The organism is Intrasporangium zincisolvens (assembly GCF_034724055.1).
GTDB classification, from domain to species: Bacteria; Actinomycetota; Actinomycetes; order Actinomycetales; family Dermatophilaceae; genus Monashia; species Monashia zincisolvens.
In genome coordinates, this window is sequence record NZ_JAWIIL010000008.1 from 1 (window position 1) to 57,473 (window position 57,473).

Here is a 57,473-nt window from a genome sequence, read left to right on the forward strand (position 1 = left end):
CCAGCGTTCGTCCTGAGCCAGGATCAAACTCTCCGTTGATGTTGTACAACCCACGAAGGGTAAAAATGATCCAGGCTGAGCCGAACAACCAGCAAAAAATACTGATCGTCGTTGTCAACCAAAGAAATATAAATCATCCAAGAAACCAGCAACCCGCGACCATGAAGTCACAAGCACACGCCGGCTCCTCGAGACGAGGTATTGGCATCGATTTTTGACACGCTGTTGAGTTCTCAAGCATCAGACACACACCATCAACCACACCCACACACGCGGGCCCGGCCTCCGGGGCAACCCTTCAAACTTACCCGCCGCCTCGACCGGAGTCAAACTCGCGAGCCGCTCCGAAGAGCCACCTCACGCGACCCTCCGAAGAGGGTCTGGCGGGTCCGACAGCCCCCGTCCATCAGGGCGGGTTTCCCATCGGAGTCAGTCCCCGGGACCCGGCCGCCTCGGCGTCCGTTCCGCCCGGTCGGGCTGACGTCGTAAACGTTAGCCCGTGGACCCGGCCGAAGACAAATCCGCCTGCCCCGAGCGGTGGACATACCCCGTCCACCGCTCGGGGACAACGGGATCCGCTCAGGCGATGCGGTCGATGACGATGGGGTCGAGCACCGGGCGCGAGCCCTCGGGCGCCACGAGGATGCCGCCCTCGAGAGCGGCGAGCGCCCGCTCGAAGCGGTCGGGCTCGTCGGTGTGCAGCGTGAGCAGCGGCTCTCCCCCACGCACCGTGGCACCGGGCTTGTAGTGGATCTCCACGCCGGCGCCCGCCTGCACGGGGTCCTCCTTGCGGGCCCGGCCTGCGCCGAGGCGCCACGCAGCGACGCCCACGGCGAGCGCGTCGAGCTCGACGAGAACCCCGTCGGCCGGGGCCAGCACGTGGTGGGTCTCCTTCGCCGTCGGCAGCGGCGCGTCCGGGTCTCCCCCCTGGGCCGAGATCATCCGGCGCCACGCGTCCATCGCGCGTCCGTCCTTGAGCACGTCGGCCGGGTCGACGTCGACGCCTGCGGCCTGGACCATCTCGCGCGCCAGGGCGAGCGTCAGCTCGACGACGTCGTCGGGTCCGCCGCCCTCGAGCACCTCGACCGACTCGCGCACCTCGAGGGCGTTGCCGGCCGTGAGCCCCAGGGGCGTGCTCATGTTCGTCAGCAGGGCGACGGTCTTGACCCCCGCGTCGGTGCCCAGGCGCACCATCGTCTCGGCGAGCTCGCGCGCCTGCCCGAGCTCCTTCATGAACGCCCCGGACCCGACCTTGACGTCGAGCACGAGCGAGCCCGTCCCCTCGGCGATCTTCTTGCTCATGATCGACGTGGCGATGAGGGGCACGCACGAGACCGTGCCGGTGACGTCGCGCAGGGCGTAGAGCTTCTTGTCGGCGGGCGCGAGACCGGAGCCGGCGGCGCAGATCACCGCACCGACGTCCTCGAGCTGGGCCAGCATCTGCTCGTTCGACATGTCGGCCCGCCAGCCGGGGATCGACTCGAGCTTGTCGAGGGTGCCACCGGTGTGGCCGAGGCCGCGCCCGGACAGCTGCGGCACCGCGACGCCGCACGCCGCGACGAGCGGGGCGAGGGGCAGGGTGATCTTGTCGCCGACGCCACCGGTCGAGTGCTTGTCACTCGTCGGGCGCGACAGCGACGAGAAGTCGAGCCGCTCCCCCGAGCGGATCATCGCGTCGGCCCAGCGCGCGATCTCGCGGGCGCTCATGCCGTTGAGGTAGATGGCCATCGCGAGGGCGGACATCTGCTCCTCGGCGACGACGCCGCGTGTGTACGCGTCGATGACCCAGTCGATCTGTGCGTCGGTCAGCTCGGACCGGTCGCGCTTGGCGGAAATGACGTCTACGGCATCGAAGGCTTCGCTCACACGGCCATCATTCCCCAGCCCGGCACGCCCGGGAGCAGGCCCGCCGGTTTCCGCCACGGGCAGACCCGGCCTCGGGCCCGCCCGTGGCACTCAGGCCTCGGCGGCGTCGAGGTCGGCCCGCCCGAAGGCCTGCGGCAGCACCGCCGACATCGGCAGCACGCCTTCCGGCGTCATGAGCAGGCAGTCGGGCCCGCCGTTCTCCCACAGCAGCTGACGGCAGCGGCCGCACGGCATGAGCGCCTGGCCGTCTCCCCCGACGCAGAACACGTGGGTGAGACGGCCGCCGCCGGTGGCGTGCAGCTCGGAGACCATGCCGCACTCGGCGCACAGCGCGACGCCGTAGGCCGCGTTCTCGACGTTGCAGCCGGCCACGACGCGTCCGTCGTCGACGAGACCGGCCACCCCGACCCGGAAGTGCGAGTACGGGGCGTAGGCGCGCTCCATGAGCTCGACGGCGCGGCGCCGGAGGGACTCCCAGTCGGCACCGGCCTGGTCGATCACGACGCTTCACCCTTGCGGTACACCTGTCCGTCGGCCGCCGGCATCCGCAGGCGCTGCGAGGCGAACGCCAGGACGAGCAGCGTCGCGACGTACGGCGTCATGGCGGTGAACTCGTTGGGCACGCTCGGCGCGGACAGGAACCAGCCGAGGGCGAGCACACCCATGACGACCATCGGCACGCCCTTGAGCGGCTTGCCCTGCCGGCGCCGGACGACCTGCCAGATGCCCCACGCGATGAGCGCGACGGCGATCGGCAGCAGGTAGGCGCGGACGACGTCACCGCCGCCACGCAGCTGCACCGCGTCGCTGTAGCCGAAGAGAGCCGCGCCGCCGGCCAGGCCGCCCGGTCGCCAGTTGCCGAAGATCATGGCGGCGAGGCCGATGAAGCCTCGACCACCCGTCTGGCCCTCGCGGTAGAGGTTGCTGGCCACGAGGACGAGGAAGCCGCCGGCCAGCCCGGCGAGGCCGCCCGAGACGAGGACCGCCGTGAACTTGTAGCGGTAGACGTTGATGCCGAGCGTCTCGGCCGCCACCGGCGACTCACCGCACGAGCGCAGCCGCAGGCCGAACGCCGTGCGCCACAGCACCCACCACGTCACGACGAGCAGCAGCACGGCGATGACGGTCAGGACGTTGAGGTTGGTCGTCAGCGCGCGCAGCACCGCGGCGAGGTCGGACACGAGCCACCAGTGCTTCTGCTCGAGGGTGAGCAGCGGGTCAGACAGCCCGGGGACCGAGAGGAAGGGCAGCTGCTCCAGCGGCGGGGACTGCGTGGGGCCGCCTCCCGGCAGACCGGTGAAGGTGCGGACGGCGAGGTAGGCGCCGGCCCCGAGACCCAGCAGGTTGATGGCCACACCGGACACGATGTGGTCGACGCCGAAGACCACCGTGGCGAGCGCGTGGACCGCGCCACCGACGACGCCCGTGAGGATCGCACCGAGGATGCCCGCCCACGGCCCGTAGTGGTAGCCGAAGAAGGCACCACCCCACGTCCCGAGGACCATCATGCCCTCGAGACCGATGTTGACGACGCCGGCGCGCTCGCTCCAGAGGCCGCCCAGGCCGGCGAGGCCGATCGGCACGGCCAGACCGATGGCAGCCATGAGCGCGCCCGAGGAGTCGATGTCGTTGGCGCCGGTGATGACGCGAACCGTCGAGAGGACGAGGAGGCCGCCGACGATGATGGCGGCCCAGAACCACCGGGGCCGGCCGGTGCGCTTGGCCGGCGGGGCCGCGGCCGGGGCGGTCTCGGTCATGACGGGGGCGCTCATGCCACCGCTCCTTCCGTCGGGGCACCGGCTTGCCGGGCGAGCTCACTGGCGACGCGGCGCTGCTCGAGGGCGACGTTCGCGCGGCGAACGACCTCGTAGGCGATGACGACGGACAGCACGATGACTCCCTGGATGACGAGCACGAGGCGGTCACTGACCCCGGCGCTGATCTGCAGGCCGTTGCCCTGGGCGTCGAGGTAGGCGAACAGCAGCGCTGCGAAGCCGATGCCGATGGGGTTGTTGCGGCCGAGCAGGGCGATGGCGATGCCGGCGAAGCCCAGGCCGGCCTGGACGGTGTCGCCGTACACGTAGTCCTGGCCGAAGAGCAGCGGCATGCCGACGAGGCCGGCTGCAGCGCCGGAGATCAACATCGACGTCAGCACCATCCGCTTGACCTTGACGCCGCTCGCGACGGCCGCGGACTCGGACCGGCCGGTCGCGCGCAGGTCGAAGCCGAACCGGGTCTTGTTGATGACGAACCAGTAGAGGACGCCGACGAAGATGGCGAGCAGGACGAGGCCATAGACCTTGCTCGGGGTCGCGATGATGCCGTCGAGCGAGATGCCCGGGACGCGGGAGTCCGCCGGCAGCGGCTTGGTGTTGGTCGCGTTGCTGCCCTGGACCTTCTCGGCGGTCTTGCCCAGCAGGAAGGCGACGAGCAGGGTCGCGATCGAGTTGAGCATGATCGTGGAGATGACCTCGGAGACGCCGCGCGTCACCTTGAGGACGCCGGCGATGCCGGCCCAGACGGCGCCCGAGGCCATGGCGACGATGATCGCGACGATGATGTTGAGCCAGCCGGGCAGCCAGCCCTGGCCGGCGAAGAGCGCTGCCGCGAACGAGGCGACGCGGTACTGGCCGTCGACACCGATGTTGAACAGGTTCATCCGGAAGCCGATGGCCACGGCGATCGCGGAGAGGTAGTACACCGAGGCGGCGTTGATGATCGCGACCATCTGACGCGGCAGCGGGACCTTGAACAGCTGGGCCCACACGGCACCGACGGGGTCCCCGGCGACGTACAGGATGATGCTCGTCACGACGACCGCCACGACGATCGACAGGAGCGGCGCCGCGATCGCCATGAGGATGCGGCGGACGTCCAGGCGGCCGGTCATCGGGTCTCCCCCTCGTTGTGGGTACCGGCGTCGGGCGCATCGGTCGCGGTGTCGGTGGGTGCGTCGGGCGCGGTGTCGGTGGACGCGTCGGGCGCGGGCGTCGTGGACGCGTCGACGGACTGCGCTCCGGTCATGGCGGCGCCGAGCTCCTCGCGGGTCACGACGTCCGGGTCGAACTCGCCGGAGAGGCGGCCTCGCAGGATGACGCGGATCGTGTCGGACAGGCCCACGAGCTCCTCGAGGTCGGCCGAGATGAGTAGGACGCCGAGGCCGTCGCGGCGGGCCGCCTTGATGTGGTCCCAGATCGCCGCCTGCGCGCCGACGTCGACGCCGCGGGTCGGGTGGGCCGCGACGAGGACGCGCGGGCTGCGGCGCATCTCGCGGCCGATGATGAGCTTCTGCTGGTTGCCGCCCGACAGCGACCCGGAGGTCACGTTGATCGAGGGCGTGCGCACGTCGTACTCGTCGACGATCGTCTGCGTCTCGCGCTTGGCCGCGCCGGTGTTGACGAGGATGCCGCCAGGGCCCGTGACGTTGATGGTCTCGGTCTGGTGGCCGAGGATGACGTTCTCCCAGAGGGGCGCCTCGAGCAGGAGCGCGTGGCGGTGGCGGTCCTCGGGGATGTAGCCGATGCCGGCCTCGCGGATCTCGCGGACCTGCCAGTCGGAGATGTCGACGTCGCCGAGCAGGATGCGCCCGCTCGAGGGTTCGCGCATACCCATGATGACCTCGACGAGCTCGGCCTGCCCGTTGCCCTCGACGCCGGCGATGCCGACGATCTCGCCGGCGTGGATGGTCAGGTCGATGTCCTCGAGGAGGGCCCGTCCCCCGGCCGGGTCGGCCAGCGAGGTGTCCTCGATGGTCAGCAGCGGGGTGTCGGTGACCGTCGACTCCTCCGTGGAGGGCGAGGGCAGCTCGGAGCCGACCATGAGCTCGGCGAGCTGGCGCGGCGTCACACCGGTCGGGTCGACCTCGGCGACGGTGGTGCCGCGCCGGATGACGGTGATGGCGTCGGCGACCTTGAGCACCTCGTCGAGCTTGTGCGAGATGAACACGACGGTCAGGCCCTCGGACTTCAGCTCGCGCAGGTTGTCGAAGAGCTCGTCGACCTCCTGCGGCACGAGGACCGCGGTCGGCTCGTCGAGGATGATGATGCGCGCGCCGCGGTAGAGGACCTTGAGGATCTCGATGCGCTGGCGAGCGCCGACCCCGAGATCGGCCACGAGCACGTCGGGACGCACGTCGAGTCCATAGGCCTCGGAGATCTCGCGGATCTTGGCGCGGGCGGCGTCGCCGATGCCGTGCAGCTTCTCCGCGCCGAGCACGACGTTCTCGAGGACCGTGAGGTTGTCGGCGAGCTGGAAGTGCTGGAAGACCATGCCGATGCCGGCCTCGATGGCGTCGGACGGCGAACGCAGCTGGCGGGCCTGGCCGTCGACCTCGATGGTGCCCTCGTCGGGCTGCTGGACCCCGTAGAGGATCTTCATGAGGGTCGACTTGCCGGCGCCGTTCTCGCCGACGATCGCGTGGACCGTGCCCTTGTCGACGGTCAGCGCGATGTCCTTGTTGGCGATGACGCCCGGGAACCGCTTCGTGATGCCCTCGAGCCGGACGGCCGGGGCGCCGTGGTGGACGGCCTTCGGAGGCTCGCTGGGCTCGCCCCCGGTCACGGGCTCGTTGGTGACGATGACACACACTCCTCATGCGGGCCCGCCTCGACGCGGGCGTCGATCGAGTATTGAACCAGCACTCGCGAACCTAACGCGCCGCGCCGTGCCGGGTGGGGAACTCGGGTGAAGATGCGACGGCCCGGACGACGCGCACGCGTCGCCCGGGCCGCCCGGTGGGGCGACCGCGAAGGCCGCTCCCCTCCGAGAATCAGGACGATCAGGACTTCGGGACGGTGATCTCGCCCGAGATGATCTTCTGCTTGAGCTCGTCGAGCTTGCTCTTGATGTCGTCGATGTGGCCACCGGTCGTGGCGTAGTCGACACCGCCGGCCTTGAGGTCGAAGACCCGGTTGCCGGCCTTGAAGGTGCCGTTCTTCACCGCGGTGATGAAGTCGTACACACCGACGTCGACCTTCTTGATCATCGAGGTCAGGATGACGTCGCGGACGTCGGCCGGGGCCGTCTTGGCCTGGTCGGAGTCGACGCCGATGGCCCACGCCTTGGCCGCCTTGGCCGCGGTGAAGACACCGCCGCCCGAGCCGCCGGCTGCGTGGTAGACGACGTCGGCGCCGCCCTGGTACATGCCGTCGGCCGCGGCCTTGCCCTTGTCGACCGAGTTGAAGCCGGAGAAGTCCGGCGGCTGGGTCAGGTACTTGATGTCGATCTTGATGTCCGGCTTGGTGGCCTTGGCGCCGGCGACGTAGCCCGCCTCGAACTTCTTGATGAGGTCGGTCTGGACGCCACCGATGAAGCCGATGTGGTTCGTCTTCGTCTTGAGGGCCGCGGCCGCACCGACGAGGTAGGAGCCCTGCTCCTCGGCGAAGGTGATCTGGTCGACGTTCGGGCCGGCCGAGTCGGGCGACGAGTCGTCGACGATGGCGAACTTGACGTCGGGGTTGGCCTTGGCGGTCTCGCCGACGGCCTTGGCGTACGCGAAGCCGACGGCCACGATGTTGTTGTAGCCGGCGTCGATGAGCTGCTGCAGGCGCTCCTTGCGGGCCGACTCGGGCTCGCCGTTGACCGCAGCCGCCTCCTTGGTGTCGGCACCGAGCTCGGACTTGGCCTTGTCGAGTCCGGCAGCGGCGGCGTCGTTGAACGACTGGTCACCGCGGCCACCCACGTCGTAGGCCATGCCGATCTTCAGCGTGCCGCCGGCCGCGCCGGTGGATCCGCCCGTGCTGCCGGGGGACGTCGTGTTGTCGGTGCTGCTGCCGCAGGCCGCGAGGCCGAGCGCGGCGGCGGCGACGACAGCCGCGACCTTCGTTGCGTGACGCAAGAGGTGCTCCTTAGGAAATTCGACGGACCGACGACGACATCGGCCCAGATGCAGGGAACTGTAGACCTCGACGGGCAACGATCTACGCGGCGCGGCGGAAGTCACGGGAAGTGTTATCGATCCGCGACCGCTGTGTCGTGAGATCGACAGGACACGCTCGGTGATCTGTGTCATGGCACGCAGGAAAGGCCCGGGAAACACCCGGGAAAGAGCCGTCGGGCCCCTAGGTCAGCGGGCGATCCCGAGCCGGCGCGGACGGTCGGCGTCGACGGTGCGGGCGGCGGCTGCGGAGAAGACGACGCCGGCGAGCGTCCGCGCGCCGATGGGGATCGCGGCCTCGTCGACGACGAGGTCCCCACGGTGCAGGTCGTACGTCGGGCCGCCGGGGGTGCGCGTGCCCAGACGCGCCATCGCGCCGGGCACGTGGGTCAGGTACCAGGCGAAGTCCTCGCCGCCGAGCGACTGCGGCGTCGGCGCGACGAAGGCCCCTGCGCCGGTGACGGCCGCGGTGAGCGCGTCGATGCAGCCGGCGTCGTTGACGACCGGCGGGACGCCCTTGGTGATGGTGACCTCGGCGTGCACGGCGTAGGGCGAGACGACTGCGTGCACGACCTCCTCGAGGAGGCGCTCGACGCCGTCCCAGATGCTCGCGTCGAGCATGCGCAGCGTGCCGCCGACCTTGCCCGAGGACGGGATGACGTTGTGGGCGCCACCCGAGTGGACCGAGCCCCACACGAGGGCGGCCCCCGCGCGAGGGTCCAGACGCCGCGACAGCACGGCCGGCACGTCGGTGACGACCTTGGCCAGCGCGTAGGTGAGGTCCTGGGTCAGGTGGGGCCGGGAGGTGTGGCCGCCGCGTCCGACGAGCACGACCTCGACCTGGTCGGCGGCCGCAGTGATGGGGCCGACGCGCAGGCCCACCTGTCCGGCGTCGAGGTTCGGGTCGCAGTGCAGCGCGAAGATGCGGTCGACGCCGACCAGGCCGTCCTGGGCCACGACGTCCTCGGCGCCGCCGGGCATGAGCTCCTCGGCGGGCTGGAAGACGAGCCGGGCGCCGATGCCGGACGCGACGAGGCGGGCCTCCTCGTTCTTGAGCGCGAGCGCCGCGCCGAGCAGGGCCGTGGTGTGCACGTCGTGCCCGCACGAGTGGCTGACGCCGTCGGTGCCGGAGGCGAAGTCGAGGCCGGTGGCCTCGCGGATCGGCAGGGCGTCGATGTCGGCCCGGAGCGCGATGCGCTGGGCCGGGTCGCTCGCGCCGAGGTCGGCGACGAGGCCGGTGCCGCGCAGCCGGCGCACCCGGATGCCGGCGGTCTCGAGCCGGTCGGCGATCGCCGCCGTGGTGCGGACCTCGCCGCGTCCGAGCTCGGGGTGGGTGTGCAGGTCGCGGCGGAACGCGACGAGCTCGGCCACGTGCTGGTCGACGACGCGCCCGATCGCGTCGAAGGGCAGGGGCAGGGCGGCGTCGGTCACGATCACGGGATTCTAGCGAGAGGATGGTGGCTGCCCCGGCAACCCCGGGGTCGTCGGTGTGGGCGGCACCCCGGCGAGGGACCCCGGGAGGTGACGTGGACGGGCCTGAGGCGCAGGCGTCGGGCGACCCGAGAGACGAGGCTGCCGCCGTCCTCGACGTGCTTCGACGCGTCGACCGGGCGCTGCCCTTCACGACCGTCACGCCGGACGCGTCCGTCGCGACGACGTGGTGCGCCGACGTCCTCGCCCACGTGCGTGCGGGCGCCGACCCGCTGGCGCCCTGGCGCGAGGCGCTTCGCGGCCAGATGGAGCGGCGTCACGGGGTACCGGTCGCGCCCCACGTGCCCGCTGCGTTCGTGCTCCAGTGGTGGTGCGAGGTGGCCGCGACGCCCGTGGCCCAGGCGGCGGCGCTCGGCCCGTGGGTGCTCGCCCCCGAGGCGTCGGGGCTGGGCTTCGAGCTCGCGCCCGGGCTGTACCCGCACCGTGTCGTCGTCGACCCCGCGCGGACCACCGTCGCGGTGGAGCCGGACGCCGGCCGCCGCGCCTCGCGGGCCCGCGACGTGTACGAGGGCCTCGTCCACGACGTCGTCGAGGCCTTCGCGCCGGAGGTGCGGATCGGCTCGCGCCAGCGCTGGGGCGTCGTCGAGGACATGTGGGCGGGTGCGTCCCGGCTCGCTGCCGGCGCCGCCGGCCACGCCACCGGGCCGGAGCCGCGTCGGGTCTCCTGCTGCTTCATCTACGCGCTGCCGGGCATGCGGGAGTGCGCGGCCTGCCCGCGCGGCGGGAGCCCCGCAGCTCACCGGTAGTACACGGTCGGCAGAACTAGGGTGTGGCCATGTCGCCCCGGATGCCCTCACCCGACCTGCTCGTCGTCCGCGAGGAGGTGCGCGAGGCCCTCGACGCCGGGCTCGGCGTCGTCGCCCTCGAGTCGACGATCCTCGCCCACGGGCTCCCCCACCCCGACAACGTCGAGGTGGCTGGGCAGATCGAGGACGCGGTGCGCGCCGGCGGCTCCGTGCCCGCGACGATCGCGGTGCTCGACGGCGTCGTGCACGTCGGCCTCGGGCCGGCCGAGGTCGAGCGCGTGTGCACCGACCCCGACGTCGCCAAGCTGTCGGTCCGTGACGTCGGCGTCGCCGTGGCGTTGGGGCTCTCGGGCGCGACGACCGTCGCGTCGACGTCGGCGCTCGCCCACCTCGCCGGCATCCGCGTCTTCGCCACCGGCGGGCTCGGGGGTGTGCACCGCGGGGCGTCCGAGACCTTCGACGTGTCGGCCGACCTCGGCGTCATCGCGTCGACGCCGGTGCTCGTCGTGTGCGCCGGGGTGAAGTCGATCCTCGACGTCGCCGGCACGCTCGAGACCCTCGAGACGCTGTCGGTGCCGGTGCTCGGCTACCGCACCGACGCCTTCCCCGGCTTCTACCTGTCCGACTCGGGGCACCGGGTCCCCTGGCGCGTCGAGTCGGCCGCCGAGGCGGCCCGGGTGCTCGTGACGCGCGACCGGCTCGGCACCGACAGCGCCGGGGTCGTCCTGGCCAACCCGCTGCCCGAGGACCGGCAGGTCGACCGCGACCTGCACGACCGGCTCGTCGCCGAGGGGCTCGCCCTGCTCGAGCGCGAGGGAGTGCACGGCAAGGACGTGACGCCGCGCCTGCTCGAGCACTTCCACGACAGCTCCGGCGGGGAGTCGCTGCGGGCCAACGTCGAGCTCGTCCTCGCCAACGCCCGCCTCGCCGGTGAGGTGGCGGCGGAGGTGGCCGCCCTGACGGCGGGAGCCGCTGCGGTCCCGGGCACGGGGGCCTGACCGATGCGGTCGGTGGTGGTCGTCGGCGACGTCGGGCTCGACGTCATCACGTCGCCGGGTGGGCCGATCCGCTGGGGCACCGACACCCCGGCGTCGGTGCGTCTCGTGCCGGGTGGCGCGGGCGGCAACTCGGCCGCCTGGCTGGCCTGGGCCGGCATGCCGGTGACCGTCGTGGCGCGCGTCGGCAACGACCTCGCCGCGCGCGCCGTCGCCGGCGACCTCGCCGAGCGGCACGTGCGCACCGCGTTCGCCGTCGACCCCTTGCTCCCCACGTGCGTCGTCACCGTGCTGCTCGACGCGCAGGGCGAGCGCACGATGCTGCCCGACCGTGGTGCCAACCGCGCCTTCTGCCCCGACGACGTGTGGTTCGCCGACCTGCCCCAGGACGACCGCGAGACCCCGCACCTGCACGTGTCCGGCTACGTGCTGCTCGACCGCGAGTCGCGGGCCGGTGGCCTCGAGGCGCTGCGGCAGGCCCGCGAGCTCGGGTGGAGCGTGTCGGTCGACCCGCAGGCCCATGCCCTCATCGAGCGCGAGGGTGCCGACGCGTTCCTCTCGTGGGTCGACGGCGTCGACCTGCTGCTGCCGAACGCGCTCGAGCTGGATGCGCTCGGCGGGATGGAGCGGGTGCTCGGCCACGTCCGGGAGGTCGTCGCCACCGACGGGGCGGCCGGCGCGCGGTGGGTCGGCGACGGCATCGACGAGACCGTCGAGGCGCCGACGATCGACCACGTCGACGCCACCGGCGCGGGCGACGCCTTCAACGCAGGCCTGCTGTCGGTGTGGCTGAGCGGCGGGTCGAGGGCGGCGGCGCTGCGGGCCGGCGTCGACGCGGGGTCGTCCGCCTGCCAGGGCCTCGGCGCCCGCCCCCGCTGACCTCTACTCCCGACCGCGCTCACCTCCCCCGCTTCCCTCAGCCGAGTGGGTCGAGTGGCCGGATCGAACCGGCGAAACGGCTCTGTGGGCGCGTTTGCGGGGTTCGATCCGGCCACTTGGCCCTGTGGAGGACGCCGGCGAGGAGCCGCTGCGGCGGGGCAGCATCGGTGGATGCGCGCGGTCAAGGCACTGGTCAGGTTGGGAGGCACGGCGACGCGACGGCAGCTTCGGCTCGCTGTCGTGCACTGGCGTCACGTCGACGCCGCGCTCGAGGCAGGACTCGTCGTCCGCACGTCGCGGGGCCACTACTGCCTCGCGGGCACCGACGCCGCGCGCGCGGCCGCCCACCGGCTCAGCGGCGCTGCGTCGCACACGACCGCGGCGCTGCACTGGGGCTGGAAGGTGCGGATGGCGTCGGAGGTTCCCCACGTGACGGTCCGGGCCAAGCGAAGCCTGCCGTCGGGCGCTTCGGACGGCGTCATCGTCCACTGGCGCGACCTCGACGCGGACGACGTCACCGACGGGTGGGTCACGACGCCGGTGCGCACCCTCATCGACTGCTGCCTCGACCTGCCGTTCGCCGATGCCCTGTCCGTGGCCGACTCGGCACGCCGGGCCGGCCTGCGCCCGTCCGAGGTGCTCGCACGAAGCGCGTGGCTCACGCCCCGTCAGCGCGACCGCGTCGCCCGGGTGATCGCGGCGTCTGACGTGCGGGCCGTGGGGCCGTTCGAGTCCTCCCTGCGCGCGATCGCGCTCAACGTGAGGGGGCTCGTCGTCGAGCCCCAGGTTCGGATCCGCTATGACGACTTCTATGCGCGCGTCGACCTCGCGGACGAGGAGCTGCAGATCGTGCTCGAGGCGGACAGCCACGAGTTCCACACCGGACGAAGGGCGTTCGACCGCGACTGCCGCCGCTACAACGGCCTCGTGACTCGCGGCTGGCTGGTGCTGCGATTCACCTGGGAGCAGGTGATGTTCGAACCGGACGTCGTCCGGCGGGCCATCGAGGACGTCGTCGCGCTGCGTCGATCCCAGGGCCTGCGGCGCCTCCGGACGGGTCGAGTGGCCGGATCGAACCGGCGAAAGGCGTCCTGAGACGAGTTTCCGGGGTTCGATCCGGCCACTCGACCCAGAACGGGGTCAGCCGGGGTGACGGCCGGTTCGTGGCGGTCCGGCGGGCGCGGGTCAGAAGGTCTCGCGGGGGTGGTAGACGCCCCACACCTCGCGCAGGGCGTGGGCGACCTCGCCGCCGGTGGCGCGGGCGGCGAGCGCGTCCTTCATCGGGTAGAGGAGGTTGTCGGTGCCGCGGGCGGCGTCCTGCAGCCGCGCGAGGGCGGCGTCGACGGCGGCCTGGTCGCGCTCGGACCGCAGTGCGGCGAGGCGGTCGCGCTGCTCGGCCTCGATGGACGGGTCGACGCGCAGCGGGTCGTAGTGCTCCTCCTGGTCGAGGGTGAAGCGGTTGACGCCGACGACGGTGCGCTCGCCGTTGTCGATCTCGAGCTGGACCCGGTAGGCGGAGCGCTCGATCTCGGACTTCTGGAAGCCCTGCTCGATGGCGGCCACGGCGCCGCCCTTGTCCTCGACCTGCTGGATGAGGTCGAGCACGGCCGCCTCGATCTCGTCGGTCATCGACTCGACGACGTACGAGCCGGCGAACGGGTCGACGGTCTTGGTCACGTCGGTCTCGTAGGCGATGACCTGCTGGGTGCGCAGCGCGAGTCGGGCCGCCTTCTGGGTGGGCAGGGCGATGGCCTCGTCGAAGGAGTTGGTGTGCAGCGACTGGGTGCCGCCGAGGACCGCGCCGAGCCCCTGCAGGGCGACACGGACGAGGTTGACCTCGGGCTGCTGCGCCGTCAGCTGCACGCCGGCGGTCTGGGTGTGGAACCGCAGCATCTGGCTCTTGGGGTTCGTCGCGCCGAACTGCTCCTTCATGATCCGAGCCCAGATGCGCCGGGCCGCGCGGAACTTGGCGACCTCCTCGAGCAGCGTCGTGCGGGCCACGAAGAAGAAGGACAGCCGCGGCGCGAAGTCGTCGACGGCCAGCCCTGCGGCCTGCGCGGCGCGGACGTACTCCATCGCGTTGGCCAGGGTGAAGGCGATCTCCTGCACGGGCGTCGCCCCGGCCTCGGCCATGTGGTAGCCGCTGATCGAGATGGTGTTCCAGCGCGGCATCTCCTTGTGGCAGTAAGCGAAGACGTCGGCGATGAGGCGCAGGGACTCGCGCGGCGGGTAGATGTAGGTGCCGCGGGCGATGTACTCCTTGAGCACGTCGTTCTGGATCGTGCCGGCCAGCTTGTCGCTCGGCACGCCCTGCTCCTCGGCAACGAGCTGGTAGAGCAGCAGGAGCGTCGAGCCGGGGGCGTTGATCGTCATCGACGTCGAGATCTCGCCGAGCGGCAGACCGTCGAAGAGGACCCGCATGTCGTCGACCGAGTCGATGGCGACGCCGACCTTGCCGACCTCGCCGTGCGCGATCGGCTCGTCCGAGTCGTAGCCCATCTGCGTCGGCAGGTCGAAGGCGACGGAGAGGCCGCCGGTGCCGGCCTTGACGAGCTGGTGGTAGCGCTCGTTGCTCTCCTTGGCCGTGCCGAAGCCGGCGTACTGGCGCATCGTCCACGGCCGGCCCGTGTACATCGACGGGTAGACGCCGCGGGTGAACGGGTAGCTGCCGGGGGCGCCGAGCTTGGCCTCGGCGTCGAAGCCCGAGAGGGCCGACGCGTCGTAGACGGGCTCGATGGGCAGGTCGGACTCGGAGCGCGCGCCGGTGCTGTCAGCCATGGTGCCGAGCGTATCGGCGGGTCGGTGGCCCACGCGTCGGGCGTCGGTGAACGTTGCCGATCTCACGTCAGGTGGGGCCACCGAACGTGGCCTCTCGACGGTCAGGCGGTGTCGGCCCACTCGGCGAGCAGCTCGGCCTTGCGGTCCTCCCAGCGCTCACCGAGGGTCCGCATCTCCTCGCCGATGAACTCGAGGAACGACACCGACAGCTGGAGTCGCTGGCCGGCCGGCGTGGCGGTGCCGCCGACGGCCGTGACACCGGTGCGCATGCTCGACTCCATGTGGTTCATGACGCGGTCGCGGCTGAGGATGGCGCCGTGCCAGGCGTCGGCCTGCACCACGTAGACGTCGCGGCGGGTGCCGCGCTCGCGCTCCTTGCCGATGAGGAAGGTCTGGGTGAGGTAGCGGACGGCCCCCGAGACGGCGGCGGGGCTGACGTCGAGGGCCTCGGTCAGCTCGGCGGCGGTCATCCGACCGTCGTCGTCGGCGAGCAGGCAGGCGAAGACGCGGGCCGCGAGGCGCGGCATGCCGGCCTCGGTCAGGGCGTCGCCGAGGCGCTCGACGTACGCCGCGACGGCCTGCTCGTCGCGCCGTGGTGCCCTGCGTCGTGCGCCCATCGTCGCCTCCCCACCGTTGCGGCCGCGTGCGCGGCTCCTGGCCAGACCCTAACTGAGGATCACTTCATTCAGTAAATCGTGAATCTTGTGTATCGTCGAGAGCATGACCACGGCGATCGAGGTCCACGACCTCCGCAAGTCCTTCGGCCACACCGTCGCCCTCGACGGTCTCGACCTCGAGGTGGCCACCGGCGAGATCCACGGGTTCCTCGGGCCCAACGGCGCCGGCAAGTCAACGACGATCCGGATCCTGCTCGGCCTGCTGCGCTCCGACGGCGGGCACGCGACCCTGCTCGAGGGCGACCCCTGGCGCGACGTCGAGACGCTGCACCGACGCCTCGCCTACGTGCCGGGCGACGTGGCCCTCTGGCCCAACCTCACCGGCGGCGAGGTCATCGACCTGCTCGCCCGGCTCCGCGGCGGCATCGACGAACGGCGCCGCGCCGACATGCTCGCGCGCTTCGACCTCGACCCGACGAAGAAGGGCCGCTCCTACTCCAAAGGCAACCGGCAGAAGGTCGCCCTCGTGGCGGCGCTGTCCTCCGACGTCGAGCTGCTCGTCCTCGACGAGCCGACGTCCGGGCTCGACCCGCTCATGGAGGCCGTCTTCGAGGACGCCGTCCGCGAGTTCCGTTCTGCGGGAGGCACGGTGCTGCTCAGCAGCCACATCCTGTCCGAGGTCGAGTCGCTCTGTGACCGCGTCAGCATCATCCGCGAGGGGCGCAACGTCGAGTCGGGCACGCTGACCCAGCTGCGGCACCTGTCCCGGACGCGCGTCGAGGCGACACTCGCCCGCCCGCTCGACGCGTCGTCGCTGGCCGGGATGCCCGGCATCGCCGACGCCGAGGTGACCGGAGCGCACGTGACGTGCACCGTCGGGGCCGACGACCTCGGCCGGCTCCTCGAGGTGCTCGGTGCCCACGGCATCACCGCCCTGACGAGCGCGCCCCCGACGCTGGAGGAGCTCTTCATGGAGCAGTACCGCAGTGGCGGTGCGCCCGTGGTGGCGTCATGAGCACCATCACCGCCCCCGCCCGCGGCGGCGTCCGGTCGGCCGCGGGCCTGACCGGCACCCCGTCGCTGCTGCGCCTCGCGATGCGCCGCGACCGGGTTTTCGTGCCCGTGAGTGCGGTCGCCCTCGCGGGCTTCGTCGCGATGTCGGCCGAGGCAACCTTCAAGCTCTTCCCCGACCTCGCCTCCGCGCAGCAGTCGATGGCGCCGACGCTGGCCAACCCGGCACTCGTCGCCATGTACGGCCCGATCTCGAGCCTCGGCATCGACTCCATCGCGACCTTCAAGTCGATCCTGCTCGGCGGCGTCTTCCTCGCGATGCTCGCCTACGTCGTCGTGCGCCGGCACACCCGCATCGAGGAGGAGGCCGGGAGGCTCGAGCTGCTCGGGGCGGGCGTCGTCGGGCGTCGTGCCGCGCTCGGCGCAGCCGTGCTGCTCGGCACCGGCGCCGTCGTGCTGACCGTGGCGCTGACGGTGCTGTGGTCCGTCGCCGTCGGGCTCGACGCCGCCGGCTCGGTCGCGCTCGGGGTCTCATGGCTCGTCATGGGGCTGTCGTGGGTCGGCGTCACGGCCGTGGCGGCCCAGCTGACGTCGAGCGCCCGCGGCACCGCCGGCTGGTCGCTGGGCGCCCTCGCCGTGGCGTTCCTCGTGCGCGCCGTCGGCGACACGGCGGCCGATGACAGCCCGGCGCGGGTGCTCACCTGGTTCTCACCGCTCGGCTGGGGGGTCAAGGTGTCGCCGTTCGGGGCGAACCGGTACTGGGTCGTCATCCTCGGGGTCGTCCTCTACGTGCTCCTCGTGGCCGTCGCCTTCGCGCTGCTCGACCGGCGCGACCTCGGCGCGGGAGTGCTGCCGAGCCGGGCCGGCCGCGAGCGCAGCGACATCGGGTCGGCGGCGGGACTGACGGTCCGGCTGGCCCGCGGGATGCTCGCCGGGTGGGGCGTCGCCTATGTCGTGCTCGGCGTCGTGCTCGGGTCGATCGCCGGCAGCATCACGAGCTTCGTCGACTCCCCGCAGGTCGAGGACATGCTGCGCGCCATGGGGGGCGACGCCGGCTCGATCACCGACATCTACTTCTCGAGCGAGCTGCACTTCGCGGCCGTCGCGGCGGCCGCGCTCGCCATCGCCGTCGTGACGCGCATGCACACCGAGGAGACCACGACGCGGGCCGAGGCGCTGCTCGCGACCCCGGTGCGACGCACCACCTGGGCCTACGGGCACCTCGCGCTGGCCGTGGCCGCGAGCGCCGGGGTCATGGTGGTCGGTGCCCTCGTCGCCGGCCTGGTGCACGGTTCGGCGGAGGGTGACGTCGGCGGCTTCGTGGTGCGCCTCGTCGGTGCGGCGCTCTCGACGCTGCCGGCGGTGTGGGTGACGCTCGGGGTCGCGATGCTCCTCTACGGGCTGTGGCCGCGGTTCACCGGCCTGGCGTGGGCCGTGCTCATCGGCTTCCTGCTGCTCGGCGAGTTCGGCGACCTGCTCGACCTGCCCGACTGGCTCGTCGGCCTGTCCCCCTTCTCGCACCTGCCCGCCCTGCCGGGCGGATCGGTGCAGTGGCTGCCCCTCGGCGTCCTCACCGTCCTCGCCGTCGCCATCGCGGCACTGGGGGTCGCCGGGCTGCGACGCCGCGACATCGGCTGAGGCCGGAGGCGGGGACGAACCGGTTCGGGCCCACGGCTGCTCATCGGTACGGTGTCCCCCATGAGTGCGATCCCCGGCTTCTGGGCCGTCATCCCCGCCGGCGGGTCCGGCACGCGGCTCTGGCCGATCTCGCGCCGCCAGTCCCCCAAGTTCCTCCACGACCTCACCGGATCGGGACAGTCGCTGCTGCGCGCCACGTGGGACCGGCTCGAGCCGCTCGTCGGCGACCAGATGCTCGTCGTCACCGGCGTCGCGCACGAGGACGCGGTGCGGGCGCAGCTGCCGATGCTCGGCCACGACGCCGTCGTCGGCGAGCCGTCGCCCCGTGACTCGATGCCGGCCATCGGGCTCGCCGCAGCCATGCTCGAGCGGCGCGACCCCGAGGCCGTGCTCGGGTCCTTCGCGGCCGACCACGTCATCCGCGACACCGCAGCCTTCGAGAGCGCGGTGCGGGAGGCCGTCGCCGTGGCACGCCAGGGCGACCTGGTCACGATCGGCATCGAACCGACCCACCCCTCAACGGCATTCGGCTACATCCGCCTCGGTGAGCCGCTGGCCGTCGCGGACGCCCCGAGCGCCCACCGCGTCGACGAGTTCGTCGAGAAGCCCGACGCCGACACCGCGCGCAGCTACCTCGGGACCGGCGAATACCGCTGGAACGCAGGCATGTTCGTTGTCGGCGCCACCACCCTCCTCGAGCTGCTGGCCGAGAACCACGCCGACATGGTCGACCACCTGCGCATCATCGCCGCCGACCCGCGTCGGATGCGCGACCTGTGGCCGGTGCTGCAGAAGATCGCCATCGACCACGCCGTCGCCGAGCCCGCGGCGGCAGCCGGACGCGTCGCCGTCGTGCCGGCGGCCCTGGGCTGGGACGACGTCGGCGACTTCGCCGCGCTGACCCAGCTCGTCACCTCGTCGAGCGACCTCCCGGGGATCACGGCGATCGGCCCGGCCGACGACATCCTCAGCATCGACTCGACGGCGACGGTCGCCACCGGAGGCCGGCTCGTCGCCCTCATCGGTGTCGACGACCTCGTCGTCGTCGACACCCAGGACGCTCTCCTCATCACACGCCCCGACCGAGCCCAGGACGTCAAGAAGATCGTCGAGGAGCTCACGGCGCGCGGGCGCACCGACCTCACCTGAGCCGCCTACGCCGCCACACCGGCCAACGCGTCGGGTGCGTCCGCCGCGCCGGCCGGGTCTGTGCGAACCGGCCGCTCGAGGCGTCACGCGGGGCGACAGTGGAGGCATGACCTCGATGTTGCCCGGGCAGGGCGAGCACCTGACGACCGGCTGGGAGCGCGACCTCGACCCCGCCGACTCCCTCGTGCGCCAGGGCATCGACGCCCACGTGTCGTGGGCGCGGGCGCTGACGACAGCCGCTCGCGGCCGGTTCGTCGAGGCCGACGCCTTCTGCGCCGGCTTCGGGGGCGGCGCGTCGGCACTGCTCAACTGGGCGATCGTGACCCGCCCGCCGGAGGACTGGGCCGCGGTCGCCGAGGCGATCGTCGAGGCGTACGGAGCGGACACGTCCGCCCTCGTCGTCAGCCCGTTCCCGACGCCCGACCTCGCACCGCTCGGCCTCGGGCTCGTCGGCCACCCGCCGTTCATGCTGCGACCGACCTCGACCATCACCGAGCCACCGCGGACGGGCGTCGAGGTGCACGAGGCCCTCGACCGTGAGGCGCTGGTCGCCGCGGAACGCGTTCTCGTCGAGGGTTATCCGATGCCCGACATGGCTGACCTGCCACCGGGCGACTTCTACCGGCCCGAGGTCGTCGACGGCACGACGCGCGTCTTCGTCGGGTACGCCGACGGCGAGGCGGTGGCCACCGCCGCGGCCCACTCGGCCGCCGGCCTGACCGTCGTGGAGAACGTCGCCGTCCGCGGCTCGGCCCGCGGCCGCGGCGCCGGAGCCGCCCTGACGTGGGCCGCGACGACCGCCTGGCCGGAGCAGCCGGCCGTCCTCATCGCCAGCGACGACGGCCAGCCGGTGTACGAGCGGCTCGGCTACCTGCGCATCGTGCGCTGGACGTGCTGGGTCAAGCCGTAGGGCCGGGCGCGCCGGTCTCGTCGCGGACGAACCGCCAGAAGCGCTCCACCTCGTCGCCCGACTCGACACCGACGGGTGCGTAGTGCGTCGGCCGGCGCCGCCGGTCGTGCCAGAAGCCGCCGGTCCCGGTGGGGTCCCCGGTGGCCGTGAGCCAGACCGCGGTGTCGGCGCCCGAGTCGGCGTCGCGCAGCAGCGGACCCGTCAGCGCGGCGAACCGGGGTAACGAGTCGGTGACGCCCGGGGTGTCGGCCCACCCGGGGTGCATCGCGTTGACCCGGATGTCGGCGGCCGCGAGGTCGCGGGCCCACAGCTCGGTGAGGACCAGCTGCATCCGCTTGGTGCGCGCGTAGGCCGTGACACCGGAGTAGCCGCCCGACGCGCTGGCGTGCCACTCCGGGTCGTCGGCGTCGAGGCGCTGGCCGTAGGCGCCACCAGAGGTCACGACGACGACGCGCCCGGCAGCGAGGACGTCGCGCAGCCCGTAGGTGAGCACGTGCGGGCCGAGGACGTGGGTGGCGAGCGACAGCTCGTGCCCCTCCGGCGTCGTCGTGCGCTGCTGCGGCATGACGCCGGCGTTGTGGACGACGGCGTGCAGGCGCGGGACGCGAGCGGCGAGGTCACGGGCGAAGTCGGCCGTGGCGGCGAGGTCGCTGACGTCGGCCACGGCCGCCTCGACCTGCGCCTCGGGCACGTCGGCCTCGAGGCGGCGTCGCGCCTCGTCGAGGCGTCGCTCGTCGCGACCCGTGACGTGGACGACGGCGCCGAGACGCAGCAGCCCCCGGGCGGTGGCGAGCCCGAGACCGCCGCTGCCGCCGGTGACGAGGACGTGCCTGCCGACGAGCGCCCCCGGCACCGGGTCGTCGGGCCACCACGTGCGCCGCAGGGCCGGACCGATCCGGGTGTAGCCGAGCACGAAGGACTTGTCCATCAGCCAGTCGAGCGCGGCCGCCGCGTCGTGGAGCACCATGGCGCCACCCTAGGTGGCCCTCCCGGGTCGCCGTCCGGCACGAGGTCGTCACCGAGCCGTCACCCGACCCACCCCGCGGTGTCGCCCGGCTGCCGGGTGGGCCCGGCCACGGTGGTCCCGTGCGCGTCGCCATCGTCACGGAGTCGTTCCTGCCGCAGGTCAACGGGGTCACGACGAGCGTCTGCCGGGTCGTCGAACAGCTGGCCGAGCGTGGCCACGACGTCCGGGTCGTCGCTCCACGGTGCCGAGACGGCGGCCCCGAGGTGTTCCACGGGGCCCGGGTGCACCGGGTCGCCTCGGTGCCGGTGCGCAGCTTCGACGTCGGGCTGCCGACACGCGAGGTCGAGCGGGTGCTGCGGGGGTTCGCGCCCGACGTCGTCCACGTGGCGAGCCCCTTCGCGGTGGGTGCCGCCGGGCTCACCGCGGCCCGACGCCTCGCCCTGCCGACCGTCGCGGTCTACCAGACCGACATGGCCGCCTACGTGCGCCGCCACACGCCGGGTCCGGCGGGTGCCGCGGCTGCCGCGACGACGTGGCGCTGGATCCGCCGCCTGCACGCGTCGGCTGACCTGACGCTCGCCCCCTCGAGTGCGTCCCTCGCCGACCTCGAGACCCACGGCATCGAGCGAACCGCCCTGTGGGGGCGGGGAGTCGACGCGTCGCTGCACAACCCCGCGTGGCGTCTCGACGCGCTGACGCGGGCCGTGCGGCGCGAGCTCGCCCCCGGAGGCGAGCGGCTCATCGGCTATGTCGGGCGGCTCGCCCCGGAGAAGGAGGTCGAGCGGCTCGCCGAGCTCGCCGCCCTGCCGGGCACACGGCTCGTCGTCGTCGGCGACGGCCCTTCGCGCGACGACCTGGCCCACGTCCTGGGGCAGGCGGTTGCCCGCTCCTCCGGCGGCCGACCTGGCACGCCCCTGCCGCCGGCGTTCCTCGGTGAGCGGCACGGCGACGACCTCGCCCGCGCCTACGCCGCCCTCGACGTCTTCGTGCACACCGGCACGTCCGAGACCTTCGGGCAGACCCTTCAGGAGGCCGGTGCCACTGGCCTGCCCGTCGTCGCGCCTCGCGCCGGCGGCCCGGTCGATCTCGTCACCGACGGCGTCGACGGCCACCTGTTCGACCCGGAGACGCCGGGATCGCTGCGGGCCCACGTCGAACGGGTGCTGGGTGACCCCGTCCACGCGGGCTCGCTCGGTCGCCGGGCGCACGAACGGGTCCGCGGACGTTCCTGGTCGGCCGTCGTCGACCGCCTCCTCGAGCACTACGCCACGGCAAGAGACACGGCCGCGCAGCGCGTCGCCCGACGCGTCGCGGCCTGACGCGTGCGCTCCGCCGGGCCCGGCCGCGTCGAGGGTTCGTGGCCGGTCCGTGACCCCGACGCTGTTGGAATGGTCACAGTGCGCGCTACCCGGGGGTACGGCGTCGGAGCACGGAATCCGCGGCGGTAGGGTGCGCGGGTGGCCACCAACACTCTCCCAGCGACGGGATCCCAGAGACCTGCGTCGGCACGCCGTACCACGGTGTTCATGAAGTTCCTCATGGCCGTGTCGGGCGCGCTCTTCGTGTTCTACGTGCTCCTGCACATGTACGGGAACCTCAAGATCTTCGGCGGTGTCGAGGCGTTCGACGAGTACGCCCTGCACCTGCGCACCCTGCTGACGCCGATCCTGCCCTTCGGCGGGTTCCTCTGGCTCTTCCGCGCCCTGCTCGTCGTGGCGCTCGTCGCCCACGCCTACTCGGCCTTCCACCTGTGGAGCCGGGCCCGCGGTGCGCGGACGAACCGCTACGTCGCCAAGGAGGCCGCCCGCGCGACGGTCAAGAGCAAGATGATGCGCTGGGGCGGCGTCGCCCTGCTGCTCTTCCTCGTGTGGCACCTGCTGCAGTTCACGATCCTCAAGTTCAACGTCGGCCCCGACGCGGTGTCCGGCGACAGCGCCGGCCAGCTCGTCATCTCGAGCTTCCAGGTGTGGTGGGTCGTCCTCATCTACCTGCTCGCGCTCGTCGCCCTCGGGATGCACCTGTGGCACGGCGTCTGGAGCGCCACGCAGACGCTCGGCTGGGCCTCCACGGCCCGGGCCCGCCGCAACGCCAAGGCCACCGCGACGGTCATCGCCCTCGTCACGGCCGTCGGTTTCGCGCTGCCGCCGCTCGCCATCCTGTTCGGAATCGTCAAGGGGAACTGATCCATGACCGACACGACGGCCACCACGACCGCCCCCACCGAGGCGCCGGCCGCCCCCACCGAGGCGCCCGTCGCCCCGGGCGTCGCCCACGGCCTCTACACCGAGGGCGCGCCCCTCACCGACCCCAAGGCTCCGGCCGGCCCCATCGAGGGCCGCTGGAACAAGCGCAAGTTCGAGGCCGCGCTCGTCAACCCGGCCAACCGCCGCAAGCTCTCGGTCATCATCGTCGGCACCGGCCTCGCCGGTGGCGCGGCCGCCGCGACGCTCGGCGAGGCCGGCTACAACGTCAAGTCCTTCTGCTACCAGGACTCCCCGCGCCGCGCGCACTCGATCGCGGCCCAGGGCGGCATCAACGCGGCGAAGAACTACAAGGAGGACGGCGACTCCGTCTTCCGTCTCTTCTACGACACCGTCAAGGGCGGCGACTACCGCTCGCGCGAGTCGAACGTCTACCGCCTCGCCGAGGTCAGCGCCAACATCATCGACCAGTGCGTCGCGCAGGGCGTCCCGTTCGCCCGCGAGTACGGCGGCCTGCTCGACAACCGCTCCTTCGGTGGCGTCCAGGTGTCGCGCACCTTCTATGCCCGCGGCCAGACGGGCCAGCAGCTGCTCATCGGCGCCTACCAGGCGCTCGAGCGTCAGGTCGCGGCCGGCACCGTCGAGATGTTCAGCCGCCACGAGATGCTCGAGGTCGTCATCGTCGACGGCAAGGCGCGCGGCATCATCGCCCGCGACCTCGTCACCGGTGAGGTCGAGACGCACCTCGCCGACGCCGTCGTGCTCGCCTCCGGCGGCTACGGCAACGTCTTCTTCCTGTCGACCAACGCGATGGGCAGCAACGTCACCGCGACGTGGCGCGCACACCGCAAGGGCGCCTACTTCAGCAACCCCTGCTACACGCAGATCCACCCGACCTGCATCCCGGTCTCCGGCGACCACCAGAGCAAGCTGACGCTGATGTCGGAGTCGCTGCGCAACGACGGCCGCATCTGGGTGCCGAAGAAGAAGGAGGACTGCGACAAGGACCCGCGGCAGATCCCCGAGGAGGACCGCGACTACTACCTCGAGCGGATCTACCCGTCCTTCGGCAACCTCGTCCCCCGCGACATCGCCAGCCGCCAGGCCAAGAACGTCTGCGACGAGGGTCGCGGCGTCGGCCCGATGGTCGGCGACTTCCGCCGTGGCGTCTACCTCGACTTCGCCGACGCGATCGCGCGCATGGGTGAGGCCACGGTCCGCGAGAAGTACGGCAACCTCTTCGACATGTACCTGCGGATCACGGGTGAGAACCCGTACGAGGTGCCGATGCGCATCTACCCCGCGGTGCACTACACGATGGGCGGCCTCTGGGTCGACTACGACCTGCAGTCGAGCATCCCCGGCCTCTTCGTCGCGGGCGAGGCGAACTTCTCCGACCACGGCGCCAACCGCCTCGGCGCGTCCGCGCTGATGCAGGGCCTGGCCGACGGCTACTTCGTCCTGCCGAACACCATCCGCGACTACCTGGCCAAGGGCCCGTTCGAGAAGCTCGACGAGTCCAACCCGCAGGTCGCCGAGGCCAAGGCGTCGGTCGATGCCCGGGTCGCGAAGTTCCTGTCGATCAACGGCGAGCGCAGCGTCGACTCCTTCCACAAGGAGCTCGGCAACATCATGTGGGAGTACTGCGGCATGGAGCGCACCGAGGAGGGCCTGCTCAAGGCCATCGACCTCATCCGCGCGCTCCGTGACGAGTTCTGGCGCAACGTCAAGGTGCTCGGCGCCGCCGACACGCTCAACCAGAGCCTCGAGAAGGCCGGCCGTGTCGCCGACTTCATCGAGCTCGGTGAGCTGATGTGCATCGACGCCCTCCACCGTCGCGAGTCCTGCGGTGGCCACTTCCGCGCCGAGTCGCAGACCGAGGACGGCGAGGCCCTGCGCCACGACGACCAGTTCGCCTACGTCGCCGCCTGGGAGTTCGGCGGTGACGGCGGTTCGCCGGTCCTGCACAAGGAAGACCTCGTGTACGAGTTCGTCGAGATGAAGCAGCGGAGCTACAAGTGAGCGGCATGAACCTGACCCTGAAGATCTGGCGCCAGGCCGGTCCGACGTCCAAGGGCGAGATGGTGACCTACCCGGTCAGCGACATCTCCCCCGACATGTCCTTCCTCGAGATGCTCGACGTGCTCAACGAGCAGCTCAACGCCCGCGGCGAGGAGCCGATCGCCTTCGACTCCGACTGTCGCGAGGGCATCTGCGGCATGTGCGGCCTGATGATCTCGGGCAAGGCGCACGGCCCCGAGGTGACGACGACGTGCCAGCTGCACATGCGCAGCTTCTCCGACGGCGACGTCATCACCGTCGAGCCGTGGCGCGCCGACGCGTTCCCGGTCATCAAGGACCTCGTCGTCGACCGTGGCGCCTTCGACCGGATCATCCAGGCGGGCGGCTTCATCAGCGCCAACACCGGCTCGGCCCCCGAGGCCCACTCGGTGCCGGTGCCCAAGCCGGCCGCGGACCGCTCGTTCATGGCGGCGGCCTGCATCGGCTGCGGCGCCTGCGTCGCGGCGTGCCCCAACGCGTCGGGCATGCTCTTCATGGGTGCCAAGATCACCCACCTCGGCGAGCTGCCGCAGGGCCAGCCGGAGCGCGACGCCCGCGTCGTCGACATGGTGAGCCAGCACGACGCCGAGGGCTTCGGCGGCTGCACGAACATCGGCGAGTGCGCCTCGGCGTGCCCGAAGGAGATCCCGATGGACGTCATCAACCAGCTCAACCAGGACCTGCGCCGCGCGCTCTCGCACGGCCGCTGACACCGTCCGCCACGGCGCCACCGGACGCGTCCCGACGCGTCCGCGCCACGCCCACCGACGACCCGCCCCGGACCACCGGGGCGGGTTAGTCTTTGCCCGCCATGACCAGCGCCACCCCGACCCGCCGGAGCCGAACGGCCCGACCGTCCCGACGCCGCACCGCCGCGCGCGTCGTGGCCCCCGGCGTCGTTGCTGCTCTCGCGGCGTCGCTCGCGGTCGCGGGAGGCAGCGCGGGGCCGGCCTCGGCAGCTGCCCGCGCCCCGCAAGGGCTGACCGCGCTGGCGTGCCAGCCGTGGCAGACGGCGGTGACCGTGCCACCCGGCACCGTCCTGACGCCCCGCGTCTTCCCCACCGCCGAGCCCCCCGCCGCGCGTCCGCCGACGACGAAACCGGTCGCGAAGCCCGGTAACAAGCCCGGTGCCAAGCCCGCGCCGCGCCCGCGCGTGGTGTGCCGCAACGCCGCCCCGACGCCGTTCGCGCAACCCGCCTGGGACCCGGACACCGTCGTCGGCGGCCCGCGCCTCGCGTCGAAGGGCGTCGTCGTCGATGCCGAGCCGGGCACGCCGATGCCGCCCGCCGTGTACGACGTGTCCTACGTCGTCGCCGACCTCACGACCGGCGAGGTGCTCGCGGCGAAGTCGGCGCACGCGTGGCTCCGGCCGGCGAGCACCCTCAAGACCCTCACCGCCCTGACCCTGCTTCCGCTGCTCGACCCGCACCAGGTCGTCGTCGCCTCCCCGGACGCGCAGGCCGCGGCCGGCACGCGCGTCGGCATCCTCGCCGGCAACCGCTACCCGGTGGCGAACCTCGTCGACGCGATGCTCATGTTCTCGGCCAACGACGCCGTGTACGCCCTCGCCGACGCGGCCGGGGGCTACGACCACACCGTCGAGCTGATGAACGCGCGGGCGCGGGAGGTCGGCGCGTTCGACACGCTCGTCGTCGACCCGAGCGGCCTCGACGACGGCGACCAGCGCTCGAGCGCCTACGACCTCGCCGTCATCGCCCGCGACGCGATGCGCCTGCCCGAGTTCCGCACCGCCGTGGTCAAGCGCGACGCCGTCTTCCCGGGTGGCCGCGACGCGAAGGGGAAGGTCTGGAAGCCGTTCCACGTCTACAACATCAACGACCTCCTGCGGCACTACCCCGGCGCCATCGGCGTCAAGCCGGGTCGCACCGACCGGGCCCAGCACACCTTCATCGGGGCGGCCACCCGCGGCGGGCGCACGCTCCTCGTCGCGCAGATGGGCAGCGTCACGGGCTCGTGGAAGCCGACCGCCGCGCTGCTCGACTGGGGCTTCGCCAACGCCCACCGGGTGACGCCGGTGGGCCGGCTCGTCGACCCCGGTGAGGCGGCGCCCCCGGTCGCCGCGCCTGCCCTGACGCCGCTGCCGTCGGCGACCGCCGGTGCCGGCTCGTCGGCCGGTCGGACCCCGGGCGCGTCCGGATCGACGGGCACGCCCGTGGCCGGGTCGACGGTCACGGCGAGCGACCCCGGGTCGCTCGCGGTGCTGGCGGGCGTCGGCCTGCTCGTCACCGCGGGGGTCGTCGGCGTCGGCGCCAGTGTCCGACGCCGCCGCCGAGCCCGGCTCTGACCGCGTGACGGGTGGGGTTTCGTGCTCACTCGAGGACAGAGGCGACGGTCAGGGTCGACGGTCAGGGTCGACGGTCAGGGGCGTCGGTCAGGGGGCGACGGTCAGGGGCGACGGTCAGGGGGCGACGGTCAGGGGCGTCGGGGACGGGCGACGACGACGAAGTGCACGTACGCCATGTCGCCGAAGGGCAGTGGCACGACGCGGGCGGCGGCGCGCAGCAGCGCTGAGTCGCTCGCGGCCCAGCGCCGGCCCATCGTGTTAGCGCCCTCGCAGGAGAGCACCTCGTAGCCGCAGTCCTGGAACATCTCGACCATGGTCGCGCGGGTGAAGAACCGCAGGTGGGTGCGGTCGAGGGTGCCCTGGTCGACGTAGTCCCAGCGGCCGCGGAGCAGCTTGAGGACGACGGGTGCGTACCGGATGCTCGGGATCGCCGCGACGACGACACCGGTCTCGGTGAGCAGCGGCGGCACCTGACGCAGCACCGACCACGGGTCGACGAGGTGCTCGAGGACGTCGTTGAAGAACACGGCGTCGTAGCGCTCGGCCCGGCCCTCGAGCGCGTCGGGGAAGTAGCCCTCGACGACCTCGTCGAAGCCGTGGCCCTCGCGCGCGGCCGCAGCCTGCGAGGCGACCGCCTCGATGCCGACGACCCGCGCGTCCGGGCCGAGGACGCGTCGGAGGGTCACGCCGAAACCGCCTGCGCCGCAACCGACGTCGAGCACGGCACGGGCCTCTGCCGGGACGAACGGTGCGACGTCGAGGCGTGCGTTGTCGACGTAGACGTCCTGCTGAAGCGGTTGCACGGTCGGTCCTTCTCCCCCGGTGAGGCCGTCCCCGGGCACCCGGGTCAGCGTGCCGCCACCCTACGCAGCCTCCGGGCCGCTCCGGCGACGAACACGGTGAATCCGCCCAGGACGAACCCTGCCGCCACGCTCGCCCGGTCGACGGCTCGCGACGGGACACCGGCCGCCGTGCCGTGCTGGCCCGACGGGACGGGCACAGGACCCCCGGCCCCGCCGGTGTGGACCTCGGGATCGGTGCCGCCGTACGGCACCAGGCGGGTGTCGCTGCGCGCGGCCACGGGCGCGACGAACGAGGGCCGGGCGACCTGGCCCGGCCCGAGCCGCACCCCCTCGGGCTCGAGGCCGCTGAGGTCGGCGCGTCCGGCGGCCCACGCGGCCGACAGCAGGACGACGCGTGAGATGAGGTTGAGCCAGACGAGCAGACCCACCGACAGTGCGACGGCACCCAGCAGGGGGTTGGCGGTGGCCCGGCCGATGAGCCAGGCGCCGAGCAGCTTGAGGACGGTGAGGGCCAGGGCGCCGAGCAGGGCGGCGTCGCGAACCTTCGGCCACGGCAGGGGCACCCCGGACAGGACCCGCAGGAGCACCACCATGATGAGCGTGTCGACGGCGAACCCGACCGCGGCTCCGGCCAGCGCCACGACGGCGGCGTTGCCGGCCAGGCCGACCCGGGACGCCACCCACGAGGCGAGCCCGCCGGCCGCGCTCGTCAGGATCGCCGACACGACGACGGCCACGCCCAGGGTGACGAGGACGAGCAGGTCGCGGGCCTTGGCCGTCACCGCGTTGCCGGACGCCTTGTCGAACCCGAAGATGCCGCGGATCCCCGTGCGCAGCGCACCCACCCAACCGAGGCCTGCGAGCAGCAGGGTCACGAAGGAGACGAGCCCGGTGACGGTCAGCGTCAGGCTCGATGGCGCCTCGACGCTGATGATCCCGTTCGGGTTCTCGGGCGTCTTGACCATGCCGGGCAGGATCTGGTTCAGGGTGTCGGCGATGGCGGCGAGCAGGTCGGGCCGGTCCTGCAGGAAGAAGCCGAAGATCGCGAACGCGAGGGCGACGGCCGGGAAGACCGAGAAGAAGGCGAAGTAGCCGACGCCGGCGGCGAGCAGGTTGCCATTGGCTGCGCTGAACCGCTGCCAGGACTCGTAGGCGTGCGTGGCCTTGAGCCGATCGATCGTCCGCTTCAGCCACTCGGGCACGGGGTCAGCCTCCAGACAGTGCGTAGGTGTGGACGGGGCGCCACACCTCGTCCGTACCCTGTTCGTAGAGGTGGAGCGCCCCGACGGTGAACTGCACGGCGTAGCCCGCGAGCTCCTCGAAGGCGCGGTCGAGGTCGGGCGCGGGCACGTTGTGGGCGACCGTCACGTGCGGGTGGTAGTAGAACTCGAGGCTGCGCGTGACCGGCCCGGACCGCAGGTGCTTCTCCAGGGCCTCGCACGCGGAGACGCCCTGGGCGACCTGGATGAACACGACGTCGGACACCGGGCGGAACGTGCCGGTGCCGCGGAGCACGACCTCGAAGGGGGCGTGCCGCTCGGCGACGTCCGCACAGTGCGCGCGGAACGCCGCGTAGACGTCGTCGTCGACCGGCGTCGGCGGCAGCAGGGTGATGTGCGCGGGGATCTTCGACGCCTCGGGGTCGCCGAAGTCCGCCCGGCGGCCCTCGAGGAACTCGCCGTGGGGTGACGGGATCGGGATCGAGACACCGATCGTCCGGGGCGCAGCAGTCACGACCCCGACCGTACCGAATGCGGATGCGGCGCACCCGTCCGGGCCGGGTCGGGCTCGCACCGAGCGTACGGTCGGGCGGCGAGCCGCCCGGGCGACGCGCCGCCCGACCGTACGCTGGGCCCGTGCCCGGCCGACCCGCCCCCGACGCCACCGGTGGTCGCCGGCAGCCGCTGCGGGTCGCGGCGCTGTTCGTCAGCGACTGGGGGCACGAGTTCCGCGACGTCGCCGCCGGGCGCGTCCCGTCGCACCGTCTCTTCGGGATGGCCGAGCTGGCCGCCCGCGGCCACGACGTGCGCCACCTGACGCGTCGACGCCGGTGGCTGCGCCTGCCGCGGGCCCTCGAGTGGCGGGCGGCGCAGGCGACCTGGCTGCTGCGCGAGCAACGGCGGCTCGACGTCGTCGTCGCCACGCACGAGGCAGCGGCGCTGCCCGCGCTGCTGCTGCGCCGGCTGGGCCTGCTGCGTCGGCCGGTCGTCGTGCTCACCGTCGCCGCGCTCGAGGCGACGTCGCGGCCCGGGCGCGCCGGACGCGTCCAGCGGCTGGCTCTCGCGGGCGCCGACGCCGTGACGGTCTTCGCGTCGGCGCAGGTCGAGCCGCTCGCCCGGCGCCTCGGGCTGGCCCCCGGACGCGTCCGCGCCGTGCCGCTCGGCGTCGACACCGCCTGGTTCCGTCCGCGCGAGGACCATCGGGACGGCGGCGTGCTGTCGGTGGGCACGAACGGCGGCAAGGACTACCCGACGCTGGTCCGGGCGCTCGGTTCCGGCGTGTCGTGCACCGTCGTCACCGACCCCTGGAACCGCGAGCAGGCCGCGGCGGCGTTGGCGCAGCTGGACGCGGGCCAGCGGCCCGACGTCGAGTTCCGCGCCGACGTGCCCATCGGGGTGCTGCGCGACCTCTACGCCCGTGCCGAGGTCGTCGCGCTGCCGTTGCGGGAGTCCGCGGTGTCCTCCGGCCAGACCGTGCTGCTGGAGAACCTCGCGACCGGCACGCCCGTCGTCGTCAGCGACGTCAGCGGCATCGCCGACTACGTCGACGCGTCGGTCGTGCGGCTCGTGCCCCCGGGGGACCCCGCGGCGCTCCGCGCGGCGCTCACCGACGCGTCGTGGCGCGACCGCGCCGCCGGTGGGCCGGCCCACGTAGCAGCGTCGTTCACGACCGACCACCTGGCAGCCGCCGTCGAGGCCGCCCTGCGCGACATCCTCGCCACCGGCGCTGACTGGCCCTGACAGCCGCTGACGGACGCTGACGGACGCTGACGGGCGCTGACGGGCGCTGACGGGCGAAGTCAGCCGCGACCGGGACGCGGCAGGAAGCCGACCTTGTCGTAGACGCGGCGCACCGTGGCCTCGGCGACCTCGGCGGCACGCTCGGCGCCCGAGGCGAGGATGCGGTCGAGCTCGGCGCGGTCGTCCATGAGGGCGAGGGTGCGCTCGCGGAACGGCGTCACCGCCTCGACGACGACCTCGGCGACGTCCTTCTTGAGGTCGCCGTAGCCCTTGCCGGCGTAGGCGGCCTCGAGGTCGCCGATGGCCGTGCCGGACAGGGCCGAGTGGATCGACAGGAGGTTGGAGACGCCGGGCTTGGTCTCCTCGTCGTAGCGGATGTCGCGGTCGGCGTCGGTGACCGCCGACTTGATCTTCTTGACGATGCGGTTCGGCTCGTCGAGGAGGCTGACGAGACCGGTGTCGGTGGCCGCCGACTTGCTCATCTTGGCCGTCGGCTCCTGGAGGTCCTGGATCTTGGCCGTGGCCTTCATGATGTGCGGCTCGGGCACGACGAGGGTGTCGCCGAAGCGCTGGTTGAAGCGCGTCGCGAGGTCGCGGGACAGCTCGAGGTGCTGGCGCTGGTCCTCACCGACCGGCACGACGTCGGCGTCGTAGATGAGGATGTCGGCGGCCTGCAGGATCGGGTAGGTGAAGAGGCCGACGTTGGTGTTGGTGCCCTTGGCCGACTTGTCCTTGAACTGGGTCATCCGGCTGGCCTCGCCGAACCCGGTGAGGCACGAGAGCACCCACGCGAGCTCGGTGTGCTGCGACACGTGGCTCTGCACGAAGAGCACCGACTCCACGGGGTCGACGCCGCCGGCGATGAACTGGGCGGCCGTCAGGCGTGTCCGCTCACGCAGGACCGCCGGGTCGGGCGCGACGGTGAGGGCGTGCAGGTCAGCGACGAAGTAGAAGGCGTCGTGCGTCTGCTGCAGGCGCACCCACTCGACGAGCGCCCCGATGTAGTTGCCGAGGTGCAGCGAGTCGCTCGTCGGCTGCATGCCGGACAGGCTGCGGGGCGTGGACGTCGGGACGGTGGGCGTCGAGGGCATGCGTGCATTCTGGCCCATCGACACCGATGGGCCCCAACCAGCCGGGCGTCAGGCCTGCGGCAGGCCGCAGCTGTAGTTGGGGAACGGACGGCAGCCACCGTTCCAGGTGCTGCCGTTGACCGTGGCCGTGATCGGCGGCGGGGTGACGAGAGGCGACGGGCCGACCGGGTCGTAGGTGTAGCCGAGGGTCAGCGTGCCGGCCTGGCTCTTGTTGTAGTTGCGCGTGTAGAGGGCGATGTTGCGCGGCGAGCCGGCCGCCACCTGGAACTGGCTGCCCACGATGGCGCACGAGTCGCCGTCCTGGATGAGGACGTCGTCGACACGGAGGCTGTCACCGTCGATGGTGATCGAGGTCAGGACGATGTCGGCCGCCACGGTGCCGCTGTTGAGGATGGTGATGCCGAAGACGTAGCCCTTGACGAGGTCGTTGGACCCGCCGGGCAGCTTGCAGCCGCTGCCGGTGAGCTTGAGCGCGACGACCACCGAGGCGGCGACGGTCGGCGCGGCCGCGGCGACGAGCACCACGGGCGTGGCCCAGGCGGCCCCACGTACCACGGTGCGCCGGCTCGGGCGGAGCGGCTCGGCAGCTGGGCTCGACGACCCCTCGGCCGGGCTCTCGGTGTGCCCCCCTGTGTGGCCATCCGTGTGGCCCTTCGCGTCAAACACGTCCTGCACCCTCCCCGGTTCGTGAACACGACTCGGACGCCCCCCATGACGTCCGATTCGGAGCGTAACGGCAGCAAAGGCTCCGTTGGAGGTGTTTCGCGCAGGTTGCCCCCGTGCGGGTGCTCGCGCGCCCTTCGGGCGGAATGCCGGATGGGTCCGAGGCAGGGACGACCGTGACGGGAGGGATGGGAGAGGCTGGAGCGACCGGAGCGGCTCAGAGGGCGTAGTCGACGACGACCGGTGCGTGGTCGCTCCACCGCTCGGCATACGTCGGCGCGCGACCCACCGACGCGGTCGTCGCGGCGGCCGCGAGGCGCGGCGTCGCCAGCTGGTAGTCGATGCGCCAGCCGGCGTCGTTGTCGAACGCCTTGCCGCGCCAGGACCACCACGTGTACGGCCCCGGGCCCTCGCCGGCGTGGGCGCGGTGCACGTCGACCCAGCCGTGCTCGTCGAACCAGCGGTCGAGGTAGGCCCGTTCGGCCTGGAGGAAGCCGGCCTTGGTGAGGTTGCCCTTCCAGTTCTTGAGGTCGGCCTCGCGGTGGGCGACGTTGAGGTCGCCGGTGACGAGCATGAGCTCGTCGGCGGCCGAGGCCCGCGCCATCCGGTCGGTCATCGCGTCGAGGAAGGCGTACTTGACGTCCTGGCGCTCGGTGCCCGCCTCGCCCGTGTGCACGTAGGCGGAGGCGACGGTCAGCGGCCCCGAGGCCGTGGCCACCTCGGCCTCGACCCAGCGTCCGGCGTCGGTGAAGGCGCCGTCGAGACCGACGCGGGTGACCGTGTGCGGCTCGCGCGTCAGCACCGCGACGCCGGCACGGCCCTTCGCCTCGCCCTCGGTGTGGGCGACCGACCAGTGCGACCAGCCGAGCTCGGCGAGGACCTTGGCGAGGTCGGCGTCGCCGGCGCGGACCTCCTGCAGGCACACGACGTCGGGGTCTGCGGCGAGGAGCCAGGGCAGGGCGCCGCGCCTCGCCGCGGCGCGGATCCCGTTGACGTTGGCCGTGACGACGCGCATGGCCGCGATTGTGCCCGAGGGCCCCGACACCGCTGCCACCCGGGTCCGGAGCGGACATGGGTCCCGGATGTGGTCGAACGCGACCAACGGGGCGCAGGGCGCTGCCTACAATCGCGACGTGCCGACCGATGCCCTCGCCATCGCGCCCGTGATCCTCGCGGCCGTCCTCGTCGTCAGCGCGGTGGGCAAGCTGAGGTCGCCGAGCCGCTCGGCCGAGGCCTTCCGCGACCTGCGCGTGCCCGCTCCCCTGCGCCACCGCGCCGTGGTCGAGGCGCTGCCCTGGGCCGAGCTGCTGCTCGCGGTCCTGCTCGTCACCGCCGGTGGTGCGCTGCTCGTCGTCGCCGCGGTCGCGGCCGTCCTCCTCTTCGCCGCGTACCTCGCCCTCGTCGTGCGGGCGCTCGGCTTCGAGGCGCCGGTGGACTGCGCGTGCTTCGGGGAGTTCGCACCGGGGCGCATCACGCGGCGCACCGTGGTGCGCAACGCGTGGCTGCTCGCCCTGGCGGTGCTGAACCTCGTCGCGCTGACCCTCGTCGTGCCCGGCCCGGCCGACGGCGCGTCGGTCCTCGCGCGCCTCGCCACCGACGGGGCCTGGGCGTGGCTCGTCGCCGCCGGCGCCGCGGCGCTCACGACGTGGCTCGTGACGGCTCCCTCCCCCGACGCCGGTGACGCCCCCTCGGCGCCCGCACCCGCGTCCGGCCCCCTCACCGACGACGAGGGCGACTACCTGCGTTCACGGACGCCGTCGCTGCCGGTGCTGCTCGCCGACGGCACCGAGACCGACCTGCGCCAGCTGTCGACGCGGCGTGCCCAGCTGCTCCTCTTCGTGTCCGAGGGCTGCGGCAGCTGCCAGGACGTCATCGCCGCGGCGCCGCACTGGCGCACCGAGCTGCCGGCCGTCGACGTGCGCGTCGTCGTCACCGCGGCCCCGGGCGAGGGGGCCCTGACCTCGACCGAGGAGCCTCAGAGCCTGCACGACCCGCGCCAGCGCCTCCGCGACACCTTCGGTTTCTGGGGCACGCCCTCCGCGCTCCTGCTCGGGGCCGACGGTCTCCTCGCCGGCGGTCCGGTGACGGGCAGCGAGGCCGTGCCCGAGTTCGTCGACGAGATCCGCGATCAGCTCGGCGCGCTCGCCTGACCAGTCACACAGACGGCGCGGACACCGGGTGGTGTCCGCGCCGTCGCGGTGAGTCGCTCCTTGGTGGTCTGCGAGTCCTCAGGCCGGGAGCGGGAAGATTCCGTCGATCTTGCAGTTGCCGCCGCCGTTCTCCTGCGCGGTGGGCGTCGAGGCGATGACGGTCGTGGCGGTCTGCGTGGGCCCTGCCGTACCGCAGCTGGACGTGTTGTTGCAGTCGAAGACGCGGTAGGTGACGGTCACGAGGGCGTTGGCGCTGTTGCCGGTGACGTTCGCGGACGTGTAGAGCAGGATGCGCTGGTTGGCCACGCCGTCCTTGGTGCAGAACTCGTGGTTGGCGTTCGAGCCGCACGGGCCGCACGAGCAGCCGCCGGCGTTGTCCTTGACGACGACCTTGAAGGCGCCGGCGTCCGCGATGCCCTGGATCGTGATGCTGTCGACGACCGTGACGGCGTCCCGCGGGAGCGGGCCGGTGGCATTGTGCGCGAACAGCTCGAAGACGTACCCCTTGAAGGTGTCGGAGCTGTTGCCCGGCAGCTTGCAGGCGCTGCCGGAGAAGGTCAGGAAACCGGCCGACGCGGCGACGGTCGGAGCCGCCGATGCGACCGCGATCGCGGGCACCGCCCACGCGGCGCCCTTGACGACCGAGCGTCGGCTCGGAGACGTCGCTGAGACGCCCTGGTTGTTGGACATGAGTACTTCCCCCCACTCGATGTTTTCCCCCCGGAGAACGATTCGAATGTAACCGGAAACAAGCCGCTGACCAGCGGTTTTACCGACAAGAGGAACGAAATCAGGGCCGCTGTGCGCCCGGTTTTTCGGCAGAAATCAGGCCAGTTCGTGACATGTCACCGAGGGCTTTCGCGGTGGCCTCTACGGCGTCGGAGTCGGGTGGAGCGCCGTATACCTCGACGAGCCGGGCCGCCACCTGCGCGACGGTCGCCGGCCCGGCCTCGAGGAGCTCGAGGACGACGGATCCGAGGTCGGAGACGCGCACGACCTGGTGACCGACCTGGCGCTCGACGAGGGCCACCGTGCCCTGGTCGGTCGTCAGGACGTCGACGACGGGCCCGAGCCGCACGACGGTGGTCGCCCCGTACCCGCTCACCGTGTCCTCCCGAGGACCTCGGTGACGACCGGCTCGAGGTCGGGCGCGTCGGCGAAGTGCAGGACCCGCAGCCCGCCGGCCGCCTCGACGGCGTCGGCCAGCAGTCGGAGCGGCGCGTCGAGCCGGGCCAGGGACGACGTCTCCGGGGCGAGCAGGACGAGGGCGTCGAGCAGCCCGACCTCCTCGACGTCGACCGGGGCGCCCGGGGTCCCGTCGCGGCGCAGCGCGACGATGCCGGCCAGCCACGGCCGCACCGTCGGCGAGGCGAGCCCGAGGTCGCCCGGGGCCGTCTCGTGCTTGAGGAACGCCGTGTCGCCCCGGCGCACCGACAACGGCTTGGGGTAGGCGAGCACCGTGAGGTCGCGGGTCAGCCCGACCGTCTCGTCGGTCAGGTACCCACGGCCGGGCCCGAAGGTGCTCGTGACGGTCGTCTTCCCGGTCCCCCCGGGTGCCGCGTAGACGAGGGTGGCACCGGTGCGCGGGTCGCACAGGGCCCCGGCGTGGAGCATGAGCAGCTGGCCGGCGGCCGCACCGATCGCCGCATGCGTGACGCTCTGCGTCAGCTCCTGCAGCGACGCCGTGCGCAGGGTCCGTGCCGAGGCGCCGCCCTCGACGGTGGGCACGGGTGGGTCGTGGTGCACCTCCGCGTCCACGGCATCTCCGGTGCCGGCGCCGGCGTCGAGGCACAGGTGCCACACGTGCAGGGCCTCCTCGAGCATCGACGCGTCGAGCGTCACCCGGATCCGCCGCCCGAGTGCCCGCACGACGAAGGAGGCGGGCCTCACGAGGAACCCCCGAGCCGCTCGAGCACCTCGCGCATCCGGTGCACCCGGTCGTCCCAGTCGAGCGTGGCCAGCCGCGCCTCGCGCTCGTCCGCGCGCGCACGCCCGCCCGACTGGTCGGCGACCGCGGGATCGCTTGAGCCCGTGAGGGTCTCGGCGACGGCAAGGATGAACCCGGCGCCGTCGGCGCAGCGCACGAGCGGGTCGTCGCTCTCGCGGAACCCGGCGACGGGCGTCGACACGACGGGACGCGCGGCGGCCGCGTACTCGTAGAGCTTGATGGGGTCGAGGCTGTCGGTGAACGGGGTGACGACGTGCGGCACGACGAGCACGTCGGCGTGCTGGAGGTAGCCGGGAACATCGGTGCTCGGTCGGGCGCCCAGGACGAGCGCGCCGGCTGCGCGCAGCCGCTCGGAGTCGCGGTGGTCCAGGGCGTCCGGCCCGACGAGGACGAGCCGGCCGGGTCCGCCGGCCAGCCCGGCGAGCGCCTCGCAGAGGTCGATGCACAGGTCGACGTCGAGGCGGTCGGCGTGCAGCGTGCCGGCGTAGAGCGCGACGGGCTGCTCGGGCAGGTCGGTCGGGCGATCGCGGGTGACCCGGTAGGCGGCGGTGTCGACCCCGTTGGGCACCAAGGTGACCGGCCGGTCGGCTCCCTTGCTGGCGGCCAGCGCCGGGGAGCAGACGACGACCTCGGCGCACCCCTCGAGGAGCACGTGCTCCTGGGCCCGGACGCGGTCGAGCTGGGCGGCGGCGCGGTCGGCGAGCGTCCAGTCGTCGGTGACGTCGTAGAGGGCGGGCCACGTCGTCGCCGTGACGAGCAGGGCACCGGTAGGGTCGTTGACCCACAGGGCCGGCGCGTCCATCCCCACCGTGCGTGAGGCCCGGATCACCTGCCGCGCCCAGCGGTCGTCGACACCGGAGTCGAGCCGACGCGGCAGCCACTTCGTCGGCTCGAAGAGCCACAGCGCGTCGGCGCCGACGCCGGGCAGCTCCGGCCCACGGCGCAGGCCCCGCCCGCGACGGGGCCGAGCCGCGCCGAGGGCGGCGTGGAGCGGGTCGGTGGCCGGCTCGACGAAGAGGACCCGCAGGTGTGGGTCCTCGCGCAGGAGGCCGCTGACGAGGTGCTGGTTGCGGCGCCACACGGTGTCCCAGGCCTCGAGCGAGGCGACGACGAGGTCCATGTCAGAGCACCGCCTCGTAGAGCCGGTCGGTCAGCTCGGCCTGTCGCTCGGGCGTGAAGGCGCTGCGCTGGGCGGCCTGGAGGGCCGCGCCGTACCGGTCCCGCCCCTCGGGGTCGTCGGCGAGCGCGCACAGCAGCGTCGCGGCCGTGTCGGCGTCGCCGGGCGCGTGCAGGGCTGCCCCCTCGACCGAGCCGGACGTCTCGAGGTGGCCACCACCGGCGACGGCGACGACCGGCAGCGCGGCCGCCATGGCCTCGAGCACGGTGAGGCCCAGGCCCTCGACCCGGCACGGCGCGAGGAGCACCGACGCACGGAGCATGAGTCGCTCGACGTCGTCACGGTGGCCGAGGAAGGTGGTGGCGTCGGCGATCCCGAGCCCACCCACGAGGGCTTCGACCGCGGCCCGGTCCGAGCCGTCACCGGCCAGGTGCAGCCGCCAGCCGCGGGCGGCGAGGCCCGACACCGCGAAGGCGCGGACGGCGACGTCGGTCTCCTTCTCGCGCTCGAAGCGCTGGGCCACGAGGACGACGGGCTCGCGCTCGGCCGCGGTGGGTGAGGCGTCGACGGTCTCGACTCCCGGGTGGATGACGGTGCTGGGCCGGCCGATGCTGCGGGCGACGTGCTCGCTGATGGAGATCCGCGCCCGCACGCGACGGGCCGCGAGGTCGGCGGCCAGCGCCGAGACGGGGTTGCTGCCGGCCGGGCGCGCGAAGTGCTGGGTGGCCACGAGCGGCACCGTGCGTCCGGCCAGGGCTGCCGCGGCCGCCACCTCCGCCGCGGTCATGTGGGCGTGGACGACGTCGGCGCCACCGGCCGCCAGACGCGTCCGGCGGGCCACGTCGGTGACGGTGCGGGCCGGCTCGTGGCGCACGCGGGGGCCGGCGGCCGCGGCGGTGCGGGCGGGGTCGCCGCCGACGACGAGCACCTCGTCGCCGCGGTCGGCCTGGGCCCGCGCGAGGCGGGCGACATGGCTCTCGACCCCGGCGAACGCGTCGGAGCGCACGACGTGCAGCACCCTCATGCGCCACCTCCCGGCCGGGCGTCGGCGGGCGTCCGCCCGTCGTCGACCGACGTGTCGAGCGAGGTGAGCAGGTCGAGGTAGCGCCGGGCGACGAGCGTCCACGAGTGCTCCTCGGCGGTGGCGCGCGCCGCGGCGCGCGTGGCGTCGGGCGGCAGGGCGAGGACGCGCTCGATCGCGACCGTGAGCGCGGCTGGCAGCCGGCCGGGAGCCGCGTCGACGACCACGCCGTTGACGCCGTCGACGACCACGTCGGGCACGCAGCCGGTCGGGGTCGCCACGACGGGCACGCCGCAGGCCAGGGCCTCGAGGACGACGAGGCCGTAGGACTCGTAGGCGCTCGGGGTGGCGAGGACGTCGGCGGCGTGCAGCCACGGCCGCGGGTCGGGCTGGGCACCGACGAGGTGGATCCGGCCGGCGACCCCGACACGGTCGGCACGCGCGCGGGCGGAGGCGAGGAGCTCCGGGGTGCCGCCGACGACGACGAGGTGGGTCGAGGGGTCGGTGGCGGCGAGCGCGTCGGTGAGGGCAGGCAGGCCCTTGCGGTCGAACTCGTTGCCGATGAAGAGGACGACGCGGTCGGCGTCCTTCAGCCCCAAGGCCTCTCGGGCGTCGGCACGCTCGGCCGGCGTGGGCGGGCGAAAGCGGTCGACGTCGACGCCGTTGCCGATGACGACGGTCGGCAGGCGCAGTGCAGGGTAGGTGTCGCGCAGCAGCCGGTCCTCGGCGCGGACGAGGTCGACGACGACACGGTGCGCCCCCGACCGGGTGTAGCGGTACCGGTCGCGGGCCGTCGTGAACAGGTGCAACGGGTTGCGCAGCAGGCGCAGCCGGGCGTGGCCGCGCGAGGCCATCGCCACCTGCACGATGCCGTGGTTGACGTAGACGTCGCCGGCGAGGGCGTCGTTGTGGCACACCGACAGCTGCTCGGGGTGGGCGCGCAGGTGGGCGCGGGCCCGGGCCGTGCCGACGGTCGAGAACCAGACGACGCGGGCCAGTAGCGCGAGGCGCCCGCCGACGCCGCCCCCCGGCGCGGGCAGCCATCCGCCGCCGCACTCGGCGAGGGTGAACCGGCGCACGTCGACCCCCGCCCGGCGCCACTCCTGCTCGAGGTGGTGGGCCACGGCTCCCACTCCCGTCCCCGGCGCGATCTCCGGCGTGATCTGCACGATGGTCGTCATGGCGCACCCACGCGCGCCGCAGGTTGCACCCACGACACCTGCGGCAGGCGCCCCTCGACGACCTCCGGCGGGGCGCTGCGCCGCAGCTCGGCGTACCGCTGCGCGCCGAGGCAGATGCCGAGCACGACGAACGGCACCGAGGCCTGCACCGCCGACCAGAAGAGGTCGAACTGGGCCTGGACGAGCCGGTTGACGAGGACGCCGAGCGCCACCGAGCCGTACACCGGGTCGAGCCGCCACGCCACGCGCAGGGCGACGACGGCGAGCACGACGAACAGCACGAGGCCGACGACGCCCGCCGACGTGAGCACCTCGATCTCGGCGTTCGGGGGCTGGAACGAGACGGGGAACCGGTCGGTGTACCACCAGCGCAGGCCGACGCCGAACCACGGGTCGGTGCCCCACACGTCGAGGCTGTCCTGGAACCAGGTGAGGCGCTGGAACACCGAGTTGAACTGGTTGCCCGAGCTGATCTGGTCCTGCACGAGGTTGGTGACGAAGAGGACGGCCGGCGCGAGGACGAGCAGCACGAGCTTGCTGCGACGGTGCTCGGAGCGGCTCCGCAGGACGAGGACGAAGACGGCGGCGACGAACCCGACGACGGCCTGGCGCGACTGGGTCAGGAACATCGCCACGACCATGAGGGCCAGCAGCAGCCAGCGCAGGCGCCGGCCGATGCCGGCCCAGGCCGGACGCGCGTAGAGGATCGTCGCGCCGAACGAGCAGACGGTGCCGACGAAGTTCTTGTGCATGGGGTAGGGAAAGGTGATGTAGACCGGCGAGAGGTCGCCGCGGAGGACCTGCAGGCCTCCCTCGACGACGGTGACGACGGCCAGGAACGAGATCGTGGCGACGACGAGCCGCATGCCGGTGCGGCCGTGCCCGTTGGCGCCGACGGCCCAGCCGACGAGGAGGCTGCCCGAGACCGCCATCCACGCGTGTGCCCACTCGACGGCGTTGGCCGAGTACGGGTTGTTGACGACGGTGACGAGCGTGGCGAACTGGTAGGCGGCCGAGGCCCAGAGCACCGCGCGCATCCCCGGCGAGAACGGCCGGCGGGCGAGCAGCAGCGCGGGCAGGCTCGCGGCCGCGAGGGCGAAGTCGGACAGCGAGAGGTCGACGCCCTGGCTGCCGACGCGGAGCACCGCGAAGAGCATGGGGAGCACGGCGAGCGGAATGAGCCCCGGCTGGACGGCCGTGACGCCGGTGGCCAGCACGGCGACGGCGATGACGACCGCGGCCTCGGGCGTCGTCGCGGCGAACCGCCCGACGACGAGCAGCAGGGCGCCGGCGAGCACGACGAGACCGGCCGTGCGCATCCGCGCCCAGCCGCGTCCGTCGACGGCGCCATCCATCAGCGACACCTCAGATCCCCTCTCCCGCAAGGCCGCTCGCCACCGAGTCGGCGGGCCTTCGCTCGGCGCGAACCGGCCCGGAGAGGTTGGCGCGCAGGCGCCGACGGGCGGCGACGCCCCGCTCCCCCGGCAGCACGACAGCGCGGACCGCAGAGCCGAGCACCTGGCCGACGCGGCCGGCCTGCCAGCCGAGCGCGCCGTGGTGCTTGCGCAGGAAGAGCTCCTGGGCGGCCTGCACGTGTCCTTCGCGGCGGTCGGGGTCGGTGCTCGTCGCAGCGCCGACGTGGACCGCGTGCGCGTCCGGCACCAGGGCGTGACGCCAGCCCAGCCGCACGGCCCGCGCGGCCCAGTCGGTCTCCTCGCCGTAGAGGAAGAAACGGCCCTCGTCGAACGGGCCGACGTGGTCGAGGGCCTCGCGGCGCAGGAGCAGCACCGAGCCGATGACGTACCGGTCACGGCGCCACCGCCCGAGCCCCACGGCGTCGAGCCACGTGCCGAGCGGCGACGGGAACGGCCACGTGACGCGAGCAGCGCGCCCCTCCGGGTCGGCCTGCGCCGGACCGACGCTCGCCAGGCCGGTGTCGGCCGCGAGGGCGGCGACGAGCCGGTCGACGTCGGCCGGCTCGACGATCGCGTCGGGGTTGACGAGGAGGACGTCGGCGTCGGGGGCGACCCGGCGCAGTCCCTCGTTGACGCCGGCCGCGAAACCACCGTTGCGACCGGGGTCGACGTAGCGCGCACCGTGGCGCTCGGCGACCGCGCGGACCGCGGGCGAGGACGAGTTGTCGACGACGGTGACGCGCCGGCCGGTCAGCGGCTCGAGCGCGGCACCGAGCAGCGCGGGCTGGCCGTACGCGACGACGACGACCTCGAGCGGCCGCTGTCCCGGGCCCGCCTCGAGCGGCGTGCGCGTCGTCGACCGGTACAGGGCGTCGTGGGCGATGGCGACGTTCTCCCACGACGACTTCGCAGCACGGGCCAGGCCGGCCTCGCGCAGCCGATCGGCCGTGGCCGCGTCACGCCCGGCCTCGGCCGCCGCCTTGGCGAACCCGGCCGCGTCACCCTCGGGGACGACGAGCGCGGCGTCGCCGACGACGGCCGGCAGGGCCCCGCTGTCACTGACGACGACGGGCGTGCCGCACGCCATCGCCTCGAGCGCGACGCGTCCGAACTGCTCGACCCACGACGGGGTCGTCAGCGACGGAACGCACAGCACGTCGACGGCGCGCAGGAACCCGGGCAGCTCGGCCGGGTCGAGGGCCCCGAGGTGCTCGACCCGGGCGGCGACCCCGAGGTCGACGGCGAGCGCGTCGAGGCGGGCGCGGTCGGGGCCGTCTCCGGCGACGCGAAGGGTGAGGCCGGCGTCGAGCGCCAGGGCCTCGAGGAGCACGTGGACGCCCTTGGCCGGGTCGAGCCGGCCGGCGTAGCCGACGACGACGTCACCGTCGCGGGTTCGGCTGTCGCGGGTTCGACCGTCTCGGGACCCCCCGGGCGTGAAGGTCGTGAGGTCGGTGCCGAGGTCGATGGTCCGGGCCCGCCCCATGAACCCCTTGCGCTCGACGATGCGCCCGGCCGCGTCGTTGCACACGTCGACGCCGGACGCGTGCCGCAGCGCCCAGCGCTCGAGCCAGCGGAACGGCGGCGGGTAGCGCTTGTCGAGGTTCTGGGCGGAGTAGAGCACGTAGGGGGCGCGCTGGCGACGCAGCCGGCGCAGGAGCAGCACCTCGGCCGTCGCGAGAGCGAAGGGCTCCTCGTGCACGTCGACGACGTCTAGCGGGCGGCCGAGCGCCCGCCACAGCGGGCGCGGGTCGTAGACGAAGAGCGCCGGGTGGCGTCCGAACGTGGCGACGCCGGTGACCGGCTCACCGTCGCGCGGCACGAGGGGCACGACGCGTCCGCCCTCGGACCACTCACGGGCACAGAGGAGCTCGACGTCGTGACCGAGCCGGCGCAGCGCGCGCTCGCGCTCGCGCCAGCCGTCGACGACGGCGCTGTGGGACACGCGCAGTGTCCGCATCGGCCCCCTCCTGACCGTTCCTCGCCGGACCCGTGAGTCCGGCCGGCCCCTCCCCCAGGGACCCCCGCGCCAGATGTCCCGACTTGGCCCCGGCATTCGGATGATATGGGACGATGCTCGCACGTACCGTCGAGATCGGCCGGGGGGACCGTGACTTTTCGAGACTTCCTCACTGTGCTGGGGGCTCGGTGGCGGATCGTCGTCCTCAGCCTGTTGACGGTGATCGCGGCCACGGCCGTCCAGACGATGCTGACGCCTGCCGTCTACACGGCCAGCACGAAGATCTACCTGTCGGCGACCGAGCCGCCGAGCTCCACCGACGGCAAGTCGGGCACGTACGCCATCCAGGCCACCGACCTCGCCACGTACCTCGACGTCCTCACCTCGCCGTCGGTCAGCGAGCCGCTGACCCAGCGCCTCGGGCTGCCGCCGGGCACGCCGCTGGGCCTGTCCGGCGAGGTGTCGCAGACCTCGAACATGATGACCATCAGCTCGACCGGGGGCGATCCGCAGCTCGTGGCGCGCGTCGCCAACGAGGCCGGGCCGGTCCTGGCCGACGTGGCCCGGAAGTTCTCGCCGCTGCTGGCCTCCAACGGCCAGTCGGTCGAGTCCACGACGATCTCACCGGCCTCGGTGCCGGGTGAGCCGATCTCGCCGAACGCCAGGCGCAACCTGCTCATCGGCGGGCTGCTCGGTCTCGCCCTCGGCATCGGCCTCGCCCTGCTGACCCACACCCTCGACACCAAGGTCCGCACCGAGGAGGACATCCGGGCGCTGTCCAAGCGCCCGATCCTCGGCGACATCCCGCTCGTCAAGTCCGCCAAGGACGCCACCGGCTTCCTCAGCCTCGAGTCCGACCCGCACGGGCGCCACGCCGAGGCCATCCGCCGGCTGCGCACCAACATCCTCTTCGTCGACGTCACCACCGGCGGCCACTCCTTCGTCGTCACCTCCTCGGTGCCGGGCGAGGGCAAGACGACGACGACCGTCAACCTCGCGCTCGCGATGGCCGACGCCGGCTCGCGGGTGCTCCTCATCGACGGCGACCTGCGCAACCCCTCGGTGGCCAGGGCGCTCGGCCTCGACGGCGGCTTCGGCCTCACGACCCTGCTGCTCGGGCACGCCGAGCCCGACGACGTCATCCAGCGGTGGCGCGACAGCTCGCTCTACGTGCTGCCGGCCGGCGCCGTGCCGCCGAACCCGAGCGAGCTGCTCGGCTCCGAGCCGATGGAGCAGCTCTTCGGCAAGCTCGCCCAGCAGTACGACTTCATCCTCGTCGACAGCCCGCCCGTCGTGCCCGTCATCGACGCCGTGCTCATCAACAAGCTGACGCACGGCCTGATCATGGTCGTCGGCGCGGAGAAGACGAAGAAGAAGGACCTCGCCAGCGCGGTCCAGTCCCTCGAGACGGTCGACGTGCCGGTGGCCGGGTTCGCCCTCAACATGGTGCCGTCCGGGTCCTCGACGGCCCACCGCTACGGCTACTACGGCTACAACCGCGACGCCGACGCGCCGGCCAAGCCGGTCAAGCCGATCAAGCCCTCCAGGTCAGAGAAGGCCGCGGCCAAGGCGGTTGCCAAGGCCATGGCCAAGGCGGAACGCGCCGGCCACCAGCGGCAACCAGCCCGCCACGGCTGACCCGCAGGGCGGATCAGCCGACGGGGCGCAGCAGCCCGCGCGCCACCAGGTCGGCGACGAACACGTCGACCTGCTCGGCCACGGCATCGGCGGACTGCTCCCACGCGGCGGCCACCCGGGTGCGCCATTCCTCGGCCGGCGCGCTCGTGGCCGACGTCCAGATCGACGCGGCGACGCCCTCGAGCACGTGGATCGGGCCGCCCGGCAGGCCCGCCACCCAGACCGTCAGGCCGTCGGGCGAGACGACGGCGCCGATGTCCTCGGCCGGCTCGTATGCCGGGCGCGCGCCGCTCACGACCCACCCCCGCGGCGGCGGTGGAGCTGCTCCCGGGCGCCGCGCACCGGTCGCGCGAAGAACTCGGCGACGACCTCGCGACGGGTCAGTGGCGCACCCCGCACGATGCTCAGGTGCTCGACGTTGACGAGGACGGAGCGTCCGACCAGCGTCAGCTTGGCGCGGAGCCCGCGGGCGGCGCGGATCCGGGCGCGCCACTCCTCGACGCGGGTGCCCCCGCGCGCCGCGACGCGCCAGAGGTCGTAGGCGGGGTCGGCGGCGTGGTCGTCGAGGGTGCCGGTGATGACCGAGAAGGCGACCTGGGCGTCGAGCCGGTCGACCCACTCGAGGATGCCGGCGCGCTCGGCGTCGGTGGCGCTCGTCCAGACGCAGTCGATGTCGCGGGCAGCCTTGGCGTCGTTGCCGGCCCGCGCGGCATGGAGCAGCAGGAGGCACGCCTGGGCAGGCCGTGACGGCACGGCGCAGGGGCGGCCGCCGAGCGAGATCGTCTGCCGTTCGGACCAGAGGGTCTCGAAGGCGGCCTCGGGGCTCGGGCCGGTACCGGGGAAGAGGCGGTGCACGTCGAGCAGCCCGAAGTCCTCGTGCCGGAAGGTGGCGGAGTGCTCGAACGACGAGGCGTAGGCGAAGGTGTTGATGAGGTCCCAGCCGTGGTCGCGCAGTGCTGACAGGACGGCCGGCACGTCGCTCGGGTGCACGAGGACGTCGGCGTCGGAGTAGCTCCGCCCCGGCACGAGGCTCGGGTCGAGGGCGGCCCCCTTGACGTGGACGGCGCGGGCGCCGAGCCGGTCGACGAGCTGCTGGGCGGCCGCGTGCGCGAAGGCGATCCGCACCTCGTGCGGGATGTCGACGATCGGGGCCGCCTCTCCCGCGCCGGCGTCCTTCGCAGCCATCGAGCCAACCCCCATACACTGCGAGCCAACCGGACGATCGCACCCTAACAGCCCGTCCGAGGCCACGGACCGGGGTCGCGCCGATCAGCGGGAGGGGCCGGTCGGGCCCGGGTGCACGAGAGGGGGTCCCGTGTCGCGTCGCACCCGAGTCGTCTGGCTGCTGTGCGGGGTCGCCTCGGCAATCGGTCTCGTCGTCGTCGCGCTGCTTGTCCTGCGTACCTCCCCCGGTGATGCCGTCGACCGCTGGCTCTCCCGGGTCGTGCTCGACGGGCTGCCCGCGATCCTGCGGCGCGGCCTCGACGCGCTCGCCCGGCCCATGCTGCTCGTGGCGCTCGCACCCGTCGACGTGGCGCTGGCCCTGCTCGCCGTCGTCCGACGCGGGTGGCGTCGGGTCGGCGTGGCGGTGCTCGTCGTCGCGGTGTCGGCAGGGGTCACGACGACGATCGACGCGCCCGCGCTGCTCGGCCTTCCCGGCGAGGGTTATCCGTCCGACCACGCGACCCTCGGGTTCGCACTCGTCGTCGCGCTCGGCGTCCTGTGGCCGCGACCTCTCGGACGTCTCGGGCTCGGCGTCGGGGCAGCTCTGGCCGTCGTCGTCGGCGTGGGCAACGTCAGCTGGTACGCGCACCGGCCCGTCGACGTCCTCGGCAGCGCGCTGCTCGTGGCGTCCGCGACGGCACTGTCGGTCGCGCTCCTCGGTGGCGACGCGGCGAACGTGCGCGTCGGCGACCGGGCCTCCTCGCAGATCCGTTCAGACGCCTGTCGAGAGACCCGTTCAGAGGCCCGTTCAGAGGCCGACTGACCGCCAGACGCGGGCGTGCCCGAGGGCGCTGGCCTCCCACGTGAACCGTCGCGCCCGTGCGAGGCCGCGCGCGACGAGGGCGGCCCGGTCGGAGCCCGCGGACAGGGCGTCGAGGATGCCGTCGGCCAGACCCGGGCCGGTGGGATCGACGAGCAGCCCGGCGTCACCGACGACCTCGGGCAGCGAGGAACGGTTCGAGGCCACGACCGGCACGCCGGCCGCCATGGCCTCGAGCGCGGGCAGCCCGAACCCCTCGACGAGCGACGGCACGACGACGACCTCGGCCGCGGCGTAGAGGCCGGGCACGTCCTCGGCGGGCAGGCGCCCGGGCAGGACGACGCCCGGCAGGTCGGTGAACAGCTGGGTGCGGCGCGGGTGCGGTGGCCCGGCGAGGACGAGCGTCAGGTCTGGGCGTGCACGGTGGACGACCGGCCACGCGTCGGCGAGGGCTGCGAGGTTCTTGCGCTCCGAGGCGCCGCCGGCGGTGAGGACGAACGGGCCCGTGACGCCGAGGGACTCGAGGCGCCGGGCCGGCAGGGGCTGCGCGCCGAAGAACGCGGCGTCGACCCCGTTGGGCACGACGTGCGGGTCGCGGATGCCGAGCGCCTCGACCGCCTCGGAGGCCGTGTACTCGGAGACGCAGACGACGGCAGCCGCCCGGCGCAGCTCCTCGGCCGCCGCCCGGACCGGCGCCGACTCGTCCGCGAACCGCCAGGCGACGACGTCGTGCAGCGTCACGACCTCGAGGGGCGCGGGCGGCAGCTCGAGGCTCATCCGGTGCACGAGGCCCGCGCCGCGGTGCACGATCCGGCCGACGGCGGCCCGGGGTGCCGCGGGCGCCTGCGAGAGCCAGCCCATCGGGAGCCGGACCGTGCCGGGGAGCGGAGACCGGAGCGAGCGCGCGATGCTGCGCCGCACCTCCCAGGTCTCCCCCGGACCCGACAGCACGTCGAGCGCGGCTCCCGCGCGGGAGGCGACGTGGCCCTCGTACGCCTGGGCGCCCATGGGCACGGCGGTGGCGGTCGTGGCGATGGTGAGGCGTGGCACGCGTCCTCCTCCGGCGGTCAGCGGGTCGGTACGGAACGGCGGTGTCGGGCCGTGCCCGCATCGTAGGGTGAGAGCCGCCGCCCGGGCTGGGACCCGGGCCGTTTCGACACCCAGCTCGACACCAGCTCGACACCAGCTCGACACCAGCTCGACACCAGCTCGACACCAGCTCGACACCAGCTCGACACCCAGGAGGCGGCGTGACCGGTGGCCGGCCCCGTGTCGCCCTCGTCGCCTCGTCGTACGACCCCTACGTCGGCGGCGTCGAGTCGCACGTTCGGCACGTGGCGCGAGCGCTGCGCCGGCGCGGCACGGACGTCGAGGTGTGGACGGTCGACCGGGGCGAGCACCTCGGCGAGCGCGTCCTCGACGACGTCCTCGTGCGCCACCTGCCGACGCCGATGCCGGCGCGGAAAGTCCCATCCCTGGCGGGCTTCGCGACGGCCGCACCCGGTGCGTGGCGTCAGTGGCGCGCCGCCCACCGCGAGTTCGCCCCCGACGTCCTGCACGTGCAGTGCTTCGGGCCGAACGGGGCCTGGGCGCTGGCCCTGTCCCGTCGCACCGGCACCCCAATGGTGGTCTCGAGCCACGGAGAGACCCTGGCCGACGACCACGACGCGTTCGGCGGGTCGGCGCTGCTGCGGCGCGCGTTGACCCGTGCCGTGGCCGACGCGGCTGTGACCACCGGCTGCTCGGAGTCGGTCCTGGCCGATCTGCGGACGCGGTTCGGCCTCACCGGAGGGGTCGTCGTGCCGAACGGGGTCGACCTGGCGGCGTACCCGCTCGGCCCGGCCGGCCCGCCGCGGTCCGAGGACCGGGACCCGCCGGTCGTCCTCGGGATCGGCCGGCTCGAGTACAACAAGGGTTTCGACCTGCTCCTCGACGCCATGGCCCGCGTGCACACGGAGCGGCGGGCCGGGGCCGCCCGGCTCGTCCTCGTCGGCAGCGGGTCGCAGGCGGAACTGCTGCATGAGCGCGCGACCTCGCTCGGGATCGGCGACCGGCTCGAGCTCACCGGCGCCCTCGACGAGGCCGGCGTCGACGCGTGGCTGCGGCGGGCGTCCGTCGTCGTCGTGCCGAGCCGGGTCGAGGCGTTCGGCATCGTCGCGCTCGAGGCGTGGCGAGCCGGGGCCCCCCTTGTCGCGACGAGCCTCGGCGGTCCGGCCACGTTCGTCACCGACGACGCCGACGGGCTCCTCGTCGACCCGACCGACCAGCGCGCGCTCGCCCACGCGATCGGCGCCCTGCTGGATGACCCGTCCCGGGCGCACCGCCTGGCCTCGGCGGGCCTCGAGCGGGTTCGCGAGTACGACTGGTCCGACGTCGCCGCCGCCTACGCGACGATCCACGCGGACGTGCTGCGCGAGCCGAGCCGCGCCACCACCTGACCGCGCGCCCTCACGCACTGCTCCCACAGCGGGAGCAGGTGGTGAGCATCCCGACCAGGCACCGTCCGCCGACCCCCACACCTCGCCGCCCTCACGCACTGCTCCCACAGCGGGAGCAGGTGGTGAGCGCGCGTGGACGACGGTCGGGACGGGCGAGCCGGTCAGCGGGTCCGGGACGCGCCGCCGACCAGGAGGTCGAGAACGCGCGACGCCGGGCGGCGGACGCGGTCGGGCAGGACGCGGTCGACGGCGCCGCGGTCCTCCACGGTGAGGCCGGCGCCGAGCAGGCGCAGCACGCTGATGCAGCCCACCGTGCCGATCACCCCCGCGGCGACCGCCCGGAGCAGCACGGGACCGTCGATGGCAGCGCCCGCGAGGTAGGCACCGACCGCCGACACCGACCCGACGAGGAGCGGCACGGCGTCGCGCACCACGACGCGTACCGGCAGGCGCAGGGCGCGCAGCTCGCGCACGGCCAGGATGCCGAGGCTCGTCAGGGCGCCGCCGGCGTTGGCGACAACGGCCCCCCACACCCCGAGCGGGGGGATGAGGACCACGGCCAGCCCGATGTCGACGACGAGCGCCACGACGTAGGCCACGAGGATCGGGTGGCCCGACAGCCGGGCCGTCACGAAGGCGAAGATCGGACCACCGGCCGTCGCGATGCCGGAGGTCACCGCGAGCGCCAGGACCACGGGCGAGGCGTCGGCGAACTGGTGGCCGTAGAGGACCGGGACGAGCAGGGCCAGCGGCGCCACGGCCGCGGCGTCGACGAGCGCGACGACGGTCGCCCCGCTGCGCACCACGCGTCGGAACGCCGGCGCCACCGCCGACTCGTCGATCTCGCGCAGCCCCGAGATCGCCGGGATGAGCGGACCGACGATGGCCTGGGCCGGGGCGAAGGTGTGCACGGCCAGGCCGAAGGACAGCGCATAGATGCCGAGGGCCTCGGGCGTCGCGAGCCAGCTCAGGACGAAGACCTCGCTGCGAGAGGACACGAGGCCGCTGACCACCCCGGCGAGACCCATCGGCACCGCGAAGCGCCAGAAGCCGGCCGGCATCCCCCGCGGAAGGGCGGGCCGCAGCACCGCAGCGCGGTACCGGGGCGAGACCCGTACGAGACACAGGCCGACCGCGAGGCCGGTCACGACCAGGCGCGTGGCCCACACGGCGTCCGGGGTCCGCACGACGAGCGCCACGACGACGACCGCGACCTGCGTCAGGAGTGTCGTCACCAGTGCGATCTTCGCCCCGTCGGCCGTCTTGCTCTCGATGCCGAGACTCGTCGCACCGCCGTCGAGCGCGGAGGGCAGCACGACGCCGAAGAGCAGCGCCACCCCCATCGCCCAGGGCGGCACGTCGGCGGTGACGAACACAACGACGAGCAGCACCGGCATCGCGACGGCGAGCCGGAAACCCTGCCACTGCGACAGCAGGCGCGCCACGTCGGCCGTGCGCCCGGCGGCGTGCGCCTTGGCTCCGTACTGGATGACGGCCGTCGCGAACCCGGTCGTCAGCAGCCCCGAGACGAACTCCATGATCGCCGTCAGCAGGGCGAGCCGGCCGTAGTCCGCGGCGCCGAGGACGCGAGCCACGACGAGGTTGACGAGGAACGCGACGGGGATCGCGACGAACGTGTGCACGACCGTCCAGGCGGCGCCCCGCACCGCACGCTCCTGCAGGTGACCGGCGCTCATCGCCGTCGGGTCGTCACCGACGTCACGGGCCGCTGCGGCATCGGGCACGAGCGCCCTGTCGTCGGGACCGGTCTCGTCACCGGGCGAGGAGGCCGGCATGAGCGGAAGTATGTCAGCAGGTCGATCGATTACGGCCCGATCCGCCCGTTTCGGCCCGTCTCGCGTCGTAGCCTCGCACCGTGTCACGACCCGTCCGCGTCGCCGTGCTCGACCACACCGCCGAGCCCGGTGGTGCCGAGCTCGCGCTCGTGCGCGTCCTCGCGAGCCTGGACCCGCAGCGCGTCACCCCGGTCGTCGTCCTCTTCGCCGACGGGCCGCTCGCCGACCGGGTGCGCGCGCTCGGCCACGAGGTCGTCGTCGTGCCACTCGCGGGTGACGTCGTCGCCACGGATCGCAGGGCCGACCCGTCGACGCTGCTCCACCCGCGGCGGATCGGCGCGAGCGCCTCGTTCCTGCGGCGGCTCGTCACAACGCTGCGGCGGCTCGACGTCGACGTCGTGCACACCACCTCCCTCAAGTCCGACCTGGCCGGCGTCCTCGCCGCACCCCTCGCCCGGCGGCCGCTCGTCTGGCACGTCCACGACCGGCTCGCCGCCGACTACCTGCCGGCGCGCACCGCGCACCTCCTGCAGGCGCTGGCCCGACGCGTCCCGCACACCGTCGTCGCCAACTCCGAGGCCACGGCGGTGACCCTGCCCGGCGCGCGGCGGCTCACCGTCGTGCACCCCGGGCTCGCCCCGGAGCAGGTGGCGCCCGCGCCCCGGAAGCGTCAGCCGGACGGCCCACCGGTCGTCGTCATGGTCGGTCGCATCAGCCCGACCAAGGGACAGCTCGTCCTCGTCCGCGCGGCCCGACGCGTTGTCGACGCCCACCCGGGCACACGCGTCCGCATCGTCGGCGACGCCGCCTTCGGGGCCGACGCGTACGCGGTGACCGTCCGCGACGAGGTGCGGGCGCTCGGCCTCGACGGCTGCGTCGAGCTCGTCGGTTTCACCTCCGACCCGCGCGAGGAGCTGGACCGGGCCACGGTGGCCGTGCACGCCGCCACGGTTCCCGAGCCGTTCGGCCAGGTCGTCACCGAGGCCATGGCGGCCGGCGTGCCCGTCGTGGCGACCCGCGGCGGCGGAGTGTGCGAGATCGTGCGCACCGACGCGGGCGCTTCCCCCGACTCCACTGCGTCCTCCGCTCCTGCCGCGGCCACCGGGGTGCTCGTGCCACCCGGGGACCCCGACGCCCTCGCCTCCGCGATCCTCGACGTCCTCGACGACCCCGAGTCGGCCCTGGCCCGGGCTGCCCGCGCCCATGCCGACGTGACGCACCGGTTCCTCGCCTCCACGACGGCCATGGCCCTCACGCGGGTGTGGGAGCACGCCTCTTCACGCTAAATGCCTACATGAGGGTGTCCGTCTCGTTAGCCTGAGATGACCTGGACCGGGGCGTTCGTCAGGCCGTGCCAGCCCCTCGCGGTGTGCACGCCTGCGCACCTCCCGCCGACCCGGAGCCGCAGATGACCAGGTCCACGCCTCCCCGGACGGTGCCGGCATGGTGACCGAGCGTCCGACCTTCCCCACCGCTCCCGGACAGCGGGTCGTCGCGCCGTCCTGGCCCCTGACCCGACGGCCCCGCGTCGCCATCGCCCACGACTACCTGACGCAGCGCGGTGGCGCCGAACGCGTGGTCCTCGCACTTCTCCGTGCCTTTCCGGAGGCGACGATCCACACGACGCTCTACAACCCCCGCACCACCTATCCCGAGTTCGGGGACGCGGACGTCGTCGTCTCGCCGATCGACCGGGTCCCGATGCTGCGCCGGGACCACCGCGTCGCGCTCCCGATCCTGCCGTGGGCGGTCTCGCGCCTGCCCATCGACGCCGACGTCGTCATCGCCTCCAGCTCCGGTTGGGCGCACGGCGTCCCGACCACCGGACGCAAGCTCGTGTACTGCCACGCGCCGGCGCGCTGGCTCTACCAGCCGGGGGCCTACCTCGGGGAGACGTCCGGGCGCTCGCTGCGCGGCCGGGCACTCGCCGCTCTCAGCGACCGGTTGAAGCGGTGGGACCGCGCCGCCGCCGCGACCGCCGACCGATACCTCGTCAACTCCACGCTCGTGCGCGAGCAGGTCCGTGAGGCCTACGGCCTCGAGGCCGACGTCGTGGCTCCGCCCTACGGGATCGACCCGACGGGACCGCAGGAGTCGGTGCCCGAGCTCGACGGGTGGGAGGACGGCTTCCTGCTCGTCGTGTCGCGGCTCATGCCGTACAAGAACGTCGACGTCGCCGTCGAGGCCGTTCGGGGCCTGCCCGAGCGCCTCGTGATCGTCGGTGCCGGTCCGATGGAGGCACGGCTGCGCGCGGAGGCGCCGGAGAACGTGCGCCTCGTCAGCGGTTTGACCGACGCGCAGCTGCGCTGGACCTACGGGCACGCGACGCGGCTGCTCGCGCCCAGCTTCGAGGACTTCGGCCTGACACCGCTCGAGGCGGCGGCGTTCGGGGTGCCGACCCTGGCCCTGCACGGTGGTGGCTATCTCGACACCATCGACGCGTCCGTCAACGGCGTCTTCTTCTCGACGCCGACGCCCGATGCCATCCGGGACGCGATCGGCGAAGCAGGTGTGCGCCGGTGGGACGCCGACGCGGTCCGGACCCACGCGAGGCAGTTCTCCGAGGCACGGTTCCACGCCCGCATGCGCGACGAGGTCGACGACCTGCTCGGACGGGATGGGTGAGGCGGGCACCGACCGGCAGGCTCGCTCTCCGGGTCAGCTGAAGGCCCGCAGCACGAGGACCCACGCGACGACCGGCGCGCCCACGGCGAGGATGATCGCGAGGACCCGCTGGGCCGCGGCGTGGGCGTAGACCTTGGCGATGACCGCCGCGACCAGGCCTGCCGCGAACACGGCCAGCGAGTACGTCGCGAAGGACGCGCTCAGCTGGACGATCTCGGGCGAGCGGGTGATGTTGGCAACCGTCGCCGCCTTGCCGGCCGGGCCCCACGGAGCCGGCAGCGGCACCTGGGCGAGCAGGATGAGCGCGATGCCGAGCAGGTCGGTGCGCCCGTGGCGCGGCCCGGTGGCGACCGCCTCGCGCCGCGTCGTCGCCACCCGTGACGCCGGCACGTGCGGGGGCGGGGGACGCAGGGCGCGCGGCAGCGTCCACAGCAGTCCGGGCAGACCCGTCAGCACGGCGAGGTACGCGGCGTAGAGCTTGGGCCGGTAGTCGGAGGCGAAGCCGAAGACCGTGACGACGAACGGGGTCGCCTGCACGAGCACCCACACGTACACGGCGAACGCGAGGACGCCGACGAGGACGACAGTGACCTCGGACCGTCGACGGGTTCCTGCTCCGGACATGGCCGACAGTGTAGGCGCGTCGGGGCAGGCACCCGAATGTGCCCGAACGGGTGCAACCCGCCACCTACACTGACCGCGTGGAGACGACGCGCGGGACCGCCGACGACCTGTTCGACCGCGACCGGGTCGACGGCGACGCGCCCGCCGACGCAGGTTCGGGCTCGTCCGGGTCCGGTGGGTCCGAGGGCGAGGGACGCGGACGCAGCGGCGGTGAGGACGGCGGCGGCAGGCGCGAGAAGCGTCGCAACCGCAAGGTGCTCGTCGCCGCGCTCGTGCTCCTGCTCGTGCCGGTCCTCGCCGTCGGGGGCTACCTGGCCTGGCTCAACCACCTCGTGACCGACAACGTCAAGCAGGAGCTGCTCCTGCCCGACGCGTCGGGGCCGGGCGCCCTGCCGACGCTGCCCGACGGCAGCGTCGTGACGCAGCCGACCGGCAACGGCACCAACTACCTCATCATCGGCAACGATGCCGGGCCCGACCGCGTCGGCGCCCGGTCGGACGTCATGGTGCTCGTGCACATCCCGGCCGACCACTCGCGCGTCACGCTCATCCACTTCCCGCGCGACCTCTACGTCTCGATCCCCGGCCGGGGCAAGAACAAGCTCAACGCCGCGTACGCGTTCGGCGGCGCGCCGCTGCTGGTGCGCACGATGCAGGACCTGCTCGGCGTCCGGGTCGACCACGTGGCCATGCTCGGCTTCGAGCAGTTCAAGAGCATGACCGACGCCGTGGGCGGGGTCGACGTCAACGTCGAGGAGCCGAGCAAGGACAACGGCTACGACTTCAAGGTCGGAACCATGCACATGACGGGTGACATGGCGCTGGCGTTCGTCCGGGAGCGTCACCAGCTCTCCGAGGGCGACATCTCCCGCGGCCGCCGCCAGCTCGCGTTCATCAAGGCGCTCATGCTCAAGACGCTGAACAAGGACGTCCTGCTCAACCCGGTCAAGCTCAGCCAGTTCGCCGATGCCGCGACGAAGAACCTCACCGTCGACCAGCACCTCGACGTCGGCACGATGCGCTCGGAGGCCCTGGCGCTGCGCGACATCCGCGGCGGCGACATCCGCTTCATCACGGCCCCGTTCACCGGGTTCGGCACGAGCCCCGCCGGCGCGTCGATCGACATCGTCGACGAGGTCAAGATGAAGGACCTCGGCGAGGCCATCCGCAACGACGAGCTCAACTCCTACCAGGACTGAGCCCGCTCACCCACGAGCCCTGACCAGCCCCTCAGACCTCGCGCCAGCTGCGCAGGTCGCCGGCCGCCGACCACGTCTGGTCGCCGACGACGAGCCACCCGGCCTGCGGCGTCACCGACAGCGCGACGCGTCCGTCGCGGGGCGCGGCGGAACCGACGCAGGCGACGACCGTGCTGCGGTCGGTCTCGACCCGCACGACCTGCACACCACCGCAGGCGCCGACGACCCGCGCCACGTAGGTGACCACGCCCGAGTCGTCGAGGTTCGACAGGGCGACTCCCCCGGCGGCCGCGCCCTCGGCCCGCCACGTGAGGCCGCCGTCGCTCGAGCCGACGACCTCGCCGCCGGCGCAGAGGGCCTGGGCCCGCGTGGCCGAGGTCCGCGACAGGTCGACGACGGTGGCACCGCCGCAGGGCTTCGGGTCGGTCGCCCTCGGGGCGAGGATGCTCGCCGGGTCGTCGAGGCGACGCGCCCACGAGCCCGTCACCGCGGCCGGCGCCTGCCACGTGCTCCCGCGGTCACGAGAGGCGTACTGGCGTGGCTCGCACGCGCCCGACGACCCGATGACGAACACACGCGCCGAGTCGAGGGGCTGGACGCGGGGCAGGGCCCGGACCGGTGGGCGCAGCGTCGTCCACGTGGCGCCCCCGTCGGTCGTCACCTCGAGCGTGGCGCCGCCGGACCGGCACGTGCCGGTCGCCCCGCGGTAGGCGGTCGACGCGTCGACGCCGGCGACGAGCAGGGCCACCGGGGTGGCTGTCGCGGTCGCCGTGGTGGGGTTCGTCGGGGCCGAGGTCGTCGGACGCGGCGTTGCCGTCGGCGTCGTCGGGGCGCCCGTCGGGCCGCTGGTGCGCGTGGGCGGGCCGGTCGTGGTGGGTGTCGACGCGGTGCTGCCGGGCACCTGGGTGGCCACCGCCGTCCCGGCCGGCGGCCCGTGCAGGCCGCCCGGCCGCAGGGCCACGGCGACGAGCACGGCGTCGATGACGAGCAGCGCGACGAGCGCAGCCGTCGCCAGCCCTCTCCTCATGGATCATCCCCCTACGCACGGCGCAGCCGACCTCCCGTCCCCCGACGGTCCCCCGCGGTCATGGTAGGGGCGAAAGGCCTTGTGGCGAGGGGTCGCTCGCACACTCGGGCGGGATGTCCGGCATGTCCTCAGCGGGTCGGCGGGCGCAGTGCCCGGGCGACGACCGGCAGCACGTCCTCGATGGCGGCGCCCATGACGGCGTACGCCTCGGCTCCGCGCCCGTACGGGTCGGGGATGTCGGACTCGTCGGCCGGGCGGGCCCGCACGAACCCCCGACGGTCGCGCGCGGCCTCGGCGACGCGCGTCACCCACGGCGTCACTGGCGGGGAGCCGTCGGATGCCTCGGC

The 57,473-nt window shown here is 73.3% G+C and carries 53 protein-coding genes (1 of these 53 running past the window's edge); 22 read left to right on the top strand and 31 right to left on the bottom strand.

The window, feature by feature from the left end; translation table 11 throughout:
* Positions 1-218, top strand: a 218-nt coding sequence (locus tag RY076_RS18065; RefSeq protein ID WP_323100513.1) for a hypothetical protein, incomplete at its 5' end; no start/stop codon positions are given.
* A gap of 361 nt (positions 219-579) precedes the next feature.
* Here the strand turns inward: RY076_RS18065 and RY076_RS18070 are convergent.
* The 7 genes from RY076_RS18070 to RY076_RS18100 form a co-directional block, all read right to left on the bottom strand.
* The gene (locus RY076_RS18070) at positions 580-1,866 is read right to left on the bottom strand and encodes a thymidine phosphorylase (protein ID WP_323100515.1); all 1,287 of its coding nucleotides are present in this window, start codon (positions 1,864-1,866) and stop codon (positions 580-582) included.
* A gap of 90 nt (positions 1,867-1,956) precedes the next feature.
* Complete coding sequence (locus tag RY076_RS18075) at positions 1,957-2,367, bottom strand: cytidine deaminase (protein WP_323100516.1); 411 nt, start codon at positions 2,365-2,367, stop codon at positions 1,957-1,959.
* On the bottom strand, positions 2,364-3,638 hold the full coding sequence (locus RY076_RS18080) for an ABC transporter permease (RefSeq protein ID WP_323100517.1): 1,275 nt from the start codon (positions 3,636-3,638) through the stop codon (positions 2,364-2,366). Before RY076_RS18080 ends, RY076_RS18075 begins: the two co-directional genes overlap by 4 nt.
* Complete coding sequence (locus RY076_RS18085) at positions 3,635-4,756, bottom strand: ABC transporter permease (protein WP_323100518.1); 1,122 nt, start codon at positions 4,754-4,756, stop codon at positions 3,635-3,637. The genes RY076_RS18080 and RY076_RS18085 overlap by 4 nt, the downstream gene beginning before the upstream one ends.
* Positions 4,753-6,426: an ABC transporter ATP-binding protein gene (locus RY076_RS18090; protein ID WP_323100520.1), complete on the bottom strand. Its 1,674-nt coding sequence runs from the start codon at positions 6,424-6,426 to the stop codon at positions 4,753-4,755. The genes RY076_RS18085 and RY076_RS18090 overlap by 4 nt, the downstream gene beginning before the upstream one ends.
* Before the next feature lie 217 nt (positions 6,427-6,643).
* Entirely contained in the window at positions 6,644-7,702 is a 1,059-nt protein-coding gene (locus RY076_RS18095) for a BMP family lipoprotein (RefSeq protein WP_323100522.1), read from the bottom strand.
* Between the two features lie 228 nt (positions 7,703-7,930).
* Positions 7,931-9,172: an amidohydrolase gene (locus RY076_RS18100; protein ID WP_323100523.1), complete on the bottom strand. Its 1,242-nt coding sequence runs from the start codon at positions 9,170-9,172 to the stop codon at positions 7,931-7,933.
* A gap of 95 nt (positions 9,173-9,267) precedes the next feature.
* On the opposite strand from RY076_RS18100, the gene RY076_RS18105 reads away from it, so the two are divergent.
* The 4 genes from RY076_RS18105 (at position 9,268) to RY076_RS18120 (ending at position 12,947) form a co-directional block, all read left to right on the top strand.
* Complete coding sequence (locus RY076_RS18105; RefSeq protein WP_323100524.1) at positions 9,268-9,978, top strand: (2Fe-2S)-binding protein; 711 nt, start codon at positions 9,268-9,270, stop codon at positions 9,976-9,978.
* 29 nt (positions 9,979-10,007) lie between these two features.
* On the top strand, positions 10,008-10,976 hold the full coding sequence (locus RY076_RS18110; RefSeq protein WP_323100525.1) for a pseudouridine-5'-phosphate glycosidase: 969 nt from the start codon (positions 10,008-10,010) through the stop codon (positions 10,974-10,976).
* 3 nt (positions 10,977-10,979) lie between these two features.
* Positions 10,980-11,852, top strand: a complete 873-nt coding sequence (locus RY076_RS18115; protein WP_323100526.1) for a carbohydrate kinase family protein — start codon at positions 10,980-10,982, stop codon at positions 11,850-11,852.
* Positions 11,853-12,092: 240 nt separating this feature from the next.
* The gene (locus RY076_RS18120) at positions 12,093-12,947 is read left to right on the top strand and encodes a DUF559 domain-containing protein (protein ID WP_323100528.1); all 855 of its coding nucleotides are present in this window, start codon (positions 12,093-12,095) and stop codon (positions 12,945-12,947) included.
* 90 nt (positions 12,948-13,037) lie between these two features.
* On the opposite strand, the gene RY076_RS18125 is transcribed toward RY076_RS18120, so the two are convergent.
* A complete protein-coding gene (locus tag RY076_RS18125; RefSeq protein ID WP_323100530.1) occupies positions 13,038-14,630 on the bottom strand; it encodes an acyl-CoA mutase large subunit family protein in 1,593 nt (530 codons plus the stop codon).
* A 101-nt stretch (positions 14,631-14,731) separates the two neighbouring features.
* Complete coding sequence (locus RY076_RS18130) at positions 14,732-15,247, bottom strand: GbsR/MarR family transcriptional regulator (protein ID WP_323100532.1); 516 nt, start codon at positions 15,245-15,247, stop codon at positions 14,732-14,734.
* A 103-nt stretch (positions 15,248-15,350) separates the two neighbouring features.
* Here RY076_RS18130 and RY076_RS18135 point away from each other — a divergent pair, with 103 nt between their 5' ends.
* From RY076_RS18135 to RY076_RS18150, 4 genes are all read left to right on the top strand, one after another.
* On the top strand, positions 15,351-16,262 hold the full coding sequence (locus RY076_RS18135) for an ABC transporter ATP-binding protein (protein ID WP_323100534.1): 912 nt from the start codon (positions 15,351-15,353) through the stop codon (positions 16,260-16,262).
* The gene (locus tag RY076_RS18140; RefSeq protein ID WP_323100535.1) at positions 16,259-17,896 is read left to right on the top strand and encodes an ABC transporter permease; all 1,638 of its coding nucleotides are present in this window, start codon (positions 16,259-16,261) and stop codon (positions 17,894-17,896) included. The genes RY076_RS18135 and RY076_RS18140 overlap by 4 nt, the downstream gene beginning before the upstream one ends.
* Positions 17,897-17,956: 60 nt before the next feature.
* Complete coding sequence (locus tag RY076_RS18145; protein WP_323100536.1) at positions 17,957-19,045, top strand: mannose-1-phosphate guanylyltransferase; 1,089 nt, start codon at positions 17,957-17,959, stop codon at positions 19,043-19,045.
* Positions 19,046-19,151: 106 nt separating this feature from the next.
* On the top strand, positions 19,152-19,955 hold the full coding sequence (locus RY076_RS18150) for a GNAT family N-acetyltransferase (RefSeq protein ID WP_323100538.1): 804 nt from the start codon (positions 19,152-19,154) through the stop codon (positions 19,953-19,955).
* On the opposite strand, the gene RY076_RS18155 is transcribed toward RY076_RS18150, so the two are convergent.
* Positions 19,945-20,922 (bottom strand): SDR family NAD(P)-dependent oxidoreductase, encoded by a 978-nt coding sequence (locus RY076_RS18155; protein WP_323100539.1) that lies wholly within the window; start codon positions 20,920-20,922, stop codon positions 19,945-19,947. The genes RY076_RS18150 and RY076_RS18155 overlap by 11 nt on opposite strands.
* A gap of 119 nt (positions 20,923-21,041) precedes the next feature.
* On the opposite strand from RY076_RS18155, the gene RY076_RS18160 reads away from it, so the two are divergent.
* The 5 genes from RY076_RS18160 (at position 21,042) to RY076_RS18180 (ending at position 27,489) form a co-directional block, all read left to right on the top strand.
* On the top strand, positions 21,042-22,241 hold the full coding sequence (locus tag RY076_RS18160; RefSeq protein WP_323100541.1) for a glycosyltransferase family 4 protein: 1,200 nt from the start codon (positions 21,042-21,044) through the stop codon (positions 22,239-22,241).
* Positions 22,242-22,442: 201 nt separating this feature from the next.
* Positions 22,443-23,105, top strand: coding sequence for a succinate dehydrogenase cytochrome b subunit (locus tag RY076_RS18165; protein WP_323100762.1), 663 nt, complete (start codon positions 22,443-22,445; stop codon positions 23,103-23,105).
* A gap of 3 nt (positions 23,106-23,108) precedes the next feature.
* Positions 23,109-25,145: a fumarate reductase/succinate dehydrogenase flavoprotein subunit gene (locus RY076_RS18170; protein ID WP_323100543.1), complete on the top strand. Its 2,037-nt coding sequence runs from the start codon at positions 23,109-23,111 to the stop codon at positions 25,143-25,145.
* Positions 25,146-25,150: 5 nt separating this feature from the next.
* Positions 25,151-25,894 (top strand): succinate dehydrogenase/fumarate reductase iron-sulfur subunit, encoded by a 744-nt coding sequence (locus RY076_RS18175; RefSeq protein WP_323100545.1) that lies wholly within the window; start codon positions 25,151-25,153, stop codon positions 25,892-25,894.
* Between the two features lie 101 nt (positions 25,895-25,995).
* The gene (locus RY076_RS18180; RefSeq protein WP_323100546.1) at positions 25,996-27,489 is read left to right on the top strand and encodes a D-alanyl-D-alanine carboxypeptidase family protein; all 1,494 of its coding nucleotides are present in this window, start codon (positions 25,996-25,998) and stop codon (positions 27,487-27,489) included.
* A 128-nt stretch (positions 27,490-27,617) separates the two neighbouring features.
* On the opposite strand, the gene RY076_RS18185 is transcribed toward RY076_RS18180, so the two are convergent.
* Genes RY076_RS18185 through RY076_RS18195 form a run of 3 tightly spaced genes read right to left on the bottom strand, consistent with a single transcriptional unit; the run spans position 27,618 to position 30,026 of the window.
* A complete protein-coding gene (locus RY076_RS18185) occupies positions 27,618-28,292 on the bottom strand; it encodes a class I SAM-dependent methyltransferase (protein WP_323100547.1) in 675 nt (224 codons plus the stop codon).
* Between the two features lie 44 nt (positions 28,293-28,336).
* Positions 28,337-29,494, bottom strand: a complete 1,158-nt coding sequence (locus RY076_RS18190) for a YihY/virulence factor BrkB family protein (RefSeq protein ID WP_323100548.1) — start codon at positions 29,492-29,494, stop codon at positions 28,337-28,339.
* Positions 29,495-29,498: 4 nt separating this feature from the next.
* Positions 29,499-30,026: a 2'-5' RNA ligase family protein gene (locus RY076_RS18195; protein ID WP_323100550.1), complete on the bottom strand. Its 528-nt coding sequence runs from the start codon at positions 30,024-30,026 to the stop codon at positions 29,499-29,501.
* A gap of 122 nt (positions 30,027-30,148) precedes the next feature.
* On the opposite strand from RY076_RS18195, the gene RY076_RS18200 reads away from it, so the two are divergent.
* Entirely contained in the window at positions 30,149-31,252 is a 1,104-nt protein-coding gene (locus RY076_RS18200) for a glycosyltransferase family 4 protein (RefSeq protein WP_323100552.1), read from the top strand.
* Positions 31,253-31,311: 59 nt separating this feature from the next.
* On the opposite strand, the gene trpS is transcribed toward RY076_RS18200, so the two are convergent.
* From trpS to RY076_RS18215, 3 genes are all read right to left on the bottom strand, one after another.
* Entirely contained in the window at positions 31,312-32,361 is a 1,050-nt protein-coding gene (trpS, locus tag RY076_RS18205) for a tryptophan--tRNA ligase (protein ID WP_413785795.1), read from the bottom strand.
* Positions 32,362-32,391: 30 nt separating this feature from the next.
* Complete coding sequence (locus RY076_RS18210) at positions 32,392-32,898, bottom strand: hypothetical protein (RefSeq protein ID WP_323100555.1); 507 nt, start codon at positions 32,896-32,898, stop codon at positions 32,392-32,394.
* Positions 32,899-33,223: 325 nt separating this feature from the next.
* Entirely contained in the window at positions 33,224-34,021 is a 798-nt protein-coding gene (locus RY076_RS18215; RefSeq protein ID WP_323100556.1) for an exodeoxyribonuclease III, read from the bottom strand.
* A gap of 118 nt (positions 34,022-34,139) precedes the next feature.
* Here RY076_RS18215 and RY076_RS18220 point away from each other — a divergent pair, with 118 nt between their 5' ends.
* On the top strand, positions 34,140-35,156 hold the full coding sequence (locus tag RY076_RS18220; RefSeq protein ID WP_323100557.1) for a MauE/DoxX family redox-associated membrane protein: 1,017 nt from the start codon (positions 34,140-34,142) through the stop codon (positions 35,154-35,156).
* A gap of 78 nt (positions 35,157-35,234) precedes the next feature.
* Here RY076_RS18220 and RY076_RS18225 read toward each other — a convergent pair whose 3' ends face one another.
* The 8 genes from RY076_RS18225 to RY076_RS18260 form a co-directional block, all read right to left on the bottom strand.
* Complete coding sequence (locus tag RY076_RS18225) at positions 35,235-35,846, bottom strand: hypothetical protein (protein ID WP_323100559.1); 612 nt, start codon at positions 35,844-35,846, stop codon at positions 35,235-35,237.
* Positions 35,847-35,946: 100 nt separating this feature from the next.
* The gene (locus RY076_RS18230) at positions 35,947-36,261 is read right to left on the bottom strand and encodes a PqqD family peptide modification chaperone (RefSeq protein ID WP_323100561.1); all 315 of its coding nucleotides are present in this window, start codon (positions 36,259-36,261) and stop codon (positions 35,947-35,949) included.
* The gene (locus RY076_RS18235) at positions 36,258-37,046 is read right to left on the bottom strand and encodes a hypothetical protein (RefSeq protein WP_323100563.1); all 789 of its coding nucleotides are present in this window, start codon (positions 37,044-37,046) and stop codon (positions 36,258-36,260) included. The genes RY076_RS18230 and RY076_RS18235 overlap by 4 nt, the downstream gene beginning before the upstream one ends.
* Complete coding sequence (locus RY076_RS18240) at positions 37,043-38,224, bottom strand: glycosyltransferase (protein ID WP_323100565.1); 1,182 nt, start codon at positions 38,222-38,224, stop codon at positions 37,043-37,045. The genes RY076_RS18235 and RY076_RS18240 overlap by 4 nt, the downstream gene beginning before the upstream one ends.
* A gap of 1 nt (position 38,225) precedes the next feature.
* A complete protein-coding gene (locus RY076_RS18245; protein WP_323100567.1) occupies positions 38,226-39,245 on the bottom strand; it encodes a glycosyltransferase family 4 protein in 1,020 nt (339 codons plus the stop codon).
* Positions 39,242-40,423, bottom strand: coding sequence for a glycosyltransferase family 4 protein (locus RY076_RS18250; protein ID WP_323100569.1), 1,182 nt, complete (start codon positions 40,421-40,423; stop codon positions 39,242-39,244). Before RY076_RS18250 ends, RY076_RS18245 begins: the two co-directional genes overlap by 4 nt.
* Positions 40,420-41,778, bottom strand: a complete 1,359-nt coding sequence (locus RY076_RS18255; protein WP_323100571.1) for an O-antigen ligase family protein — start codon at positions 41,776-41,778, stop codon at positions 40,420-40,422. The genes RY076_RS18250 and RY076_RS18255 overlap by 4 nt, the downstream gene beginning before the upstream one ends.
* A gap of 10 nt (positions 41,779-41,788) precedes the next feature.
* A complete protein-coding gene (locus RY076_RS18260) occupies positions 41,789-43,795 on the bottom strand; it encodes a glycosyltransferase (RefSeq protein ID WP_323100573.1) in 2,007 nt (668 codons plus the stop codon).
* A 219-nt stretch (positions 43,796-44,014) separates the two neighbouring features.
* Between RY076_RS18260 and RY076_RS18265 the strand changes: the two genes are divergently transcribed.
* On the top strand, positions 44,015-45,433 hold the full coding sequence (locus RY076_RS18265; protein ID WP_323100574.1) for a tyrosine-protein kinase domain-containing protein: 1,419 nt from the start codon (positions 44,015-44,017) through the stop codon (positions 45,431-45,433).
* Positions 45,434-45,446: 13 nt separating this feature from the next.
* On the opposite strand, the gene RY076_RS18270 is transcribed toward RY076_RS18265, so the two are convergent.
* Together RY076_RS18270 and RY076_RS18275 are read right to left on the bottom strand one after the other, a co-directional pair.
* Positions 45,447-45,728 (bottom strand): hypothetical protein, encoded by a 282-nt coding sequence (locus RY076_RS18270; RefSeq protein ID WP_323100575.1) that lies wholly within the window; start codon positions 45,726-45,728, stop codon positions 45,447-45,449.
* Positions 45,725-46,618 carry a nucleotidyltransferase family protein gene (locus RY076_RS18275; protein WP_323100576.1) on the bottom strand — a complete coding sequence of 298 codons (894 nt, stop codon included), beginning with the start codon at positions 46,616-46,618 and terminating at the stop codon, positions 45,725-45,727. The genes RY076_RS18270 and RY076_RS18275 overlap by 4 nt, the downstream gene beginning before the upstream one ends.
* 130 nt (positions 46,619-46,748) lie before the next feature.
* On the opposite strand from RY076_RS18275, the gene RY076_RS18280 reads away from it, so the two are divergent.
* Positions 46,749-47,420 carry a phosphatase PAP2 family protein gene (locus RY076_RS18280; RefSeq protein WP_323100577.1) on the top strand — a complete coding sequence of 224 codons (672 nt, stop codon included), beginning with the start codon at positions 46,749-46,751 and terminating at the stop codon, positions 47,418-47,420.
* Here RY076_RS18280 and RY076_RS18285 read toward each other — a convergent pair.
* Positions 47,406-48,467 (bottom strand): glycosyltransferase family 4 protein, encoded by a 1,062-nt coding sequence (locus RY076_RS18285; RefSeq protein ID WP_323100578.1) that lies wholly within the window; start codon positions 48,465-48,467, stop codon positions 47,406-47,408. The two genes, RY076_RS18280 and RY076_RS18285, sit on opposite strands and share 15 nt — an antisense overlap.
* A gap of 200 nt (positions 48,468-48,667) precedes the next feature.
* Here RY076_RS18285 and RY076_RS18290 point away from each other — a divergent pair, with 200 nt between their 5' ends.
* Positions 48,668-49,855 carry a glycosyltransferase family 4 protein gene (locus tag RY076_RS18290; protein ID WP_323100579.1) on the top strand — a complete coding sequence of 396 codons (1,188 nt, stop codon included), beginning with the start codon at positions 48,668-48,670 and terminating at the stop codon, positions 49,853-49,855.
* A gap of 161 nt (positions 49,856-50,016) precedes the next feature.
* On the opposite strand, the gene RY076_RS18295 is transcribed toward RY076_RS18290, so the two are convergent.
* A complete protein-coding gene (locus RY076_RS18295) occupies positions 50,017-51,651 on the bottom strand; it encodes a lipopolysaccharide biosynthesis protein (protein ID WP_323100581.1) in 1,635 nt (544 codons plus the stop codon).
* Between the two features lie 80 nt (positions 51,652-51,731).
* Here RY076_RS18295 and RY076_RS18300 point away from each other — a divergent pair, with 80 nt between their 5' ends.
* Entirely contained in the window at positions 51,732-52,937 is a 1,206-nt protein-coding gene (locus RY076_RS18300) for a glycosyltransferase family 4 protein (RefSeq protein WP_323100583.1), read from the top strand.
* A gap of 157 nt (positions 52,938-53,094) precedes the next feature.
* Positions 53,095-54,276, top strand: a complete 1,182-nt coding sequence (locus RY076_RS18305) for a glycosyltransferase (protein ID WP_323100585.1) — start codon at positions 53,095-53,097, stop codon at positions 54,274-54,276.
* Between the two features lie 33 nt (positions 54,277-54,309).
* Here the strand turns inward: RY076_RS18305 and RY076_RS18310 are convergent, their stop codons facing one another.
* Complete coding sequence (locus RY076_RS18310) at positions 54,310-54,900, bottom strand: hypothetical protein (RefSeq protein ID WP_323100587.1); 591 nt, start codon at positions 54,898-54,900, stop codon at positions 54,310-54,312.
* A gap of 77 nt (positions 54,901-54,977) precedes the next feature.
* On the opposite strand from RY076_RS18310, the gene RY076_RS18315 reads away from it, so the two are divergent.
* Positions 54,978-56,099, top strand: a complete 1,122-nt coding sequence (locus RY076_RS18315) for an LCP family protein (protein WP_323100589.1) — start codon at positions 54,978-54,980, stop codon at positions 56,097-56,099.
* Between the two features lie 31 nt (positions 56,100-56,130).
* On the opposite strand, the gene RY076_RS18320 is transcribed toward RY076_RS18315, so the two are convergent.
* Positions 56,131-57,126: a hypothetical protein gene (locus RY076_RS18320; protein ID WP_323100591.1), complete on the bottom strand. Its 996-nt coding sequence runs from the start codon at positions 57,124-57,126 to the stop codon at positions 56,131-56,133.
* Positions 57,127-57,254: 128 nt separating this feature from the next.
* Positions 57,255-57,473, bottom strand: partial view of an arsenate reductase/protein-tyrosine-phosphatase family protein gene (locus tag RY076_RS18325; protein ID WP_323100593.1) — the final stretch only. 453 nt of this gene lie beyond the right edge of the window; only the last 219 of its 672 coding nucleotides appear in the window; its start codon lies off the right edge, out of view; the stop codon is at positions 57,255-57,257.

Coding starts and splice junctions, on each gene's coding strand:
- RY076_RS18250 (WP_323100569.1), bottom strand. CDS start 40,423: ATGACGACCATCGTGCAGATCACGCCGGAGATCGCGCCGGGGACGGGA.
- RY076_RS18155 (WP_323100539.1), bottom strand. CDS start 20,922: ATGGTGCTCCACGACGCGGCGGCCGCGCTCGACTGGCTGATGGACAAG.
- RY076_RS18110 (WP_323100525.1), top strand. CDS start 10,008: ATGTCGCCCCGGATGCCCTCACCCGACCTGCTCGTCGTCCGCGAGGAG.
- RY076_RS18175 (WP_323100545.1), top strand. CDS start 25,151: ATGAACCTGACCCTGAAGATCTGGCGCCAGGCCGGTCCGACGTCCAAG.
- RY076_RS18085 (WP_323100518.1), bottom strand. CDS start 4,756: ATGACCGGCCGCCTGGACGTCCGCCGCATCCTCATGGCGATCGCGGCG.
- RY076_RS18080 (WP_323100517.1), bottom strand. CDS start 3,638: ATGAGCGCCCCCGTCATGACCGAGACCGCCCCGGCCGCGGCCCCGCCG.
- trpS (WP_413785795.1), bottom strand. CDS start 32,361: ATGGGCCAGAATGCACGCATGCCCTCGACGCCCACCGTCCCGACGTCC.
- RY076_RS18295 (WP_323100581.1), bottom strand. CDS start 51,651: ATGCCGGCCTCCTCGCCCGGTGACGAGACCGGTCCCGACGACAGGGCG.
- RY076_RS18310 (WP_323100587.1), bottom strand. CDS start 54,900: ATGTCCGGAGCAGGAACCCGTCGACGGTCCGAGGTCACTGTCGTCCTC.
- RY076_RS18150 (WP_323100538.1), top strand. CDS start 19,152: ATGACCTCGATGTTGCCCGGGCAGGGCGAGCACCTGACGACCGGCTGG.
- RY076_RS18140 (WP_323100535.1), top strand. CDS start 16,259: ATGAGCACCATCACCGCCCCCGCCCGCGGCGGCGTCCGGTCGGCCGCG.
- RY076_RS18275 (WP_323100576.1), bottom strand. CDS start 46,618: ATGGCTGCGAAGGACGCCGGCGCGGGAGAGGCGGCCCCGATCGTCGAC.
- RY076_RS18135 (WP_323100534.1), top strand. CDS start 15,351: ATGACCACGGCGATCGAGGTCCACGACCTCCGCAAGTCCTTCGGCCAC.
- RY076_RS18240 (WP_323100565.1), bottom strand. CDS start 38,224: ATGGACCTCGTCGTCGCCTCGCTCGAGGCCTGGGACACCGTGTGGCGC.
- RY076_RS18115 (WP_323100526.1), top strand. CDS start 10,980: ATGCGGTCGGTGGTGGTCGTCGGCGACGTCGGGCTCGACGTCATCACG.
- RY076_RS18320 (WP_323100591.1), bottom strand. CDS start 57,126: ATGAGGAGAGGGCTGGCGACGGCTGCGCTCGTCGCGCTGCTCGTCATC.
- RY076_RS18260 (WP_323100573.1), bottom strand. CDS start 43,795: ATGCGGACACTGCGCGTGTCCCACAGCGCCGTCGTCGACGGCTGGCGC.
- RY076_RS18305 (WP_323100585.1), top strand. CDS start 53,095: ATGGTGACCGAGCGTCCGACCTTCCCCACCGCTCCCGGACAGCGGGTC.
- RY076_RS18130 (WP_323100532.1), bottom strand. CDS start 15,247: ATGGGCGCACGACGCAGGGCACCACGGCGCGACGAGCAGGCCGTCGCG.
- RY076_RS18255 (WP_323100571.1), bottom strand. CDS start 41,778: ATGGATGGCGCCGTCGACGGACGCGGCTGGGCGCGGATGCGCACGGCC.
- RY076_RS18180 (WP_323100546.1), top strand. CDS start 25,996: ATGACCAGCGCCACCCCGACCCGCCGGAGCCGAACGGCCCGACCGTCC.
- RY076_RS18245 (WP_323100567.1), bottom strand. CDS start 39,245: ATGAGGGTGCTGCACGTCGTGCGCTCCGACGCGTTCGCCGGGGTCGAG.
- RY076_RS18225 (WP_323100559.1), bottom strand. CDS start 35,846: ATGTCCAACAACCAGGGCGTCTCAGCGACGTCTCCGAGCCGACGCTCG.
- RY076_RS18215 (WP_323100556.1), bottom strand. CDS start 34,021: ATGCGCGTCGTCACGGCCAACGTCAACGGGATCCGCGCCGCGGCGAGG.
- RY076_RS18170 (WP_323100543.1), top strand. CDS start 23,109: ATGACCGACACGACGGCCACCACGACCGCCCCCACCGAGGCGCCGGCC.
- RY076_RS18125 (WP_323100530.1), bottom strand. CDS start 14,630: ATGGCTGACAGCACCGGCGCGCGCTCCGAGTCCGACCTGCCCATCGAG.
- RY076_RS18145 (WP_323100536.1), top strand. CDS start 17,957: ATGAGTGCGATCCCCGGCTTCTGGGCCGTCATCCCCGCCGGCGGGTCC.